Source organism: Methylobacterium sp. 285MFTsu5.1 (assembly GCF_000383455.1).
Taxonomy (GTDB): Bacteria; Pseudomonadota; Alphaproteobacteria; order Rhizobiales; family Beijerinckiaceae; genus Methylobacterium.
Window position 1 is genome coordinate 165351 of record NZ_KB911278.1, and the last position, 56106, is coordinate 221456.

At 70.8% G+C, this 56106-nt stretch carries 49 protein-coding genes and 1 riboswitch (2 of these 50 running past the window's edge); of the genes, 28 read left to right on the forward strand and 21 right to left on the reverse strand.

Annotated features, from left to right (window positions below):
- The 4 genes from H288_RS0115650 to H288_RS0115665 form a co-directional block, all read left to right on the forward strand.
- Positions 1-353 carry the end of a circularly permuted type 2 ATP-grasp protein gene (locus H288_RS0115650; protein WP_020093520.1) on the forward strand. Its footprint begins 1081 nt before the window's first position, so the window shows 353 of its 1434 coding nt (coding positions 1082-1434); its start codon lies off the left edge, out of view; the stop codon is at positions 351-353.
- Between the two features lie 65 nt (positions 354-418).
- Positions 419-1366 carry an alpha-E domain-containing protein gene (locus H288_RS0115655; protein ID WP_020093521.1) on the forward strand — a complete coding sequence of 316 codons (948 nt, stop codon included), beginning with the start codon at positions 419-421 and terminating at the stop codon, positions 1364-1366.
- A 21-nt stretch (positions 1367-1387) separates the two neighbouring features.
- Positions 1388-2215 (forward strand): transglutaminase family protein, encoded by an 828-nt coding sequence (locus tag H288_RS0115660; RefSeq protein ID WP_020093522.1) that lies wholly within the window; start codon positions 1388-1390, stop codon positions 2213-2215.
- Between the two features lie 44 nt (positions 2216-2259).
- Entirely contained in the window at positions 2260-3012 is a 753-nt protein-coding gene (locus H288_RS0115665; RefSeq protein WP_020093523.1) for a peptidase, read from the forward strand.
- A 58-nt stretch (positions 3013-3070) separates the two neighbouring features.
- Here the strand turns inward: H288_RS0115665 and H288_RS0115670 are convergent, their stop codons facing one another.
- The 4 genes from H288_RS0115670 to thiO are packed head-to-tail and all read right to left on the reverse strand — an operon-like array spanning position 3071 to position 5962.
- Complete coding sequence (locus H288_RS0115670; RefSeq protein WP_026604987.1) at positions 3071-3727, reverse strand: thiamine phosphate synthase; 657 nt, start codon at positions 3725-3727, stop codon at positions 3071-3073.
- Positions 3724-4527, reverse strand: coding sequence for a thiazole synthase (locus H288_RS0115675; RefSeq protein WP_020093525.1), 804 nt, complete (start codon positions 4525-4527; stop codon positions 3724-3726). The genes H288_RS0115670 and H288_RS0115675 overlap by 4 nt, the downstream gene beginning before the upstream one ends.
- A 2-nt stretch (positions 4528-4529) precedes the next feature.
- On the reverse strand, positions 4530-4742 hold the full coding sequence (gene thiS, locus H288_RS0115680) for a sulfur carrier protein ThiS (RefSeq protein ID WP_020093526.1): 213 nt from the start codon (positions 4740-4742) through the stop codon (positions 4530-4532).
- Entirely contained in the window at positions 4739-5962 is a 1224-nt protein-coding gene (thiO, locus tag H288_RS0115685) for a glycine oxidase ThiO (protein ID WP_020093527.1), read from the reverse strand. The genes thiS and thiO overlap by 4 nt, the downstream gene beginning before the upstream one ends.
- Positions 5963-6026: 64 nt before the next feature.
- Positions 6027-6155, reverse strand: a riboswitch (TPP riboswitch).
- A gap of 233 nt (positions 6156-6388) precedes the next feature.
- Between thiO and H288_RS0115690 the strand changes: the two genes are divergently transcribed.
- The gene (locus H288_RS0115690) at positions 6389-6892 is read left to right on the forward strand and encodes a TIGR02281 family clan AA aspartic protease (RefSeq protein WP_234081031.1); all 504 of its coding nucleotides are present in this window, start codon (positions 6389-6391) and stop codon (positions 6890-6892) included.
- Between the two features lie 398 nt (positions 6893-7290).
- Positions 7291-8412 carry a glycosyltransferase gene (locus H288_RS0115695; protein ID WP_020093529.1) on the forward strand — a complete coding sequence of 374 codons (1122 nt, stop codon included), beginning with the start codon at positions 7291-7293 and terminating at the stop codon, positions 8410-8412.
- A gap of 89 nt (positions 8413-8501) precedes the next feature.
- On the opposite strand, the gene H288_RS0115700 is transcribed toward H288_RS0115695, so the two are convergent.
- The 4 genes from H288_RS0115700 to H288_RS0115715 form a co-directional block, all read right to left on the reverse strand.
- Positions 8502-9761 carry an adenylate/guanylate cyclase domain-containing protein gene (locus H288_RS0115700; protein WP_020093530.1) on the reverse strand — a complete coding sequence of 420 codons (1260 nt, stop codon included), beginning with the start codon at positions 9759-9761 and terminating at the stop codon, positions 8502-8504.
- Between the two features lie 76 nt (positions 9762-9837).
- Positions 9838-11820 carry an RNA polymerase sigma factor RpoD gene (gene rpoD / locus H288_RS0115705; protein WP_020093531.1) on the reverse strand — a complete coding sequence of 661 codons (1983 nt, stop codon included), beginning with the start codon at positions 11818-11820 and terminating at the stop codon, positions 9838-9840.
- Positions 11821-12018: 198 nt separating this feature from the next.
- Positions 12019-13908, reverse strand: a complete 1890-nt coding sequence (gene dnaG, locus H288_RS0115710; protein ID WP_020093532.1) for a DNA primase — start codon at positions 13906-13908, stop codon at positions 12019-12021.
- 100 nt (positions 13909-14008) lie between these two features.
- Complete coding sequence (locus tag H288_RS0115715) at positions 14009-14470, reverse strand: GatB/YqeY domain-containing protein (protein WP_020093533.1); 462 nt, start codon at positions 14468-14470, stop codon at positions 14009-14011.
- Positions 14471-14662: 192 nt separating this feature from the next.
- Here H288_RS0115715 and carA point away from each other — a divergent pair, with 192 nt between their 5' ends.
- Both carA and H288_RS0115725 read left to right on the forward strand, forming a co-directional pair.
- Entirely contained in the window at positions 14663-15886 is a 1224-nt protein-coding gene (carA, locus tag H288_RS0115720; RefSeq protein ID WP_020093534.1) for a glutamine-hydrolyzing carbamoyl-phosphate synthase small subunit, read from the forward strand.
- 185 nt (positions 15887-16071) lie between these two features.
- On the forward strand, positions 16072-16449 hold the full coding sequence (locus tag H288_RS0115725; RefSeq protein ID WP_020093535.1) for a hypothetical protein: 378 nt from the start codon (positions 16072-16074) through the stop codon (positions 16447-16449).
- A 33-nt stretch (positions 16450-16482) separates the two neighbouring features.
- On the opposite strand, the gene H288_RS0115730 is transcribed toward H288_RS0115725, so the two are convergent.
- On the reverse strand, positions 16483-16872 hold the full coding sequence (locus H288_RS0115730; protein ID WP_020093536.1) for a pseudoazurin: 390 nt from the start codon (positions 16870-16872) through the stop codon (positions 16483-16485).
- 353 nt (positions 16873-17225) lie between these two features.
- On the opposite strand from H288_RS0115730, the gene carB reads away from it, so the two are divergent.
- The 7 genes from carB (at position 17226) to H288_RS0115765 (ending at position 25329) form a co-directional block, all read left to right on the forward strand.
- A complete protein-coding gene (gene carB, locus H288_RS0115735) occupies positions 17226-20699 on the forward strand; it encodes a carbamoyl-phosphate synthase large subunit (RefSeq protein WP_020093537.1) in 3474 nt (1157 codons plus the stop codon).
- A 90-nt stretch (positions 20700-20789) separates the two neighbouring features.
- Positions 20790-21266: a transcription elongation factor GreA gene (gene greA / locus H288_RS0115740; protein ID WP_170855149.1), complete on the forward strand. Its 477-nt coding sequence runs from the start codon at positions 20790-20792 to the stop codon at positions 21264-21266.
- Positions 21267-21270: 4 nt separating this feature from the next.
- The gene (locus tag H288_RS0115745; RefSeq protein ID WP_020093539.1) at positions 21271-21771 is read left to right on the forward strand and encodes a hypothetical protein; all 501 of its coding nucleotides are present in this window, start codon (positions 21271-21273) and stop codon (positions 21769-21771) included.
- A gap of 51 nt (positions 21772-21822) precedes the next feature.
- The gene (locus H288_RS0115750; protein WP_020093540.1) at positions 21823-22872 is read left to right on the forward strand and encodes a mitochondrial fission ELM1 family protein; all 1050 of its coding nucleotides are present in this window, start codon (positions 21823-21825) and stop codon (positions 22870-22872) included.
- A 14-nt stretch (positions 22873-22886) separates the two neighbouring features.
- On the forward strand, positions 22887-23867 hold the full coding sequence (trxB, locus tag H288_RS0115755) for a thioredoxin-disulfide reductase (RefSeq protein ID WP_020093541.1): 981 nt from the start codon (positions 22887-22889) through the stop codon (positions 23865-23867).
- 269 nt (positions 23868-24136) lie between these two features.
- Positions 24137-25027 (forward strand): LysR family transcriptional regulator, encoded by an 891-nt coding sequence (locus tag H288_RS0115760; RefSeq protein WP_012317569.1) that lies wholly within the window; start codon positions 24137-24139, stop codon positions 25025-25027.
- A 41-nt stretch (positions 25028-25068) separates the two neighbouring features.
- Positions 25069-25329, forward strand: a complete 261-nt coding sequence (locus H288_RS0115765; protein WP_020093542.1) for a YARHG domain-containing protein — start codon at positions 25069-25071, stop codon at positions 25327-25329.
- Positions 25330-25425: 96 nt separating this feature from the next.
- Here the strand turns inward: H288_RS0115765 and msrP are convergent, their stop codons facing one another.
- The 4 genes from msrP to H288_RS0115785 all read right to left on the reverse strand — a co-directional run bounded on the left by msrP (position 25426) and on the right by H288_RS0115785 (position 30678).
- A complete protein-coding gene (msrP, locus tag H288_RS0115770) occupies positions 25426-26379 on the reverse strand; it encodes a protein-methionine-sulfoxide reductase catalytic subunit MsrP (RefSeq protein ID WP_020093543.1) in 954 nt (317 codons plus the stop codon).
- A gap of 158 nt (positions 26380-26537) precedes the next feature.
- The gene (locus tag H288_RS0115775) at positions 26538-28229 is read right to left on the reverse strand and encodes an AMP-binding protein (protein ID WP_026604991.1); all 1692 of its coding nucleotides are present in this window, start codon (positions 28227-28229) and stop codon (positions 26538-26540) included.
- A 153-nt stretch (positions 28230-28382) separates the two neighbouring features.
- On the reverse strand, positions 28383-29117 hold the full coding sequence (locus tag H288_RS0115780; RefSeq protein WP_020093545.1) for a hypothetical protein: 735 nt from the start codon (positions 29115-29117) through the stop codon (positions 28383-28385).
- A 49-nt stretch (positions 29118-29166) separates the two neighbouring features.
- Positions 29167-30678: a leucyl aminopeptidase gene (locus H288_RS0115785; protein ID WP_020093546.1), complete on the reverse strand. Its 1512-nt coding sequence runs from the start codon at positions 30676-30678 to the stop codon at positions 29167-29169.
- A 184-nt stretch (positions 30679-30862) separates the two neighbouring features.
- Between H288_RS0115785 and lptF the strand changes: the two genes are divergently transcribed.
- From lptF to rsmA, 5 genes are all read left to right on the forward strand, one after another.
- Positions 30863-32023 carry an LPS export ABC transporter permease LptF gene (gene lptF, locus H288_RS0115790; RefSeq protein ID WP_020093547.1) on the forward strand — a complete coding sequence of 387 codons (1161 nt, stop codon included), beginning with the start codon at positions 30863-30865 and terminating at the stop codon, positions 32021-32023.
- 8 nt (positions 32024-32031) lie between these two features.
- On the forward strand, positions 32032-33120 hold the full coding sequence (gene lptG, locus H288_RS0115795) for an LPS export ABC transporter permease LptG (RefSeq protein ID WP_026604992.1): 1089 nt from the start codon (positions 32032-32034) through the stop codon (positions 33118-33120).
- A gap of 77 nt (positions 33121-33197) precedes the next feature.
- Positions 33198-35777, forward strand: a complete 2580-nt coding sequence (locus H288_RS0115800) for an LPS-assembly protein LptD (RefSeq protein ID WP_020093549.1) — start codon at positions 33198-33200, stop codon at positions 35775-35777.
- Between the two features lie 110 nt (positions 35778-35887).
- Positions 35888-37003 carry a 4-hydroxythreonine-4-phosphate dehydrogenase PdxA gene (gene pdxA / locus H288_RS0115805; RefSeq protein ID WP_020093550.1) on the forward strand — a complete coding sequence of 372 codons (1116 nt, stop codon included), beginning with the start codon at positions 35888-35890 and terminating at the stop codon, positions 37001-37003.
- A 10-nt stretch (positions 37004-37013) separates the two neighbouring features.
- The gene (gene rsmA / locus H288_RS0115810) at positions 37014-37892 is read left to right on the forward strand and encodes a 16S rRNA (adenine(1518)-N(6)/adenine(1519)-N(6))-dimethyltransferase RsmA (protein ID WP_020093551.1); all 879 of its coding nucleotides are present in this window, start codon (positions 37014-37016) and stop codon (positions 37890-37892) included.
- Positions 37893-37935: 43 nt separating this feature from the next.
- On the opposite strand, the gene H288_RS0115815 is transcribed toward rsmA, so the two are convergent.
- The 3 genes from H288_RS0115815 to H288_RS0115825 all read right to left on the reverse strand — a co-directional run bounded on the left by H288_RS0115815 (position 37936) and on the right by H288_RS0115825 (position 40957).
- Entirely contained in the window at positions 37936-38922 is a 987-nt protein-coding gene (locus H288_RS0115815) for a TIM44-like domain-containing protein (protein WP_026604993.1), read from the reverse strand.
- Positions 38923-39094: 172 nt separating this feature from the next.
- Positions 39095-40192: an ATP-binding protein gene (locus H288_RS0115820; protein WP_020093553.1), complete on the reverse strand. Its 1098-nt coding sequence runs from the start codon at positions 40190-40192 to the stop codon at positions 39095-39097.
- 132 nt (positions 40193-40324) lie between these two features.
- Positions 40325-40957, reverse strand: coding sequence for a helix-turn-helix transcriptional regulator (locus tag H288_RS0115825; RefSeq protein ID WP_012317556.1), 633 nt, complete (start codon positions 40955-40957; stop codon positions 40325-40327).
- A gap of 316 nt (positions 40958-41273) precedes the next feature.
- Here H288_RS0115825 and H288_RS0115830 point away from each other — a divergent pair, with 316 nt between their 5' ends.
- From H288_RS0115830 to H288_RS0115845, 4 genes are all read left to right on the forward strand, one after another.
- A complete protein-coding gene (locus H288_RS0115830) occupies positions 41274-41624 on the forward strand; it encodes a DUF952 domain-containing protein (protein ID WP_020093554.1) in 351 nt (116 codons plus the stop codon).
- Positions 41621-42697, forward strand: coding sequence for a quinone-dependent dihydroorotate dehydrogenase (locus H288_RS0115835; RefSeq protein WP_020093555.1), 1077 nt, complete (start codon positions 41621-41623; stop codon positions 42695-42697). The genes H288_RS0115830 and H288_RS0115835 overlap by 4 nt, the downstream gene beginning before the upstream one ends.
- Before the next feature lie 199 nt (positions 42698-42896).
- Positions 42897-45194 (forward strand): FdhF/YdeP family oxidoreductase, encoded by a 2298-nt coding sequence (locus H288_RS0115840; RefSeq protein ID WP_020093556.1) that lies wholly within the window; start codon positions 42897-42899, stop codon positions 45192-45194.
- Positions 45191-45487 (forward strand): hypothetical protein, encoded by a 297-nt coding sequence (locus tag H288_RS0115845; RefSeq protein ID WP_020093557.1) that lies wholly within the window; start codon positions 45191-45193, stop codon positions 45485-45487. The genes H288_RS0115840 and H288_RS0115845 overlap by 4 nt, the downstream gene beginning before the upstream one ends.
- 78 nt (positions 45488-45565) lie before the next feature.
- Here H288_RS0115845 and H288_RS0115850 read toward each other — a convergent pair whose 3' ends face one another.
- A complete protein-coding gene (locus H288_RS0115850; protein ID WP_020093558.1) occupies positions 45566-46459 on the reverse strand; it encodes a CoA ester lyase in 894 nt (297 codons plus the stop codon).
- A 215-nt stretch (positions 46460-46674) separates the two neighbouring features.
- Between H288_RS0115850 and H288_RS0115855 the strand changes: the two genes are divergently transcribed.
- Positions 46675-47016: a YMGG-like glycine zipper-containing protein gene (locus H288_RS0115855; protein ID WP_026604994.1), complete on the forward strand. Its 342-nt coding sequence runs from the start codon at positions 46675-46677 to the stop codon at positions 47014-47016.
- Between the two features lie 29 nt (positions 47017-47045).
- Here H288_RS0115855 and H288_RS0115860 read toward each other — a convergent pair whose 3' ends face one another.
- Both H288_RS0115860 and H288_RS0115865 read right to left on the reverse strand, forming a co-directional pair.
- Entirely contained in the window at positions 47046-48410 is a 1365-nt protein-coding gene (locus H288_RS0115860) for an MATE family efflux transporter (RefSeq protein WP_020093560.1), read from the reverse strand.
- Between the two features lie 142 nt (positions 48411-48552).
- Positions 48553-48906 carry a DUF6460 domain-containing protein gene (locus tag H288_RS0115865; protein ID WP_020093561.1) on the reverse strand — a complete coding sequence of 118 codons (354 nt, stop codon included), beginning with the start codon at positions 48904-48906 and terminating at the stop codon, positions 48553-48555.
- Positions 48907-49182: 276 nt separating this feature from the next.
- On the opposite strand from H288_RS0115865, the gene H288_RS0115870 reads away from it, so the two are divergent.
- From H288_RS0115870 to pdeM, 3 genes are read left to right on the forward strand one after another with little or no spacing between them, the layout of a single operon-like run.
- Entirely contained in the window at positions 49183-50139 is a 957-nt protein-coding gene (locus H288_RS0115870) for an alpha/beta hydrolase (protein ID WP_020093562.1), read from the forward strand.
- Positions 50136-52733 (forward strand): ligase-associated DNA damage response DEXH box helicase, encoded by a 2598-nt coding sequence (locus H288_RS0115875; protein ID WP_026604995.1) that lies wholly within the window; start codon positions 50136-50138, stop codon positions 52731-52733. The genes H288_RS0115870 and H288_RS0115875 overlap by 4 nt, the downstream gene beginning before the upstream one ends.
- 41 nt (positions 52734-52774) lie before the next feature.
- Complete coding sequence (gene pdeM / locus H288_RS0115880; protein ID WP_020093564.1) at positions 52775-53488, forward strand: ligase-associated DNA damage response endonuclease PdeM; 714 nt, start codon at positions 52775-52777, stop codon at positions 53486-53488.
- A gap of 9 nt (positions 53489-53497) precedes the next feature.
- Here the strand turns inward: pdeM and H288_RS0115885 are convergent, their stop codons facing one another.
- Positions 53498-54958 (reverse strand): PAS domain-containing methyl-accepting chemotaxis protein, encoded by a 1461-nt coding sequence (locus tag H288_RS0115885; RefSeq protein WP_020093565.1) that lies wholly within the window; start codon positions 54956-54958, stop codon positions 53498-53500.
- 208 nt (positions 54959-55166) lie between these two features.
- A protein-coding gene (locus H288_RS0115890; protein ID WP_020093566.1) for a CorA family divalent cation transporter crosses the window boundary here: on the reverse strand, positions 55167-56106 show its 3' portion. The gene runs 47 nt beyond the window's last position; only the last 940 of its 987 coding nucleotides appear in the window; its start codon lies off the right edge, out of view — the gene reads right to left on this strand; its stop codon occupies positions 55167-55169.

The window sequence follows — 56106 nt, forward strand, 5'->3', positions numbered from 1 at the left end:
TGGACAACCTGTCCGACCTGGTGGTGAAGGAGGTCAACGGCTCGGGCGGCTACGGGATGCTGGTCGGGCCGCATGCCAGCAAGCGCGAGCTCGACGACTTCGCCAAGAAGCTCAAGCACGCCCCGGACGGGTTCATCGCCCAGCCGACCCTGTCGCTCTCCACCTGCCCGACCTTCGTGGCCTCGGGCGTCGCGCCCCGCCACGTCGACCTGCGGCCCTTCGTGCTGTGCGGGGCCGACAAGATCCGCATCGTTCCGGGCGGCCTGACCCGGGTGGCGCTGAAGGAAGGCTCCCTGGTGGTCAATTCCAGCCAGGGCGGTGGCACCAAGGATACCTGGGTGCTCGACGCCTGAGCTCCGCGATATCCGGACGTTCCGAGGCGCGGACACCGTGGTCCGCACGACTTGGCTGAAGACCGATGCTCTCCAGGACTGCCGACAACCTCTTCTGGCTCTCCCGCTACGTCGAGCGCGCCGACTTCGTCGCCCGCATCCTCGACGCGGCGCACCGATTCGCGTCGCTGCCGACGAGCTACGGCGGCGGCGGGAGCAACGAGTGGGAATCGGCCCTCGCCTCCGCCGGCGACCCCGACGCGTTCAAGACCCATTACAGCGCGATCAACGCCGACACGGTCTGCGACTTCCTGGCCTTCAGCCCGCACAACCCCTCCTCGATCCGTTCCTGCATCGAGGCGGCCCGCGAGAATGCCCGCTCGGTCCGCACGGCGCTCACCACCGAGATGTGGGACGCGATCAACGGCGCGTGGCTGGAGCTGCGCAACTACGCCGGCAAGGACCTGAACCGCGACGAGTTCGGCCGCTTCCTCGACTGGGTGAAGACCGTCTCGCTGACCTTCGACGGCTCGGCGTTCCGGACGATGCTGCGCAACGACGCCTTCTGGTTCACCCGGCTCGGCACGGCGATCGAGCGGGCGGACAACACCGCCCGCATCCTCGACGTGAAGTACCAGATCCTGCTGCCGCACGACGAGACGGTGGGCGGCAGCCTCGACTACTTCCAGTGGACCACGATCCTGCGCGAAGTGTCGGCGTTCAACGCCTACCACTGGGTCTACCGGGAGAGCATCAAGCCGCTGCTGGTGGCCGACCTCCTGATGCTCAACAAGCAGATGCCGCGCTCCTTCGCGAACTGCTACGGCGTGATCGTCGAGTATCTCGACCTGATCGCCGACGCCTACGGCCGCCGGGGCCCGAGCCAGCGCCTCGCCGGAAACATGTTGGCGAAGCTGGAGGGCGAGGATATCGACCGGGTCTTCGCCACCGGGCTGCACGAGTTCGTCGAGGCGTTCATCGCCGAGAACAACAAGGTGGGCGAGGCGATCGCGAAGCAGTATCTGGTCGGCTGAACAGGACGGACAGGACGGCGCATGCGCATCCGCGTGGTTCACGAGACCATCTACACGTACGAGCAGCCCGCCCGCGGGCTCGTGCAGGTCCTGCGGCTGACGCCGCGCGACCATGATGGGCAGTACGTCCGCGGGTGGCGGATCGACACCACCGTCGACGGGCGGCTGACCGCCCGCGAGGACGGGTTCGGCAACGTCGTCCACTGGTTCACCCCGGACGAGCCGGCCGACGCCCTGACCATCCGGGTCACCGGCGAGGTCGACACCGACGACACACACGGCGTCGTGCGCGGCACGGTGGAGCGCCTGCCGGACGAGTTCTACCTGCGCGACACGGACCTGTGCGCCGCGAGCCCGGAGCTGCACGCTTTCGCGGAGCGCGTCGCCGCCGAGGACGACGGTGCGACCTTGGCCCGACTCCACCGGCTGATGGGGGCGGTCCACGGTGCTGTGGCCCACGAGCCCGGTCCCGCGAGCGGCGCGGTGCCGGCCGGCAAGGCGTTCGCGGCGGGCCGCGGGATCTGCCAGGATCTCGCCCACGTGCTCATCGCCGCCGCCCGCCACATCGGCATCCCGGCGCGCTACGTCGCCGGCTACCGGGCCCGGGAGGACGGGCAGGCGGATGTCGAGGCGCCCCACGGCTGGGTCGAGGCCCTGGTGCCGGATCTCGGCTGGGTGGCGTTCGACCCGTGCTACGATGTCAGCCCGACGGACAACTACATCCGCGTCGCCACCGGCCTGGACTATCTCGGGGCGGCGCCGATCCGCGGCAGCCGGACCGGCGGTGGCACCGAGACACTGGACGTGAAGCTCCGGGTCGAGCAAGGCAGGGCCGCCGCTCAATCCTGACCGTCCCGACCCCGGTCCGCCGACCGCACGAGAGCCCGAAAACGATGACCTACTGCGTCGGTGTCCTGGTGGAGGAAGGGCTGGTCATGGTCGCCGATACCCGCACCAATGCGGGGCTCGACGACATCTCGACCTACCGCAAGCTCCACCATTTCAACGTGCCGGGCGAGCGGGTGATGATGCTCGCCTCCGCGGGCAACCTCTCGATCACCCAGTCGGTGCTCAGCCTGCTCCAGGAGGGCGTGCCCGGCGAGGAGGAGGGTGAGCCGCCGCAGAAGCTCGTCGAGGCGCCGACGATGTTCCAGGCGGCGCAGCTGATCGGCCGGGCCATCCGGCGGGTGCGCGCCATCGAGAAGGACGGGTTCGAGGCGGCCAATATCCGGTTCTCGATCTCGCTGCTGTTCGGCGGCCAGATCGGCACCGGCGAGATGCGGCTGTACCTGATCTACTCCGCCGGCAATTTCATCGAGTGCAGCACCGACGCGCCGTTCCTCCAGATCGGTGAGCACAAGTACGGCAAGCCGATCCTCGACCGCGCCGTGAAGTACACGACCGACCTCTACGACGCCCTCAAGGTGAGCCTGGTCTCGATGGATTCGACCATGCGCTCCAATCTGGGCGTCGGCCTGCCGATCGACATCGCGGTCGCTCGCCGGAACGCGCTGACGCTCGAGGTGAACCACCGGATCGAGGCCGGCGAGGGCTACTTCCACGATCTGCGCGAGCGCTGGTCGGCTGCGCTGCGCGCGGCGCACCGGGCGATCCCGCGCCCGCCCTACGGACCGTCCAACGCCTAGGGCAACTACAGCATCGGCCGTCTTGCTCCGCTGCGCTCGCCGGGACGGGGGCAGATTTCTACGTGGCTGTCCGAGCCGCTGAAGACTCCGCTGCGCCCCAGGCCTTCAGGAGCGCCCGGGTCGCGTCGGCCGGATTCAGGGCGCGCATCGGGCCACCCATGACGGCGAAGCCCGCAGCCCCCGCCGCGCGACAGGCCCCGATCATCTCGGGCCCGACACCGCCCAGGGCCACGATCGGCAGGCCCGCCGCCCGCGCGGCGGCGATCCCCTCGGACCCGAGCGCCGGCCCGTAGCCGGGCTTGCTCGCGGTCGTGTAGATCGGGCTGAGGGTCACGTAATCGGCGCCGGCCTGCGCGGCAGCCGCAGCCTCGCGCGGCGCGTGGGCCGAGACGCCGATCAGCGCGAGCGGACCGAGTGCCGCCCGCGCCGCCGCGATCGCCTCCGGTCCCGAGCCGCCGCCGAGATGCACGCCGTCGGCACCGAGGGCGCGCGCGAGCGCGACATCGCCTCCGACCGTCAGGACGCCGTTCGCGGCCCGCACGCGCTCGGCCACGCGCGCACCGAGGCGCAGGCGGGCATCCGCCTCTAGGTCCCGGTCGCGGAACCAGATCCAGCGCCCGCCGCCGTCGAGGACCGCCTGCACGGTCTCGGCGAGGGGCCGCGGATGCCCGTGCCGGTCCGTCACCGCGAGCAGCGGCGACGGCAACGCCCTCACGAGCCGACGAGGCCGAGCTGCGGGCTCGACGGCTCGGCCCGGCCGCGGCGGGGGATCCGCCCGGCGCGGTGGGCGTCGCGCCCGGCCTCCACGGCCCGGCCCATGGCGCGAGCCATCCGCACCGGATCGTCGGCCTTGGCCACGGCGGTGTTGATCAGGCAGGCGGAGGCGCCGAGCTCCATGGCGATCACCGCGTCCGATGCGGTGCCGATGCCGGCATCGACCACCACCGGCACTGTCGCCCGGCGGCAGATCAGCTCCAGGTTGGCCGGATTGGCGACACCCATCCCGGAGCCGATCAGCGAGCCCATGGGCATCACCGCGGCGCAGCCGAGATCCTCCAGGCGCTGGCACACGATCGGGTCGTCGTTGCAGTAGGGCAGCACGACGAAGCCGTCGTCCACGAGATGGCGGCAGGCCTCGATCAGCTCCATCACGTCCGGGTAGAGCGTCTCGCGGTCGCCGATCACCTCGACCTTGATCCAGTTGGTGTCGAGCGCCTCGCGGGCGAGCTCGGCGGTCATGATCGCGTCCCGGGCCGTCTCGCAGCCGGCGGTGTTCGGCAGGAAGCGCTTGCCCTTCAGGATCTTGACCGTGTCCGAGCCGTGGCCCTGCAGCGAGACCCGGCGGATCGAGGCGGTGACCACGTCGGCGCCGCTCGCCGCGACGGCGTCGCGCATGATCGCCTGCGTCGGGTAGCCGGCGGTGCCGATGAACAGCCGGGACGACAGCCTCACCCCGGCGATGGTCAGGCTGTCATCCCCGCCCTCGGGGCGCGGCGGCAAGTGACTCTGGTCCATGCTCAACCTCCCTGCATGGCGCGGACGATCTCGACCCGGTCGCCCTCCGCGACCGGTGTCTCGCCCCAGTCCCGGCGGCGCAGAACGCGGCCGTTCAGCGCGATGGCGACACCCTGCGGACTCTCGATGCCGCTCTCCTCCGCCTCCAGGCGGAACAGGGCGTCCACCGTCTCGACCGCGCACTCGCGCGGCTCACCGTTGACGAGGAGTTTCATGCCGAGGCCCTCAGCGCTTCCGGCTGGCCGAAGCGCGCGCGGGTGAAGGGACGCGCCACCTCCGGCAGCGCGCCGCGCAGCACCAGCGCGGCGATCGCGTCGGCGGTCACCGGGGCGAGCAGGTAGCCGTTGCGGTGATGCCCGGTGGCGGCGACGAGGCCCGGCGCGATCGCGTCGAGGATCGGTGCGTCGTCGTCCGAGGTCGGGCGGTACCCGCTCCAGACCGCCTCCACCTCCATCTCCTCGATGCCGGGCAGCACCCGGCGGGCACCCTCCAGCAGGGCGTAGAGTCCGCCCGCGGTGACGCCGGGCCGGAAGCCGCAATCCTCGACGGTCGCGCCGACGATGAGCTGGCCGTCGCTCTTCGGCGCCATGTGGACCTGCTCGGTCCAGACCATCCGCGCCAGGGTACCGGTCCGGGCGGTGGTGCGCAGGGCCAGGGACTGGCCCTTCAGCGGGCGGACCGGCAGGGCGAGCGCGTCGGGCAGCAGACCGCCCTCCCCGCTCCAGGCGCCGGAGGCGAGGATGACGGTCTCCGCCGGGACGACGCGGTCGCCGGCGCGGATCCCGGTCACGCGGCCACCCGACCAGTCCAGGGCGGTGACGGGATTCCGCTCCGCCAGAATTACGCCGGCGCGGCGGCAGGCCTCGGTGAGGGCGTCCATGACCAGACGGGGGTCGACCTGATGGTCGAGCGGGCAGTGGATCCCGGCGGTGACGGAGGGGCGCAGGCCCGGCTCCAGGCGCCGCACCTCGCTGCCCGGCAGCCACGTGGCCTCGAGCCCCGAGCGGCGCTGAAGGTCGAAGCGGAAGCGCAGGCGCTCGACCTCGTCGCGGCCGACCGCCAGCACCAGGGTGCCGTCGGCGCGGTAGTCGATCGCCCGGCCGGACTCGGCCTCCAGGGCGTCGCGGAACGCGGGCCAGAGCCGCAGCGAGTCCAGGGCGAGCGGCAGCAGCGGATCGGAGCCCGGCTCGTGCTCGGCGGCGGGGGCCAGCATGCCGGTGGCCGCGAGGCTCGCGCCCGCCCCGATCGTGTCCCGCTCCAGCACCGTCACGGCGCGGCCGGCCCGGGCGAGGCGCCACGCGATCGACAGCCCGATCAGCCCGCCGCCGACCACGGCGACGTCCGTCCGCGCCGGAAGGGTCGCCGGCGCGACGTTGCCGTCCGGGTTGCGGCGGCGGCCGATCGGTGAGGCGGGTCGGTCGAGGGGCACAATCATCTCCGCGGATTGCCGTCGCGGAGATCGGGCCGTGCGCTTCGGTGAGAAGCTGTGGCCTGCCTTTCAGGCGGCCGCGGTCCAATCCCTACGCCGGTATGAGCCGGATCAGGTTCGAAGGATTTCCGCGCCGCAGGTCCTGACGGACGTGCCAGCGGTTTCTCAGCCCCTTGCCGGGGATCTCCCTGGAACAGACGCAGATGTGGCTCCCCGGCCCCTGCCGGTCAACCCCGCGCCGCGAGCATCCAGTCGTTCCCGCGACAATCCGCGGATCCCGGTGACGATCTGGACACCAAGCGGAGCGGAATCGGCGCGCGCGCCGCGGCGGCGACCGCGATCGCGCACCATCCCTTCACTGGTCTGGCATCTCATCACCGGGATTCCGGAACGTCTCCGGTCGCCGGCACTCCACGTCACGGGCGGACTCGCGTGCGCGCAATCCTATTGATCTGCCTGCTCGGCTTCCTCGGTGTCACGGCCGCCTTGAAGCTGCGCGACGGCATGAGGCCGGCGCCGGTGGCCCTCGCCGTCACGCCGCCGGAGCCCGTTCCCGCAGTCGACGCCGCCGGCGTGGCCCTCCAGGCCGGGCGCAACGGCCACTTCTTCGTCAATGCGCTGTTGGACGGCCGCTCGCTGCCGATGATGGTCGATACGGGAGCGAGCGCCTGCGCGTTCTCCGAGGAGGATGCCGCGCGGATCGGGATCCGGGTCACTCCGGCCGATTTCACCCGCGTCTGGAACACCGCGAACGGCACGGTCCGCGTGGCGCCGATCCGGATCGCCATCGTGCAGATCGGATCGATCACGGTCCGGGACGTCGATGCGGTCGTGATCCCGCGCGGGCTCCTGTCGACGAGCCTGCTGGGCATGTCGTTCCTCAGGCGTCTGCGCGATTTCGGCATCTCCGGCAGCACGATGACGCTCAGGGGCTGAGGCGGCCGGAGATCGACGCTGATCTGTCTGGCCGAGGCGCGCCTGTGGGGATCCCCCGGGCCTGCACCACGGGATCGGCTGCGGGCCCAACGCCCGCGCCGATGACCTACGGCGTTCGGGCCTCGTGCCAGCCCGATGGCGGGTGTCTCCTGATCCGCTCGATCAGTCTATCGGTCGCGGGTATTTGCAGTCATAAGACCGTGAGCCGGAGAATTTATATATAACTGGCTTATTATATGTAGTTTCAGATATTTAATCCAAATTTTTCCGAAGGATATGTTTGTTTTGTCAGCGCATTCCGGCAATGCTAGGAGCGTTCATGACTGCGCATCCGACACGTGAGCGCGCGATGGGACGGCTTCGGTATGAAGAATCGCGGATCGACGATCTGTTTGTCCATGATCGTGAAGGACGAGGCCCACGTTATCCGGCGTTGCCTCGATTCTGTTCGTCCGATCATCGATCATTGGATCGTCGTCGATACCGGCTCGACGGATGGAACCCAGGATGTCGTCCGTGCCGCGCTCGCGGACATACCGGGTGCTCTGGTCGAGCGCCCCTGGGTCGATTTCGCCTTCAACCGGAACGAGGCCTTGAAACTCGCGCGGCGTCACGCGCAGTACGCATTGATCATCGACGCCGACGATGAGCTGATCGTCCCGGCGGAATTCACGATGCCGAAGCTGCGTGCGCCCGGCTATCGGTTCGAGATCATCGACGCGCACACGCGGTACTGGCGCAACCAGCTGGTCAGCACCCGGGAGAACTGGCGTTACCGGGGCGTGCTGCACGAATTCCTCAGCTGCCCCGGCGTGACAGAGACACCGATCCTCCCCCTCGCGATGCGTCGGGGCGACGACGGTGCCCGCCACCGCGACGCGACGGCGGACGCGCGGGATATCGCCGTCCTCGAGAAGGCACTGGCGGTCGAGACGGACCCCTTCATGATCGCCCGGTACACGATGTACCTCGGCACCACCTACGACGCCGCCGGCGAGTACCGGAAAGCGTTCGCCTGTTTCCTGAAGCGGGCCGATCTCGGCGGATGGGACGAGGAGGTCTATTTCAACCTGCTGATGGCCGCGGTGAACGCGGAGCGCCTCGACGAGCCGGAGGACAGGGTGCTGCAGCTCTACGAGCGCGCCACCGCAATCCGTCCGGGGCGGGCGGAGGCGCGCCACGGGGCCAGCCGATTCTGCAGGCTGAGGAAGCGGTTCGCGGAAGGCTATCGTTACGCCGAGGCGGGCTTGGCTCTCGAGCTTCCGAGCGAGGGCATCTCCCTGAACCCGTGGGTCTACGAGTACGGCTTGCTCGACGAGTTCGCCCTCAACGCGTACCACAGCGGCCAGTTCAGCGCCTGCGGACATGCCTGCCTGAAGATCCTCGAGCGGGCGCATGTCCCGCGGGAGGTCGCCATACGCGCCGGCGCCCTGGCCCGGGACGTGATGGCGCAGATGATCGATCCGGTCTGGGGTTGCCGGCACACACCCTACGCTCTGCCGTTCGTGCCGACGTGGTGACACGCACCGCGCGCGGATCGCCCGCGAGCCTCAGATCGCGGCGGATCTCCGCGAGCGCCGCGTGACGTCGGGTCCGATCGGAGGGCCGCTCAGCTGGACTTGCGCGGCCGCAGGAATTTCGGCCGGAACACCGCCATGGGCTCGTCGAAGCCGTTGAGCCGGTGCTCTCCCATTGGGATCGGGTCTCCCCAGAGGAAGTCCACGAAGGGCTTCGACATCAGCAGCGGCTCGCCGAGGGCGCGGTTCAGCTGCGCGATGCGGCTCGCGAGGTTCACGTCGCGGCCGATCACCGTGAAGTCGAGGCGTGAGCCGGATCCGACATTGCCGTAGGCGGCCTCGCCGTGGTGGAGCGCGATGCCGGCGGCCACCGGCACCGGGAACTGGTGCAGGGCGTTCGCCTCGTCGAGGGCCGCCAGGGCGTGCTGGGCCGCCGTGAGCGCGCCCTTGGCCGCGCCGCCCAGATCGTCGCCGGTTTCCCGGAAGATCGCCAGCAGGCCGTCGCCGAGATACTTCAGGACCTCGCCGCCCTCACGCTCGATCGGCGGCACGAGGCAGTCGAAGAACACGTTGAGCAGGCCCACCGCCTCCTCCGGCGTCATGTCGGCGGTGGTGCGGGTGTAGTCGCGCATGTCGGCGAACAGGATCGCCGAGCGGATCCGGGTCACCTGCCCGCGGCGGATGTCGCCGGCCAGGATCGCCCGGTGCGGCTCGTCGCCGACATAGAGCCGGAGCACGTGGTCGAGCTGCTTGTTGAGGACGCGCATCTCCATCACGGCCGCCAGCGCCGGCATGACGAAGCGGAGGATCGCGATGTCGTCGTCCCGGAACCCCTCGGGGGCCCGCGTGGCGAAGGTGATGCCGTTCTGCGTGCCGTTCGTGAAGAACAGGGGCGCCACGACGTAGTGGGTGTAGCCGCCAGCCTTCAGGTCGGGAACGATCGCGTAGGCGTCGTCCGGAGTCTTCGACAGGTCGAGGATGAGCCACTCCCCGGTCTCGTGGACCGTGTGGAACGGGCTGTTGAGGTACGCGTCCGTCGAGCGGGCCCCGTGGGGGAACAGCCGCACGGTGGTGCCGCCGTCCCGCGTCCAGATTCGGCCGACGCCGGCATACTCCGAGTGCAGGGTGTCGATCGCCGTGGAGGCCCGGTCCACCGGCACGCCGATCGCGATCAGGCGCTCGGCGAGCCCGGCCAGCATCTCCTCGGCGTTGGGCATCCGCGCGCCCTCGCCGAGAAGCCAGTCGCGGATGCCCACGGAGGGCTGGAGCGCGCCGAAGGGCACGTCGTCGGCCTCCGAGCCGTCCGCGAAGGCCGTCGGGGATCCGGGCGTTGGCGGGCGGCGTTCGAGCATGGCGCCAGACTGGATGCCGCGCGGCACCGTGGCAACGCGGGCGACGGGGAAGCGCCGCGCGGTTCGCGGCGCGGGCTCAGTTGTCCAGGAAGCTCCTGAGCTTCCGGCTGCGCGAGGGATGCTTCAGCTTCCGCAGCGCCTTCGCCTCGATCTGGCGGATGCGCTCGCGGGTCACCGAGAACTGCTGGCCGACTTCCTCCAGGGTGTGGTCGGTGTTCATGCCGATGCCGAAGCGCATGCGCAGCACGCGCTCCTCGCGGGGCGTGAGCGAGGCGAGCACGCGCGTCGTGGTCTCGCGCAGGTTCGACTGGATCGCCGCGTCGATCGGCAGGACGACGTTCTTGTCCTCGATGAAGTCGCCGAGGTGGCTGTCCTCCTCGTCGCCGATAGGCGTCTCGAGGGAGATCGGCTCCTTGGCGATCTTCAGGACCTTGCGGACCTTCTCCAGCGGCATGGCCAGCTTCTCGGCCAACTCCTCCGGGGTCGGCTCGCGGCCGATCTCGTGCAGCATCTGGCGCGACGTGCGGACGATCTTGTTGATCGTCTCGATCATGTGCACCGGGATGCGGATGGTCCGGGCCTGGTCGGCGATCGAGCGGGTGATCGCCTGACGGATCCACCACGTCGCGTAGGTCGAGAACTTGTAGCCGCGGCGGTACTCGAACTTGTCGACCGCCTTCATCAGGCCGATGTTGCCCTCCTGGATCAGATCCAGGAACTGCAGGCCGCGGTTCGTGTACTTCTTGGCGATCGAGATCACGAGGCGCAGGTTCGCCTCGATCATCTCCTTCTTGGCCTGCCGGGCCTCGCGCTCGCCCTTCTGGACCATGTTGACGATGCGGCGGTACTCGCCGATCTCCAGGCCCGTCTCCGAGGCGAGGTCGAGGATCTGCGCGCGCAGCTCCGCCACCTGCCTCGAGCCGCGCTCGACCAGGTTCTTCCAGCCCTTGCCGCCGAGCGTACCGACGCGCTCCATCCAGTTCGGATCGAGCTCGTAGCCCTGGTAGTGGCGCAGGAACTCGTCGCGGGCCACGCCGTGGCTCTCGGCGAAGCGCATCAGCCGGCCCTCGTGGCCGATCAGCTGCTTGTTGATCGAGTAGAGCTGGCCGACCAGCGCCTCGATGCGGTTGTTGTTCAGAGACAGGGACTTCACGTCGGCGACGACGATGTCCTTCAGCTCGATCTGCTTCTGGTTCTGGGCCGGGGTGTTCTGCTCGCCGGCGGCCTTGCGCTCGGTGCCCTCGATCTGGAACTTGCGCAGCTTGCGGTAGTTCGCGGCGATCGCGTCGAAGGTCTCGAGGACCCGCGGCTTGATCTCCGCCTCCATAGCGGCGAGCGAGACGTTGTTCTCGAGGTCGTCCTCGTCGTCGCCACCCTCCGGCGGCGCGGGCGGCTCCGCGTCGTCCCCGCCGTCCTCGCCCTCGGCGATCTGCGGCGCGTTCTTGCCGTCCGGGCCCGCGTAGGTCGCCTCGAGGTCGATGATGTCGCGCAGGAGGACCTTGCCCTCCACGAGCTCGTCCCGCCAGATGATGATCGCCTGGAAGGTCAGCGGGCTCTCGCAGAGGCCCGCGATCATCGCCTCGCGGCCGGCCTCGATGCGCTTGGCGATGGCGATCTCGCCCTCGCGGGACAGGAGCTCCACCGAGCCCATCTCGCGCAGGTACATGCGCACCGGATCGTCGGTGCGGTCGGTCGGCTCCTTGGTGGTCGTGGCGACCGCGACGGCGCGCGCCGGCGCGACCTCGGCGACCTCGCCGCCCTCGGCCTCCTCCTCCTCGCCGTCCGCGGCCTTCTCGCCCGCGGCCTCGTCGGTCTCCTCGGCCTCGACGACGTTGATGCCCATCTCGGAGAGCTGCGAGAGCACGTCCTCGAGCTGGTCCGGATCGGACTGCCCCTCGGGCAGGACCTCGTTGACCTCTTCGTAGGTCACGTAGCCGCGCTTCTTGGCGAGCTTGACCATCCGCTTGACCGAAGCATCCGTCAGGTCGAGGAGCGGCCCGTCGGTCTGCTGCTCGGGGGCAGCGTCCGTCTCGTCCCGTTCCGTTGCCTTCGTCGCCATGATCAGCCTATTGTTTCGCACGCGGCGCGTAGCGGAGGCCCCGATGAGGCCGGTCCACGCCGTCGGCGCCGCTGTATGAGATCGGCGCCGGATCGCTCCGGTCGCCGTGAGTCGTCGGTTTCCGTATGCAAGCCCGAGGCTTGACCGATTGTTAACTATGGCGGGACACGTCACCCCGCCACCGCCATGACACAGGCATCACACGGCCGTCGAGTCGCTCGACACCGGTGCATCGGCCTCCGCCTCGGCGGCGATGACGGTTTCCAGCCTCGCCTTCACTTCGCAGAGCCATGCCCACCCGGCATCGGTCGGATCGTCCTCAAACGCCTGCCGTGCTTCGCGAAGTTCGCTATGTAGCGCTCCTGCCTGCCGGTGCAAGATCATCGCCTGTCGGAGCGCGTCTGCGCGGTGGGCAGGATCGGCGTGCGGGGCCAGGGTCGTGCGGTCCCGCGAGCGGGCCAGGGCGAGGATTCGGTCGGCCGCCCCTGTGAGTCCGGCGCGATTGATGCGGTTCTGCAACACCTCGGGCGCCGTGTCCTCGTCCTCGGCCGCGCAGGCCAGCAGGACCGACAGCAGCGCCCGGGCGTCGGGATCGGCGAAGTCGAGCTCGGCCGCCTCCTCGCCGAACTCCGCCATCATCTCGGGATGGGCCAGCAGGGTGCCGACGATCACCGCCTCGCGCACCGGGGCGGCGCCCGTGAAGCCCGCCGAGGCCGTCACCGAGGGACTCGGGCTCCCGGTGATGCGCGGCGAGACGGGCTCGCCGGGCCGGGCGAAGCGCTGGCGTCCGCGCGGGGCCGCGCCGGTGGCGCGGTTGGCGCGGGGCGACAGGCCGCGCAGGCGCTCCTCGACATCGTCGCGATAGTAGCGCCGCACGGTCTCGTCGCGGATCGTCGCGACGGTGGTGCGCAGGGTCTGGGTCAGGCCGGCGCGGCGCTCCGGCGTGTCGACCGGTCCCGCCTCGAGGGCGCGCCGCCACAGCAGCTCCGAGAGGGGAAGCGCGGCCGCGAGCACCTGGTCGATGGCCGTCGGGCCGCCCGAGCGCAGCAGGTCGTCCGGATCCTGGCCGCCCGGCAGCAGCGCGATCCGCAGCGAGCGGCCGGGCTCGAGGAGCGGCAGCGCGATGTCGAGGGCCCGGAAGGCCGCCCGCTGGCCGGCCTTGTCACCGTCGAAGCACAGGATCGGCTCGTCGGCGTGGCGCCAGAGCAGCCCGAGCTGGTCCTCGGTGAGAGCGGTGCCCAGCGGCGCCACCGTCTCGGGATGGCCCGCGAGCGTCATGGCGATGACGTCGACGTAGCCCTCCACCGCGATGATCGAGCCGCGATCATGCGCGGCCTTGCGGGCGCCGTGCAGGTTGTAGAGCGTCCGGCCCTTGTGGAAGAGCGGCGTCTCCGGCGAGTTGAGGTACTTGGCGCGCACCTCCTTGGCGAGCGCCCGGCCGCCGAAGGCCACGACCCGGCCGCGGGTGTCGGTGATCGGGAACATCACCCGGTCGCGGAAATAGTCGTAGGGGACGGAGACCCCCTCCCCCGCCGCGAGCAGGCCGAGTTCGACCATCAGCGCCTTCTCGACCCCCTGCCCGGCGAGGTGGTCGCGCAGGGCGTAGCGCTCGCCCGGCGCGTAGCCGAGGCGGAAGGCCCGCTGCGTCTCGTCCCGCAACCCGCGCCGCTCGAGATAGGCGCGGGCCTCGCTGCCCTGGCCCGACCGCAGGCGCTCCTCGAACCAGCGCGCGGCCATCTCCATGACCTCGATCGCCCCGGCCCGCTTCTGCTCGCTGGCCCGGTTGTCCTCGGTGGGCGCCGGCAGGCTGACGCCGGCCTCGCCCGCCAGCCGCTCGACCGCCTCGGGGAAGCTGAGGCCCTCCGTCTCCATCAGGAAGGTGAAGATGTCGCCGTGCTTGGAGGACGAGAAGCAGTGGTAGAACTGCTTCTGGTCGTTCACGTAGAAGGACGGCGTCTTCTCGGCGTTGAACGGCGACAGGCCGCGCCACTCGCGTCCGGCCTTCTTCAACTGCACGCGGCGGCCGACCACCGACGAGGCCGGCAGCCGGGAACGGATTTCTTCCAGGATGTGGGGCGGATAGCGCACGGGGCCTGGGACGGGTTGCGTGAACCCGCTCCTATAGCGCGAGAGGCGTGACCGAGTCCCTCACACGCCCGGAATCCGGTGGAGGATTGCGGGGAGAGGTTCAGCCCTTCGCCGCCAGCGCGGCCTTCACCAGGCCGCTCGCCTTGCCGAAATCCATGCGGCCCGCGAAGGTGCCCTTCAGGGCGGCGATCACCTTGCCCATGTCCTTCGGGCCGGCCGCGCCGGTCTCGAGGATCGCCGCCTCGACCGCGGCCTTCGTCTCGGTCTCGTCCATCTGCTTCGGCAGGAACGTCTCGACGATGGCGATCTCGGCGCGCTCGTTGGCGGCGAGTTCCGGCCGGCCGCCCTGCTCGTAGACCGCGGCCGATTCGGTGCGCTGTTTGATCATCTTCTGGAGCAGCGACAGGATCTCCTCGTCGGAGATCGGCTCCTTGCCGTTGCCGCGGGCCTCGATGTCCCGGTCTTTCAGGGCGGCCTGAATCATCCGGACGGTCGCCAGCCGCTCTTTGTCGCCGGCCTTCATGGCCTCCTTCATCTCGGTGGTGAAGCGCGCGCGCAGCATCTCGATGAACCTTCCAACGGTCGAAGCGGGGGGCTGGCCTGCGATTTGCGGGAGTTGAGCCCTGCCGGCAGCGGAGCCACATTGACCCCATCGCGGGCCGCTCGCTAAGAGCGCCGCACACGATCATGCCGCAAGCCGAGAGCGCCGCAACCCGGCGCCCGCCTTCGGCCGGACATAAGCGAGACTCAGCCCATGCTGCAAGACGCCGCCGCGCATGCCCCCGAGCCTCAGGCTCCCGAGCCCTGGGCCGAGCCCGTCGCGACGGCTCTGCTGGTGCTGGCCGACGGCACCATCCTGGAGGGATTCGGCATCGGCCAGACCGGCGTGGCCGACGGCGAGGTCTGCTTCAACACCGCGATGACCGGCTACCAGGAGATCCTGACGGACCCGTCCTATGCCGGCCAGATCGTCACCTTCACCTTCCCGCATATCGGCAATGTCGGTACTAACGACGAGGATCTGGAGAGCCTGGAGGCGGCACCGGCCTCGGGCGTCCGCGGCACCGTCATCGCTTCGGCGGTGACGAACCCGTCGAACTGGCGGTCCTCGTCGCATCTCGACGGGTGGCTCAAGGCGCGCGGCATCGTCGGCATCACGGGCGTCGACACCCGGGCGCTCACGGCCCGCATCCGCGACCAGGGCATGCCCAACGCCGTGATCGCCAACGATCCCCAGGGCAATTTCGACCGCGAGGCCCTCAAGGCCCGCGCGGCGGCCCTCGCGCCGATGGAGGGGCTGGACCTCGTTCCGCCGGTGACGAGCCGCGCGCCGTCGGAATGGTCCGAGACCGTCTGGGCGCTGGGCAACGGCTACGGCACGCGCGCACCCGGCGAGGGCCTCAGGGTCGTGGCCATCGATTACGGCGTGAAGCGCAACATCCTGCGCCTCCTCGCCCAGGCCGGCTGCGACGTCACCGTCGTGCCGGCCACCACGACGGCCGAGGAGATCCTGGCGCTGAAGCCGGACGGCGTGTTCCTGTCGAACGGCCCCGGCGACCCGGCCGCCACCGGCGCCTACGCGGTCCCGGTGATTCGCAAGCTCCTGGACGAGAAGGTGCCGACCTTCGGCATCTGCCTCGGCCACCAATTGATGGGTCTCGCCCTCGGCGGCCGGACCGTGAAGATGGGCCAGGGCCACCACGGCGCGAACCACCCGGTGAAGGATAAGACCACCGGCAAGGTCGAGATCGTGTCGATGAACCACGGCTTCGCGGTGGACCCGGACAGCCTGCCGGAGACGGCCGTGGAGACCCACGTGTCGCTGTTCGACGGCTCGAATTGCGGCCTGACCCTCACCGACCGCCCGGCCTTCTCGGTGCAGCACCACCCGGAGGCCTCCCCCGGCCCGCGCGACAGCCACTACCTCTTCGAGCGCTTCGTGACGCTGATGCGCTCGGGCGAACCCGAGCGCGCCTGACGCGTCGTCCTCGCGAGCGCCGCGGAGCCGCGGCGCGGCCTTTCAGTCCTGCGTCCCGACCCCAATCGGGCCGCGGCGGGGCCATAAAATCCGCCAGATCGGACGGCTTAAGGGAGCCCACGACGGCCCCTGAACGGCGGCGCATCCGCGCCCGGCGACGGCGGTCCGTCGCAGGGGATTGCCGGATGACCATCGACGAGGCGCGCGACGATTTCTCCCGCCTGCACCGCAGCTTCACCTTCCATCTCGGCGTCGCCGCGGGCCTGTCCTGGCTGACCGCCCTCTACGCCGCCGTCTACGCCCCCTGGGTGCGCAACATCCGGGCGCTGATCGATCCGACCGGCGGATTCGACCGCGTCGAGAGCACGGTGTCCTACCTCTTCGCCATGCCGGCGGTCCTCGCCCTCGCCTGGGTCTCGGTCTATTTCGGCCGCGAGGCCCTGCGCCGCGCGCAGACGCTCTCGAACGTCGCCGTGGAGTTCGCGGCCGCCGCATTGGTGGCCTTCGGGGTGTTCTACCTCTCGATCGACCGGGCGGTCGCCGCGCTCCACGCCGGCTTCTGAGACGGATCGGGGCGGCCAGCGCCGCCCCGGCGCCTACTGAACTTTCTCGAACAGCGGCTCGAACCGCTTGGCGGCCAGCTTGTTCTGCGGCACCGCCCGGGCCGCCTCCAGGTTCTCGGGCCTGTCGCCGACCTGGACGAGGCCGACCATCCCCATGATGTAGTGCGGCGAGCACTTGATGCCGTAGAGGCCGGGCTTGTCGAAGGTCACGGCCTCCTCCTTGCCGACCACCGTCTTGAACGGCGCCGCGCCCTCGGGCGCCATCCCCTTGATCAGCTCGGCATTGTGACCCTTGTCGGCCGGCACGAACCGCACCGTGTCGCCGGGCTGGATTTTCACGAAGGCCGGGTCGAAGACCATCATCCCGCCCGGACCGCTGTTCAAAGTCTTGATGGCGACCTCCGAAGCGTTCGCGCCCGTCATCGAGCCGATCAGAAGTATCGCGAAGAGTGTCGCTAGCCTGAGCATTTTCGGTCTCGAACGATGATGATGTCGATCGGCGCGCTGGCCGATCCATCGGAGCTTAAGGTCCGGCGTCAATCTCCTGCAAGAAATCGATGAATTCTTTTGAGAATTTATAAATCCTCCAAATCGAAGGATCGATGCCGCATCCATGCGCCGGGCGCGCGGCCAGACTGCGCGGTTGTCCCGGCCTTCCAATGCGCCCGTCGCCCGTGTAAACGCGGGGCTCAACGACATTCCCGCCACGCGCGTCCGGGAGCAGGGCTCACTCGAGCCGTGCCCGATCGGGCGCGCTTGGCCTGAGAAGGCCCACGATGCCCAAACGCACCGACATCTCCTCGATCCTGATCATCGGTGCGGGTCCGATCATCATCGGACAGGCCTGCGAGTTCGATTATTCCGGCACCCAGGCCTGCAAGGCGCTCCGCGAGGAGGGCTACCGCATCGTCCTGGTGAACTCGAACCCCGCGACCATCATGACCGACCCGGACATGGCGGACGCGACCTACGTCGAGCCGATCACCCCGGAGATCGTCGCCAAGATCATCGAGAAGGAGCGCCCCGACGCGATCCTGCCCACGATGGGCGGCCAGACGGCGCTCAACTGCGCCCTGTCGCTGCAGAAGATGGGCGTGCTCGCGAAGTACGGCGTGCAGATGATCGGCGCCACCGCCGAGGCCATCGACAAGGCCGAGGACCGGAGCCTGTTCCGCGACGCCATGACCAAGATCGGGCTCGACACCCCGAAATCGGCGCTCGCCAACGCGTCCGCCGCCAAGAAGGCGGACCGTCAGGCCTACCTGGCCGAGATCGCCAGGATCGAGGCGGCGAACAGCGATCCGGCGGCGCGCCAGACCGCGCTGGCGGCCTACGAGAAGAGCTGGGCCGCGGGTGAGACCGAGCGGCGCAAGCGCTACGGTGAGCACGCGATCGGGCAGGCGCTGATCGCGCTGGCCGAGGTCGGCCTGCCGGCGATCATCCGGCCGTCCTTCACCATGGGCGGCACCGGCGGCGGCATCGCGTACAACCGCGAGGAGTTCCTCGACATCGTCGAGCGCGGCATCGACGCGTCGCCGACCAACGAGGTGCTCATCGAGGAGAGCGTGCTCGGCTGGAAAGAGTACGAGATGGAGGTCGTCCGGGACCGGAACGACAACTGCATCATCGTCTGCTCCATCGAGAACATCGACCCGATGGGGGTCCACACGGGCGATTCGATCACCGTCGCGCCGGCGCTGACGCTCACCGACAAGGAATACCAGGTGATGCGCGACGCATCGCTGGCGGTGCTCCGCGAGATCGGCGTCGAGACCGGCGGCTCGAACGTGCAGTTCGCGATCAACCCCGAGAACGGGCGCATGATCGTGATCGAGATGAACCCGCGCGTCTCGCGCTCCTCGGCCCTCGCCTCCAAGGCCACCGGCTTCCCGATCGCCAAGGTCGCGGCCAAGCTCGCGGTCGGCTACACGCTCGACGAGATCGCCAACGACATCACCGGCGGCGCGACCCCGGCCTCGTTCGAGCCGACGATCGACTACGTCGTCACCAAGATCCCGCGCTTCGCCTTCGAGAAGTTCCCGGGCGCCGAGCCGACGCTCACCACCGCCATGAAGTCGGTGGGCGAGGCCATGGCGATCGGCCGCTGCTTCGCCGAGTCGCTGCAGAAGGCCCTGCGCTCGCTCGAGACCGGCCTGACCGGCCTCGACGACATCGAGATCGAGGGGCTCGGCAAGGGCGACGACCACAACGCCATCAAGGCGGCGATCGGCACTCCGACCCCGGACCGGCTGCTCAAGGTCGCGCAGGCCCTGCGGCTCGGCGTCAGCCACGAGCAGGTCTACGCCTCCTGCAAGATCGACCCGTGGTTCCTCGAGCAGCTCCAGGCGATCATCGACCTCGAGAACCGCGTGAAGGCCCACGGCCTGCCGAAGACGGCCGGCGCCTTCCGCCAGCTCAAGGCCGCCGGCTTCTCGGATGCCCGCCTCGCGGTGCTGGCCAAAACCGACGAGGCCGCCGTCAGCGCGGCCCGGCGCGCCCTGGCGGTGCGGCCGGTCTACAAGCGGATCGACACCTGCGCGGCCGAGTTCAAGTCGCCCACCGCCTACATGTACTCGACCTACGTGGCGCCGTTCGCGGGCGCGGTCGTGGACGAGGCGGAGCCCTCGGATCGCAAGAAGGTCGTGATCCTCGGCGGCGGCCCGAACCGGATCGGCCAGGGCATCGAGTTCGATTATTGCTGCTGCCACGCCTGCTTCGCGCTGTCGGACGCCGGCTACGAGACCATCATGGTCAACTGCAACCCGGAGACGGTCTCGACCGACTACGACACCTCGGACCGGCTCTACTTCGAGCCGCTGACCGCCGAGGACGTGCTGGAGATCATCGAGACCGAGCGGCAGGCCGGCACCCTGCACGGCGTGATCGTGCAGTTCGGCGGCCAGACCCCGCTGAAGCTCGCCCGCGCCCTCGAGGCCGCCGGCGTGCCGATCCTCGGCACCTCGCCCGACGCGATCGACCTCGCCGAGGACCGGGACCAGTTCAAGCGGCTCCTCGACAAGCTCGCGATGAAGCAGCCGAAGAACGGCATCGCCTACTCGGTCGAGCAGAGCCGGCTGGTGGCCGAGACGCTCGGCCTGCCCTTCGTGGTCCGCCCGAGCTACGTGCTCGGCGGCCGCGCCATGGCGATCATCCGCGACGAGACGCAGTTCGCCGACTACCTGCTCGACACGCTGCCGAGCCTGATCCCCTCCGAGGTGAAGGCCCGCTACCCGAACGACAAGACCGGCCAGATCAACACGGTGCTGGGCAAGAACCCGCTCCTGTTCGACCGCTACCTGTCGGACGCGGTCGAGGTCGATGTCGACGCGGTCTGCGACGGCAAGGACGTGTTCATCGCCGGCATCATGGAGCACATCGAGGAGGCCGGCATCCATTCCGGCGATTCGGCCTGCTCCCTGCCGCCGCGCTCGCTCTCGGCCGAGATCGTGGACGAGCTGGAGCGGCAGACCAAGGCCATGGCGCTGGCGCTCAACGTCGTCGGCCTGATGAACGTGCAGTACGCCATCAAGGACGGCACGATCTACGTGCTGGAGGTGAACCCCCGCGCCTCGCGCACGGTGCCGTTCGTCGCCAAGGTCATCGGCGAGCCGATCGCCAAGATCGCGGCCCGGATCATGGCGGGCGAGCCGCTCGCGACCTTCGGCCTGAAGCCCAAGACCCTGCCGCACATCGCCGTGAAGGAAGCGGTCTTCCCCTTCGCCCGCTTCCCCGGCGTCGACGTGCTGCTCGGACCGGAGATGCGCTCCACCGGCGAGGTGATCGGGCTCGACGCCAGCTTCGGCGTGGCCTTCGCCAAGAGCCAGCTCGGCTCGGGCACCCAGGTACCGAAGGCGGGGGCCGTCTTCGTCTCGGTGCGGGATGCCGACAAGGCCCGCATCCTGCCGACCATGAAGCTCCTGTCCGATCTCGGCTTCACCATCCTGGCGACCGGCGGCACGCAGCGCTACCTCGCGGAGAACGGCGTTCCGGCAGAGCGGATCAACAAGGTTCTGGAGGGCCGGCCGCACGTGGTCGACGCGATCAAGAACGGCGGGATCCACCTCGTCCTGAACACCACCGAGGGGGCCGGCGCCCTGTCGGACTCGCGCTCGCTCCGGCGCGCGGCCCTCTTGCATAAGGTGCCGTATTACACCACTCTAGCCGGCGCGATGGCCGCGGCCGAGGGGATCAAGGCCTATCTAGAAGGCGATCTCAAGGTCCGCGCGTTGCAGGAATACTTCGCGGCCTGAACCTCAGGGTTCCGCTGACTTCATTTCATGGCCCGGGGAGAGTGCTGCACTCTCGGCCGGGCCTCTTCATTGTGGCGCGAGACGATGGCGATAGACAAGGTTCCGATCACGGTGCGCGGGCTGGCAGCCCTCGAAGAGGAGCTGAAGCACCGCCAGCAGGTGGAGCGCCAGCGCATCATCCAGGCGATCGCGGAGGCCCGCGCGCTCGGCGACCTGTCGGAGAACGCCGAGTACCACGCCGCCAAGGAGGCGCAGTCCCACAACGAGGGCCGCGTCCTCGAACTGGAGAGCATGATCGCGCGGGCCGAAGTGATCGACGTCACGAAGCTCTCGGGTGACAGGATCAAGTTCGGCGCCACCGTGAAGCTCGTCGACGAGGACACGGAGGAGGAGAAGACCTACCAGATCGTGGGAGAGCCGGAGGCCGACGTGCGCTCGGGCCGGGTCTCGATCACCTCGCCGATCGCCCGCGCGCTGATCGGCAAGGGCGTCGGCGACACGGTCGAGGTCACCACGCCCGGGGGCGGCAAGTCCTACGAGGTCGTCGCCGTCCAGTACGGCGGCTGAGCCGATGCGCCCGCGTACGTGGGGCCGGCTCGCCGGCCTGCTCCTCGGTGCCGTCGCGGGGTCCGCGGCGGCGAGCGACTTTCCGCCGACTCCGGTCTTCTCCGACGTCAGGGTCGACGTGCGGCCGCTCCTGAACAAGGGCGCGGGGCTGCAGGCCGAGGCGCTGGCCGGCGACCTGACCGACGCCCTGCGGAAGAACTTCGCCGGTCGGATCGGCGGCCGCGGGCCGCGCCTCGTCGTGGTCGTGACGAGCCTGTCGCTCCGGCCCTATGTCGGCAGCGGCTCCCTGCGCGGCCTGGGCGGCAACTTCGAGACCGACTACATGGAGGGCGAGGCGCTGCTCGTCGGGCCCAAGGGGCAGGTGCTCGGGCGCTACCCGCAGATGACCGCGACGCCGTCGAGCTACGGCGGCGCGTGGTACGATCCGCAATTCGAGCAGCGCCGGCTCGCCGCCATCGCCGACATCTACGCCCAGTGGCTCGCCCGCGACCTGCCGCGGGATTAGAAGGCGGCCGCCGGCCCCGGTCGGCAGCGTGGGGCGTATCCGGTGAGGAGCATGGCAAGCATCGACGTGTCGGAGGCGCAGAGCGCGCCGGTCAGCAATTCGGACCCGCGGCGCGAGCGCCTGCCCGAGCTCGCCCGCGCCCGCGCCTGGATCGTCACGGACGGCAAGGCCGGCGACGAGAACCAGTGCGTCGGCATCGCCGAGACCCTGGGTCTCGACTTCGAGATCCGGAAGGTGCCGGCCTCAGGACCATTCGGCTGGATGGCGCCCTGGGGGCCGATCGACCCGCGCGAGGGCCCGCGCCGCCGGGCCGGCGCCCTGTCGGGCCCCTACCCCGACATCCTGATCGCCTCCGGCCGCCGGTCGGTCCCGTACCTGCGGACCGTGCGGCGCGCGACCGGCGGCCGGACCTTCACGGCCTTCCTGAAGGATCCGCGGACCGGCGCCGACAGCGCCGACTTCATCTGGGTGCCGGATTACGACGATCTGCGCGGTCCCAACGTCTTCACCACGCTCACGGCGCCGCACCTCGTCACCGCGGCGCGCCTGGCCGCGGCCCGGGCCCGGCCGGATCCGCGGCTCGCGCGCCTCGACGGCCCGCGGGTGGCGGTGCTGGTCGGCGGCGACAGCCGTCACCTGAGCTACCGCAAGACCGACATGAACCGCCTCGTGGAGGATCTGCGCGGGCTGGCCGCGCAGGGCTGCCGGCTGATGGTGACGATCTCCCGCCGGACGCCGAACCCGCTCCGCGACGCCGTGAAGGTGCTCGCCGCCGAGACTGGTGGGTTCCTCTGGGACGGGAGCGGCGACAACCCCTACGTGGCCATGCTGGCGCTCGCCGAGGCGATCGTCGTGACCTCCGACTCGGCCAACATGGTGAGCGAGGCGGTGTCCACCGGCGCGCCGGTCCTGCTGTTCGACCTGCCGCGTACCTATATCCGGCATCGGCGCATGTTCGCCGGGCTGGCGATCGCCGGGGCGCTGCGACCGTTCACCGGTCAGTTGGCAGATCTGACGTACAAGCCGATCGATGCGACTCCGGTGATCGCCCGGGCGCTCGCCGACGCCTATGCCGCGCGCCGCGCGGCCGGACCGGCCTGAGGAGACCGAGACAGATGGCCCACACCCACGCCAAGCTCGTCATCATCGGCTCGGGACCCGCCGGCTACACGGCGGCGATCTACGCCGCCCGCGCCATGGTCGAGCCGCTGCTGATCTCCGGCTTCCAGCCGGGCGGCCAGCTCATGATCACCACCGATGTCGAGAACTACCCGGGCTTCGCCGAGGCCATCCAGGGCCCCTGGCTGATGGAGCAGATGCGCCTCCAGGCCGAGCACGTCGGTACCCGGATCGTCTCGGAATACATCACGAAGGTCGATCTCAAGCAGCGGCCGTTCCGCCTCGAGGCCGATTCCGGCGAGACCTACTCGTGCGACGCCCTGGTCATCGCCACCGGGGCGCAGGCCAAGTGGCTCGGCATCCCGTCCGAGGCGGCGTTCCAGGGCGGCGGCGTCTCGGCCTGCGCGACCTGCGACGGTTTCTTCTTCCGCGGCAAGGACGTCGTGGTGGTCGGCGGCGGCAACACCGCGGTCGAGGAGGCCCTGTACCTCGCCAACATCGCCAGCAAGGTGACGGTGGTCCACCGCCGCGACAGCTTTCGCGCCGAGCGGATCCTTCAGGAGCGCCTGTTCAAGCACCCGAACGTCGAGGTGCTGTGGCACCGCGAGATCGCCGAGATCTGCGGCGTGCAGAAGCCGGCACCGAACGTGACGCACGTCCGTCTCAAGGATCCGCGCTCGGGCGAGATCAGCGAGGTGAAGGCCGACGGCGTGTTCGTGGCGATCGGCCATCAGCCGGCGACCGCCATCTTCGAGGGGCAGCTGCCCATGCGCCACGGCGGCTATCTCACCGTGAAGCCCGGCACGACCGAGACCGAGATCCCGGGCGTGTTCGCCGCCGGCGACGTCACTGACGACGTCTACCGCCAGGCGATCACCGCCGCCGGCATGGGCTGCATGGCGGCGCTGGAGGCGGAGAAGTTCCTGGCCAATCTCGAGATCGGTGAGAGCCCGGTCCAGGCCGCCGCGGCGGAATGACGGCCGGACGGGCCTCCGCACCTCCCGCGCGAAGCCGTCAGGCCCCGCATTTCAACAAGTTCGCGCTGCTTATGCTTGCGCAGGACCATGCGCCGTGTGCATAGGAGTGCTGACTGCGCCGGGATGCACCGATTGCATGCCCGCGCGGTGTCGGGAGCGGCCATCCGCACGCGGCACCGCGCAGTTCGCCCGGTGATCTGCCCGCCGCTTCGCGCCCCTTCTCCACCCCGGGCGCGACCCGCGGGCGCGCGCTGGTAGGGGTTCTCGCCTTGGACTGGGACAAGATCCGGATCTTCCTCAACGTCGCGGAGGCGGGGAGCTTCACCAAGGCGGGTGACGATATCGGGCTCAGCCAATCGGCGGTCAGCCGCCAGATCAGCGCCCTGGAGCGCGAGCTCAAGGCGCCGCTCTTCCATCGCCACGCCCGCGGCCTCCTGCTCACCGAGCAGGGCGACCTGCTGTTCCGCGCCGCGCGGGACATGAAGCTGCGCCTGGAGAATACCCGGGCGCGCCTCGTCGAGACCTCCGAGCGGCCGACCGGCGACCTCAAGGTCACCACCACGGTCGGCCTCGGCACGTCCTGGCTGTCGCAGCGGGTCGGCGAGTTTCTCGACCTCTACCCGGACGTGCGCATCGAGCTGATCCTCACCAACGAGGAGCTCGATCTGGCCATGCGCGAGGCCGACGTGGCGATCCGCATGCGCCGCCCGGCGCAGCCGGACCTGATCCAGCGGCGGCTGTTCACCGTGCACTACCACGCCTTCGCCAGTCCGGATTACGTGAAGCGGTTCGGCGAGCCCAAGACCATCGAGGAGCTCGACGACCACCGCCTTGTCTCCTTCGGCGGCAACGAGCCATCGTACCTGCTGGCCGCCCACTGGCTCGCCGATGCGGGCCGCGAGGGCCGCGAGCGTCGCCAGGTCCACCTGACGGTGAACAATATCGGCGCCCTGCAGCGCGCCATGGAGGCCGGCGCCGGCATCGGCATCTTGCCCGATTACGCGGTGGATGGCGGCCAGCAGCTCGTGCAGGTGCTGCGCGAGACCGAGATGCCGAGCCTGGAGAGCTACCTCGTCTACGCCGAGGAGATGCGCTCGGTCGCCCGGGTGCAGGCGTTCCGCGACTTCCTCGTCTCGAAGGCGCAGCGCTGGACCTACTGAGCATCCGATGGTTGGATCCGGCTCCTCACGGAGACGATTCGATGCGCGCTGCTCTCTACGCTCTGATCCTCGTCGCGGGCTCCACCGGCGCGATGGCGGATGACTGCGCGGAAGCTTGGTACCAACGCAACCTGATCTACAAGCAGGCCGGCTACTGCTTCACCACGCCGCGCGCGGTCCGGACCTTCGGCAACGCCGATTGCCGGTTCGACGCCATGGATCGCGTGCCGCTCTCGCGCCAGGAGCAGGCGACGGTGGCGGATCTGCAGGCCTTCGAGCGGGCCCATGCCTGCCCGCGCTAGGCCGCGGATTGTCGACCTCGTCGGCCGGGCAGCGTAGGAGCCGCGTCGTCGCTGCGGAAGCCGCGCCAGATCAGCGCGGCTCCGGCAGGCCCGTGCTCACACGAACAGGCGCTCGCCTTCGAGGCCCTTGTAGAGGCCGGCGACCTGCTCGCTGTAGCCGTTGTAGATCAACGTCGGTACGCGCTGATCGGTGCCGAGGACGCGCTCGGTCGCCTGGCTCCAGCGCGGGTGCGGCACGGCCGGGTTCACGTTGGCCCAGAAGCCGTACTCCGAGGCCTGCAGGCCCTCCCAGAAGGTCTTCGGCCGGTCGGCCGTGAACGAGATCTTCACCAGCGACTTGGCCGACTTGAACCCGTACTTCCACGGCACCGCGACGCGGATCGGCGCCCCGAACTGGTTGGGCAGCGGCTTGCCGTAGATCCCCGTGACCATGAAGGCGAGGTCGTTCCCGGCCTCAGCCAGGGTCAGGCCCTCCGTGTAGGGCCAGGGATAGAAGAACGCCCGCTGGCCGGGCGCCATCGCCTTGTCCATGAAAGTCTCGAAGCGGATGTACTTCGCGCCGGAGGCGGGCTTGGCCAGCGCCACGAGCTTCGCCAGCGGGAATCCGGTCCAGGGCACCGCCATCGACCACGCCTCGACGCAGCGGTGACGGTAGAGACGCTCCTCCAGGCCGACCTTCCGGATCAGGTCGTCGATGCCGATCTCGAACGGCTTCTCGACGAGCCCGTCGATCTTCAGGGTCCAGGGCTGCGTCTTGAGGGCGTTGGCCGCCGGCAGCACCGTCTTCGACGTGCCGAACTCGTAGAAATTGTTGTAGTCGGCGCTGAAGCGCTCCGGGGTCAGGGGGCGGTCGAGCGTGTAGGCGGGGTTCTGCGGCGCCGGGTAGAGCGGCTGGTCGCCCGCCGCCGCGAGGGCCGCGCGCCCACCCAGGAGCGAGCCGGCCGCGAGCCCGGCCGCGCCGCCGATCAGGGCCCGCCGATTGAGGAACACGGCTTCCGGCGTCGCCAGATGCTCCGGAATCTCCCAGCCGCGCCTGCGCTTGATCAACATGGCCGTCTCCTCGGATCTCCTGCCTGCACAACCCACAGATCGGCCGCGGCCGACAGGGGCGCAAGCGCCGCAGCCTCACCTTTCGGCGAACGGCGCGCAGGAGTTACGCCGCCCGTGAGCGGCACCGGGACGCAGGCCGTCCGCCGCGCGGACGACGCTCAGGCCGGCGGCGTCTCGTCGCGCAGCATCCGCCGCAGCACCTTGCCGACATTGGTCTTCGGCAGGGTCTCGTGGAGCACCACGCGGCGGGGAACCTTGTAGCCGGTGAGCTGGGTGCGGGCATGCGCCCGCAGGATATCGGTGGAGACCGACGGGTCCTTCAGGACCACGTGGGCCACCACCATCTCGCCCGTCTCCTCGCTCGGCGCGCCGACCACCGCGCATTCGAGCACGGCCGGGTGGGCCGCCAGCACGTCCTCGACCTCGTTCGGATAGACGTTGAAGCCGGAGACGAGGATCATGTCCTTCATCCGGTCGACGATCCGGACCTGGCCGTCCGCCTGCAGGATCGCGACGTCGCCCGTCCGGAAGAACCCGTCCGCGGTCATCGCCCGCGCGGTCTCCTCCGGCCGATTCCAGTAGCCGCGCATCACCTGCGGGCCGCGCACGCAGATCTCGCCCGGCTGCCCGGCCGGGAGGGGTTCGCCGGAGACGGCGCGGATCGAGACCTCCGTGGAGGGCAGCGGGTAGCCGATCGTGCCGGAGAAGTCGCGCATGCCCCGCGGGTTGACGCACACGACCGGCGAGGTCTCCGACAGGCCGTAGCCCTCGATGATCGTGTTGCCGGTCAGGGCCTTCCAGCGCTCGGCCACCGCCCGCTGGACGGCCGTGCCGCCGCCGACCACGAAGTCGAGGTGGGCGAAATCCACCGTGCCGATCTTCGGATGGTTGATCAGGACGTTGAACAGCGTGTTCACGCCCATCAGGTGGGTGAAGCGCGTGCGGCTCAGGGTCTTGACCATGCCGTCGCAGTCGCGCGGATTGGGGATCAGCAGGCAGGAGCCGCCGCTGCGCATGAACTGGAAGAAGCACGCGGTGAGCGCGAAGATGTGGTAGAGCGGCAGCGCCGTGACCACGCAGCGCGCGACGCTCGGATCCTTCGAGTTGAACCAGAGCTGCGACTGCTCGACGTTCGCCATGATGTTGCGGTGGCTCAGCATCGCCGCCTTGGCTATGCCGGTGGTGCCCCCGGTGTATTGCAGGAAGGCGAGGTCCTCCGGGTCGACCGCGGCGGACGCGCGCGGCATCGTCCGGCCCTGGCGGAGCACGGTGGCGAACGGGATCGCCAGCCCTTCCGGCAGGCGGAACGGCGGCACCGCCTTGCGGACGTGCCGGCTCGCGAGGTTGATCACCCGCCCCTTCAGCCCCAGCCCGTCGCCCGGACCCACGAGGACGACCCGCTCCAGGGCCACGTCCGGCAGCGCCGCCGCGATGGTGGCGCCGAAATTCTCCAGGACGATCAGGATCCGCGCGCCGGAATCGTTGATCTGCTGCACGCATTCCCGGGGCGTGTAGAGCGGGTTGGTGTTGACCACCGTTCCCCCCGCCAGGAGGACGCCGAAGATCGCCACGGCGTAGGCTGGGACGTTCGGCAGCATGATCGCCACGCGGTCGCCCTTCGCCAGACCCTGTCCGCGCAGCCAGGCCGCGAGGTCGCGCGCCTGCTGGCCGAGGGTCGCGTAGGTCATGGTCGAGCCGAAGCACAGCATCGCTGGCCGGCTTGCGAAGGCGGTCACGCTGGTCTCGAACAGGTCGACCAAGGTCCCGAGGCCCGCGACGTCGATCTCCGCCGGCACGCCGGGCGGATAGAAGGGCAGCCAGGGCCGGTCGGAGGCCCCGTGGCCCGGCATCGCTCCGGCCGTGGCGGCTCGAGCGCCGTGCTCCATCACGTTCGCCTCATGCATCGCGATGCCTCCCGCGGGCCCGACTCTCGGGGGCCGAGTCCCGCAACGCCTGTCGCGCGGACTCTGCGGGAACGGAGGCCGGCCCGCAAGGCAGGGGGGTCAGAGGGCTGGACGATGCCGGCGCAATGTCGCCAGCACGGTGTGGGGCAGGGCCGCCGCGATCAGCAGGCCGGCGGCGAGCGCGGCCTCCTCCGGCCGCATGGCCCGCCGGGGCCAGGGGCCGACGCCCAGGTCGCCGGCGAGGCCGATCAGGATCGCGCCGAGCCACAGGGTCAGGAAGGCGAGCGCGCCGTAGCCGACCCGGCGCAGCCGCGGCCGCAGGGGCCGGTTGGCCGCGACCGCGAACAGGCCGAGGACGCCGCCGAACGTCAGCGCGCCCACGGCGGCGCCGAGCCCGTAGGCCAACCACAGGGGCTGGTGGGTGAGGAAGGCCATGCCCCCAGTGGCGAAGGCGCCGCGCAGGACGAGGCCGCCGAAGGTCGGGTAGAGCCCGGCGGCGAGGAGCGCGGCCGCGCCCGCCAGTCCGAACACGATCCGGCGCGGCGCGGAGCCCGGGCCCGGGCCCGTCGCCACCCGCGCGAGGTGGCCGAGCCCGTAGACCAGCGCGAAGGCGAAGAGCGGGTAGCGGGCGATGAAGTAGCCGAAGATCCAGGGCTCGAGGGCCTCCGGCACGGCGTCGCGCTGGCTCAGGCCGGTCGCCGCGACGAGAGCCAGGGCGGCCAGCATGGCGAGGATCGGCCCCGCCGCCGTCAGGACGCCGCTCGTGCGGCCTCCGGACGTCCCGGCGCACGGGGGGCCGACCCGGTCGAGCGCGGCGTTGGCGTGTGCGGCCATGTTGGGATCACCCGGAGAGGCGCGCGGGGTCGGGACCGCCGCGGCAGCCTCAGCGAGCCTCGTAATGGTCGCGGATCAGCCGGTCGAGGAGGCGCACACCCCAGCCTGCGCCCCAGCTGCGGTTGATCTCGCTGGCGTTCGACGACATCGCGACGCCGGCGATGTCGAGATGCGCCCACGGAACGTCCTCGACGTAGCGCTTGATGAACGACGCCGCGGTGGCGGCGCCGCCGTGGCGGCCGCCGGTGTTCTTCATGTCGGCGAACTTGGAATCGATCGCCTTGTCGTAGGCGGGGATCAGCGGCATCCGCCACACCTTCTCGCCGGTCGCCTCGCCGGCGGCGTGGATGTTGCCCGCCAGCGTGTCGTCGTTCGAGAACATGCCGGCGATGTCCTGGCCCAGCGCCACGATGATCGCGCCGGTCAGCGTCGCGAGGTCGACGATCGCCTTGGGCTTGGTGCTGCGGATGACGTGGGTGATCACGTCGGCCAGCACCAGCCGGCCCTCGGCGTCGGTGTTGATCACCTCGATGGTCTGGCCCGACATGGAGGTCAGGATGTCGGACGGGCGGTACGAGCCGCCGTCCGGCATGTTCTCCACGATGCCGATGGCGCCGACCACGTTGCAGCGCGCCTTGCGGGCGGCGAGCGCGTGGAGCGCGCCGACGACGGCGGCGGCGCCGCCCATGTCGCCCTTCATGTCCTCCATGCCGCCGCCCGGCTTGATCGAGACGCCGCCGGAATCGAACACGACGCCCTTGCCGATGAGGGCGACGGGCGCCTCGGCCGCGGGGCCGCCGTTCCAGCGCATGATCACGATCCGCGGCTCGCGGGCCGAGCCCTGCGCCACCGCGAGCAGCGCGCCCATGCCGAGTTCCCGCATCCGGGCCGGCTCCAGCACCTCGATCTCGACTCCGAGCTTGGCGAGTTCCGAGGCGCGGCGGGCGAACTCAGCCGGGAAGAGCACGTTCGGCGGCTCGTTCACGAGGTCGCGGGCCAGGACCACGCCGTCGGACAGGCTCTTGGCGCCCTCGCCCTCGCGGGCGGCCGCGCCGTGATCGGCGAGCAGCAGGGTCAGCGCGGTGACGGTCTTGTCGTCGGCATCGGGCTTCTTTTTGGTCTTGTAGCGGTCGAACGCGTAGGTCCGCAGGCGCGCGCCGAGAGCGAACTCGCCGGCCTGCGCCGCCGTGACCGTCGCGCCCGGCCAGTCGAGCACGACCCGGGCGGTCCGTCCCGCCACCTTGCCGGCTGTGAAGCCGCCGAGCGCCGGCCAGTCGGTCTTGGCCCGGTCCTTCTCCGAGCCCAGGCCCACGACCACGAGGCGGTCGGCACCGACGCCCGCCGGGGCCGGCAGGGACAGGGCGCTGAGCGAGCGGCCCTTGAACTTCTCGGAGGCCGCGGCGCGGGCCACGAGATCCGTCCCGGAGGCGCCGAGTGCCTCGCGGGCAGCCGACCCGAGCGACAGGTCGTCGCCGACGAAGACCACGAGATCGCCGGATCCGCCGGGGCCCTGGCCGCTCTGCTCCAGGGGACCGAAACCGATCTCGATACCGTCCGCCATACCCGTCGCCCTGCCCGTTATTCCGGAGCCGTACTACGCACCCGCGCGCCGAGGCGCGGGCGATCCGCCCTGTGTAGCCGCTGAGACGGAGAACGCAACGCGGCGTGACAGCCCTGGAATCGCCCCTTTTGTCGGGTCCCTGCCGCCTCGAGGGCGCGAGAGGACGAGCGGGACTGCCGGGCCGATGAGGCAGATCGAGCGCTACATCTTTCGGATCGCCCTGGGCGCCACCCTCGCCTGCCTGATCGGGCTGACGGGCACCATCTGGCTGACCCAGGCCCTGCGCGAGCTCGATCTCGTGACCGCCAAGGGCCAGACGCTGCTGGTCTTCCTCTTCGTCACCGGCCTGTCGCTGCCGACCCTCGTCGTCGTCATCGCCCCCGTGGCGCTGTTCATCGGCACGATCTACGCGCTCAACAAGCTGAACGGCGATTCCGAGCTGATCGTCATGTCGGCGGCCGGGATGCCGCCGCGCTCGCTGCTGCGGCCCTTCCTCACCCTGGCGCTGTTCGTCAGCTTCCTGGTGGGATTCCTGGTCGTGGTGGTCATGCCCGCGAGCTTCCAGGAGCTGCGCGACGTGATCACCCGGGTGCGCGGCGACTTCATCGCGAACGTCGTCAAGGAAGGGCAGTTCACCCAGCTCGACAACGGCATCACCTTCCACTTCCGCGAGCGCGGGCCGGGCGGCACCCTCAAGGGGCTGTTCATCCAGGACCGGCGCGAGGCCGGGAAGACCAAGGTCTACCTCGCCGAGCGCGGCAACGCGGTCGACGTCGACGGCCAGAGCTACCTGATCCTGGAGAACGGCAGCGTCCACCAGCAGCAGAAGGACTCGCGCGATTCCTCGATCCTGACCTTCGAGCGCTACACGATCGACCTCGCGGCCTTCGCGCCCCCGGATTCCGACACGATCTACAAGCCGCGCGAGCGCTCGACGGCGCAGCTCCTGTTCCCCGACACGACGGAGGGTTACTACAAGCTGCAGAAGGGCCGGTTCCGCGCCGAGCTGCACGACCGACTCTCCGCCTGCCTCTACCCGCTGGCGCTGGTCTTCATCGCCTTCGCGGCTCTGGGCGATCCCCGCACGACCCGGCAGGGGCGCGGCGTCGCGATCGCCGGCGCGATCGTCGCCGTCGTGGCGCTGCGCATCGGTGGCTTCGCGGCGGTCAGCGCCGCCGCGCGCAGCCCCGCGGCGGTCCTGGCGGTCTACGGCGTGCCGCTGCTCGCGATCCTCCTGTCGAGCCTCCTCATCTTCTACGGGCCTCGGGTGCGCGCCTTCAACGCCGCCCTGGCCCGCGCCGTCCGCGGCCGGTTCCGCGGCCCGCGCCTCGCGCCGGCGGCCTGAACCCGATGATGCTGATCGGTCCCACTCTCGGGCGGTACTTCGCCGCCCGGTTCCTCCGCACGGTGCTCGGTGTCTTCATCACCGTGTTCGCGCTGGTCTACACGCTCGACTTCGTCGAGCTGCTCCGCCGCGCCGGCGAGGCCCAGGGCGCGTCCGCCGGCCTGATGGCGCAGCTCTCGCTCTACCGCACCCCCGCGGTGGCGGAGGGCGTCCTGCCCTTCGCGGTCCTGTTCGGCTCCATGGCGGCCCTGCTCCAGCTCTCGCGCAAGCTGGAACTGGTGGTCGCCCGCGCGGCCGGGATCTCGGCCTGGCAGTTCCTGCAGCCCGGCTTCTTCGTGGCCCTCGCCCTCGGCGCGCTGGCGGTCGGCGTCTACAACCCGGTCTCCGCGATGCTGAAGCAGCGCTCCACCGAGATCGAGGCGAAGATCTTCGCCAAATCCACCAAGGCGAGTTCGGGCAAGGACCTCTGGATCCGCCAGAAGGGCCTCGACGGCGAGGCGATCCTGCGCGCCGAGACCGCCATCGAGGGCACGACCACCCTGGCGGGCGTGTCGGTCTTCACCTTCGACGACGCCGGCAAGTTCGCCGAGCAGCTCGTCGCGGCCCGCGCGACGCTCCACGACGGCTACTGGGAGCTCTCCGATGTGCGCGTTCTCACACAGGGCACACCGCCTGAGTCGTTCGACACCTACCTGATCGCCTCGAACCTCGACCCCGGACAGGTGCGTCAGGGGTTCACCCCCCCGGAATCTGTGCCTTTCTGGCAACTTCCCACAACCATCGCGCGGACCGAGCGGGCCGGTTTGGACGCCACCCGCTACCGTCTCCAGTACGATGTCCTGTGGGCGCGGCCGGTGCTGTTCGTGGCCATGGTCATCGTCGCCGCAACCGTTTCCTTACGGTTCTTCCGCTTTGGTGGTGTCGGTAAACTCGTCCTCGGTGGCGTCGCGGCCGGCTTCGCCCTCTACGTGGTCCGACAGGTCATGGAGGGGCTCGGAGCGTCCGGACTCGTCGCCGCACCGGTGGCGGCCTGGTTCCCGGCCGTGGTAGGCAGTCTTCTCGGTACGCTCACGCTTCTGTACCAGGAAGACGGCTGACTTCCGCGATCCTTCGCGGGACGGGAGACGGGTGTTGAGGTTGGTGGCGGCAGACGTCACAGGGGTTGGGACGCGCGTTGCGTAAGGTCGCCGACATCCTGCGGAAGGCTGGTTTCCGGGCCGCGCTGGCGTTCGCCGCGCCGCTGGCCGGGGGCCTGTCCGCCCATGCCCAGGGCCTGCCCGCCGTCGCGGCCGGGAAGCCCGGCGACAAGCTGCTCGTCGAGGCCGACGAGCTGATCTACGACAACGACCGCGGCACCGTGACGGCCCGGGGCAACGCCGAGCTGCATTACGGCCCTCGGACCCTGCAGGCCGACCGCGTGCGCTACGACCGGAATTCCGGCCGGGTCTTCGCCGAGGGCAATGTCCGCCTCACCGAGGCCGACGGCGGCGTCGTGACCGGCGCGCGCATGGAGCTCACCGACGACTTCAAGACCGGCTTCGTCGACGCCTTCCGCGGGCAGCAGACCGTGCAGCGGAAGTTCGAGACGGTGCGCACCCGCTTCTCCGCGCCGCGGGCCGAGCGCCTGAACGGCGAGCAGACGAGCTTCGAGTCCGGCAGCTACACGGCCTGCGAGCCGTGCAAGGACAACCCTGAGACGCCGCCGCTGTGGCAGATCAAGGCGAAGAAGATCATCCACGACAACGAGACCCACACGGTCTACTTCGACGACTCGACGCTCGAGATCGCCGGCATCCCGGTGGCCTACCTGCCGTATTTCGAGGCGCCGGACCCGACGGTGAAGCGCAAGACCGGCTTCCTGACGCCGCGCTTCGTCACGACGACCGCGCTCGGCAACGGCGTGTCGCTCCCGTACTTCATCAACCTCGCGCCGAATTACGACCTGACGCTGACGCCGACCCTGCTCAGCCGCCAGGGCCTGCTCGCGCAGGGCGAGTTCCGCCAGCGGATCGACAACGGCTTCTACAACATCCGCCTGTCGGGCATCTCGCAGACGACGCCCTCGGCGTTCCTGCCGAGCCCCCTCGGCGCCGGCGAGCGCGACTTCCGCGGCTCCGTCGAATCGCAGGGCCGGTTCTACATCAACCCGCGCTGGCGCACGGGCTGGGACCTCGTCGGCGTGACCGACAAGTGGTTCCTCGACAATTACCGGATCCGCAACCAGAACATCACCACGGACTATTTCCGTGAGGCCACCTCGACGGCCTTCCTGATCGGCCAGGGCGACCGCTCGTGGTTCGAGGCGCGGGGCTACTACTTCAAGGGTCTGTCGAGCTTCGACTGGCAGAAGCAGCAGCCGATCGTGGCGCCGGTGATCGACTACGACAAGCGGATCAACGGCCCATCGGAGATCGGCGGCGAGGTGCGCTTCCAGGCGAACATCACCAGCCTGACCCGCGAGACCACGCAGTACCAGGGCCTGCCGCGGACCTCGAGCTACCTGTTCTCGCCGAGCGTCAACGGCGTCAGCTTCCCGCTGTACCAGACCTGCACGGTCTTCCAGCGCGGCCTGTGCGCCATCGACGGGCTCGCCGGCACGAACACCCGCGCCTCCGCGGAGCTGTCCTGGCGCCGCAGCTTCATCGACGATCTGGGCCAGAAATTCACGCCCTTCGCGTACCTGCGCACGGACGCGTTCTTCAACAGCACGAGCTTCTCGGGCTACCAGAATGACCTCGTCCCGCAGGTCGCGCACGTCGATCAGGGCTTTGCCGGGCGGGTCATGCCGGCGATCGGCCTCGACTACCGCTACCCGTTCGTCGCCAATTTCGGCGCCCTCGGCGTCCACACCCTGGAGCCGATCGGCCAGATCATCGCGCGCCCGTCGGAGACCCGGATCGGCCGCCTGCCGAACGAGGACGCGCAGAGCCTCGTCTTCGACGACACCTCGCTGTTCGAGTGGGACAAATTCTCGGGCTACGACCGGGTCGAGGGCGGCGTGCGCACCAATCTCGGCGGCCAGTACTCGGTCGTGACCCCGTCCGGCTGGTACGCGAACGTCCTGTTCGGCGAGTCCATCCAGCTCGCGGGCGTCAACTCGTTCCGCCGCGGCGACATCGCCAACACCGGCCTCGATTCGGGGCTCGAGACGCAGCGCTCGGACTTCGTCGGGCGTTTCCAGGTCTCGCCGAACCAGAACATCACGTTCATCAGCCGGGCCCGGTTCAACCAGTCCGACTTCCACGTGGCGCGGTTCGAGACCGGCGCGACGGCGCGGTTCGCGCCGTTCCTGCCGCTCACCGTCTCGGCCTTCTACTCGTACTACGAGGCGCAGCCTCTGCTGGGCTACAGCCACTACCGCGAGGGCATCACCGCCACCGCGACCTACAACATCACGCCGAACTGGTTTGTGTCGGGCTCGCTGCTCGTCGACCTGACCCACTACCTCGACGTGCGCAACACCTACACGGACGCGCTGAGCTCGTACCTGGCGAACCCGATCGGGACGGTGCCGATCTACCAGAATCCGGGCCGCTTCTACCTGTCGGGCGCGAGCTTCGGCGGCGGCTACCAGGACGAGTGCACCACCGTCTCGCTGAACTACATCAACTCGCCGATCGCGACCGCGACGGGCGTCCGCGAGCGCAACCAGACGGTGCTGCTTCGGGTCGAGCTGAAGACCCTGGGCGAGGCCGACCTGCGCCAGAACGTCGGGACCGCCACCACCGCCGACGGCATCGCCTCGATCCGCTGAGGAACCGGGACCGGCGGCGCGCCGATCCGGCGCGTCGCCCGCCGCGATCCCGCCGCTCGGTCTGAGCCGCCGAGGATGCGCCCGCGCCGCGCGGGCGCTATAGAGCGCCCATGCCGCCCCTCGCCCTCACCCTCGGAGATCCCGCCGGCATCGGACCGGAGCTGGCGCTCAGCGCGTGGCTCGGGCGCGGCGGGGCGGATCCGCTGCCGCCGTTCTTCTTGGTGGCCGATCCCGACTTCGTCGAGCGCCTCGCCCACCGCCTCGACCGCCCCGTCCCGGTGGCGGAGGTCGATCCCGAGACGGCCGCCGAGGTATTTCCGCGCGCGCTCCCCGTGGTGCCCTTGCCGAGCGGCGCCCGCGTCGCGGCCGATCCCGGCGTCCCCGATTCCGGCAACGCCGGCGCGACCATCGAGTCGATCACCGCGGCGGTGGAGTTCGTGAAGGCCGGGCGTGCGAGCGCGGTGGTGACCAACCCGATCGCCAAGTTCGTGCTGACCCGAACGGGCTTCGCCCATCCCGGGCACACCGAGTTCCTGGCCGCCCTCGCGGTGCCGCCCGGCGTGACGCCGCCCCGGCCGGTGATGATGATCTGGAGCGCCGGCCTCTCGGTCGTGCCGGTGACGATCCACGTGCCGCTGAGGGACGTGCCGGACCTGCTCACCCAGGAACTCGTCGAGGAGACCGCCGCGATCGTCGCTCGGGACCTGCGGGAGCGGTTCGGCCTGCCCGAGCCGCGCCTCGTCCTCGCCGGCCTGAACCCGCACGCGGGCGAGGCCGGAACGATCGGCCGCGAGGACCGCGACGTCCTCGCCCCCGCGGTGGCGCGTCTGCGGTCGCGGGGCATCGACATCCGCGGGCCGCTCCCCGCCGACACCCTGTTCCACGCCCGCGCCCGCGAGACCTACGACGTCGCCCTCGCGCCCACGCACGATCAGGCCCTGATCCCGATCAAGACGATCGCGTTCGACGACGGCGTGAACGTCACCCTCGGCCTGCCCTTCGTGCGCACCTCGCCGGACCACGGGACGGCCTTCGACATCGCCGGCCAGGGCGTCGCCCGGCCGGACAGCCTCGTGGCGGCCCTGCGCCTCGCCGACCGGCTGGCCGCCAACGCGGCGGCGCGGAGCGAGGCCCCCGCCGGGGCCGAGATCATCCCGTTCAGCGTCTATGCCGGCCGTCCCCGGCCCGTCGGCGCCTGCCACTTCGATCCCGAGGACGAGCTGTGAGGCAGCCAGCATGAGCGCCGGGGACGGTCTTCCCCCGCTGCGCGAGGTCGTCGCCCGCCACGGCCTGGAGCCGAAGAAGGCGCTCGGCCAGAACTTCCTCTACGACCTCAACCTGACCGGCCGGATCGCCCGGGCGGCCGGTCCGCTCGCGGGGGTGACCGTGGTGGAGGTCGGGCCGGGCCCGGGGGGCTTGACCCGCGCGCTCCTCGCCGAGGGCGCCGCCCGCGTCGTGGCGATCGAGCGCGACCCGCGCGCCCTGCCGGCCCTCGCCGAGATCGCCGCCCACTATCCCGGCCGGCTCGAGGTGGTCGACGCCGACGCCCTCGCCTTCGACCCGCGGCCGCTGGTGGGCGAGGCGCCGGCGCGGATCGTCGCCAACCTGCCCTACAATGTCGGGACCGCCCTGCTCACCGGCTGGCTCGACGGCGAGGTCTGGCCGCCCTGGTGGGACCTCGCCGTGCTGATGTTCCAGCGGGAGGTCGCCGAGCGGATCGTCGCCGGCCCGGAGGAGCGGGCCGATTACGGCCGGCTCGGCGTCCTCTGCGGCTGGCGCACGGAGGCCGAGATCCTGTTCGACGTCAGCCCCTCGGCCTTCGTGCCGCCACCCAAGGTGACCTCGAGCGTGGTCCGGCTGGTGCCGCGCGCCCAGCCCCTGCCCTGCCGCGCCGGCGCGCTCGAAGCCGTCACCCGGGCGGCCTTCGGCCAGCGGCGGAAGATGTTGCGCCAGAGCCTCAAGGCCTTGACGCCCGAGGCCGGCGCCCTGCTGGCCGCCGCCGGCCTGTCCGAGACCGCGCGCGCCGAGGAGATCCCGGTGTCCGGGTTCGTCGATCTCGCCAATCGGTGGGACGCGCACAGAAAGGCCGGCGCCCCGGTGAGGACGCCGGCCTGACGGAGAGCCGTGGCTCCGGCCCGGAGGCCGGAGCGCTGCCGGGTCAGCGGGTCTGCTGGATCGCCGAGAGCACCCAGCCGCGGCCGGGCTGGCGCAGGAACGTCCAGAGCTCCGTCGCCTCGGACGAGTCCGTGGAGACGACGCGGCCGCTCGACCGCTCGATCATCACGTCCTTGAGGGCGTAGCGCATGGCCACGGTCGCGTAGTCGGTGCGGTCCTCGCCCCAGGCCTCCGCGAGGTCGCCCTGCAGCAGCTTCACGTCCGAGATCTTGTTCACCACGCCGCGGGAGGCGTTGCCGCGCAGCTCCTCGTCGAAGTAGCTGACCATCTCGGGCGTCGACAGGTTGCCCAGGGTCACCCGATCCTCGCGCGAGTAGGCGTCCTGGATGTCGCCGAGCAGGCGCTCGAAGGCCTGGTAATCGGCCGGGCCGATCTGCACCGGGCGCGTCTGCGGCGGGCGCTGCCCACCGCCGAACATGCCGCCGGGAGCCGGGCCGCCCGGAGCGCCGCCCGAAGCGCCACCCATCGGGCCGCGGGCGCCCGGCTGATCGTCGAGCGACGAGCGGACGTAGGGCGCGCCGGCGCCGGCCGGCTCGTTCCGGCGGCGGAAGAACCGCAGGGCCAGCATCACCACGAGCACGACGAGACCGACCTGGAACAGCAGGCCGATCATCGAGGCGAGGCCGCCGAGGCCGCCGAAGAAGCCGCCGCCGAGCAGCGCGCCGATCAGGCCGGCGCCGAGCAGGCCCGCGAAGAAGCCGCCGCCGAAGCGGCGACCGGGCGCGGCCGGGGCCTGCATGCCGGGGCTGCCCATGCCGGGCGAAGGCGCGGTCTGCGAGCGCTGCATCGTCGTGCCGCCGCCGGGGGCGGTCGGCGTGGCGGAGGGCGCCGTGTAGGTGCGCGAGCCGCGGGACCCGACGGACCCGCCGCCGCCCGGACGGGCTTCCACGACGGGTGCCGCGACGGTCAGCGCAGCGGCCAGCGCCAGGAGGGCGGCCACACGCCGGCGGCGCGAAATCTCAGTAAACATGTACACGCCTCAGAGGACGAGAACCGGGTGGCGCGGAGCGCCAGTGACGATATGGGAACGGTCGGGCAGCGGTTTTAGTCCTGGCCGCCGTCGCCCGGGCGACGTTTTCCACCGGATCGGTGCTGCGCATTCCGAGCCCGCCCGTCGCGCCCATCGCGTGAATGGCACGGCTCTAGTGGAGCGTGCGCTCCGGGGCGGCCGGGAAGGAGAGGCGCACCTGCGTCCCCTCCCCGCTGCGGCTGTCGAGGGTGATGGTCCCGTTCTGCCGCTTCATGAGGCCGTGGACGATCGCGAGGCCCGCGCCGCGCCCGGCCTCGTGGCTGGTCTGGAACGGGGCCAGGGCCCGGGCGAGCATCTCGGGCGACATGCCCTGCCCGGTGTCGCCGACCGCGATCCCGACGCTCCCCTGGCCCGGCTGCTGCAGGGAGCGGTCGCCGGGATCCACCCGGAAGGTCGACAGGGTCAGCGTCCCGCCCGACGGCATCGCCTCGCAGGCATTGGCGACGAGATGCCGCAGGGCGAACTCGATCTGCGTGGGATTGCTGATCGCCCGCGGCAGGCCCGGCGTCGCCGCCACGGTGAGGCGGATCCCGGGCGGCAGGTCGGGCTCGAGGCGGGCGGCGAGGTCGGCCACGATGGCGTCGAGGTCGACCGACCGGACGTCCGGCGCGATGCGGCGTGAGTAGGCGAGCAGGTGCCGGGTCAGGATCGCCGCGCGCTCGGTGGCGTCGGCCGAGCGGGCGATCGCCCGCTGGACGAACGGCTCCTGCCGGTCCCCGAGCCGCCGCTTGAGGCCGTCGATGTAGCCGATCAGGATCTGCAGGAAGTTGTTGAACTCGTGGGCGACGCTGTTGGTCAGGAGTCCCAGCGCCTCGCGCTGGCGGGAGAGCGCGAGCGCGCCCTCGGCCTCGCGCCGGGCCGTCTCGTCGCGGATCTGGCCGATGCGGAACGGGGTTCCGGGCAGGGCCGCCGTCTCCAGGCGGGCCCAGAAGCTCGTCCCGTCCGCGCGGCTGGCCAGGAATTCCTGAGGCTCGGTGCCGGCGGGGTCGAGGGGCGCCGTGCGCTGCGCCAGGATCAGGTCGAGTCCCTGCGCGACGAGCCGCTCCGCCGGGTAGCCGGCGATCCGCTCCAGGGCGGGATTGGCGTGGCGGACACGGCCCTGCGGATCGAGCACCAGGCTGGGCGTCGGCAGCGCGTCGAGGAGCGCGCGGGCCTCGTCCGCCAGCGACCCGCCTTCGGCCGCGCTGTGATCCGTCCCGGGCTGCGCCATGCTGCGTTCGCGCTCAGCGGATGCGGAAGGTCCGCGACGGGCCAGCGATAGCGATGAACGGCCTCACGGCCAAGCGTGGATCCGCGGGTGGATCCGCGCGTCGATCGGCGTGCCGACCCGTCCGGGCACCGCCTACTGGCGCACCCACATCACCCGGGCCATCCAGGCCACCTCGCCGAGATTGAGGACCCGGTCCTCGTGCTCGGGGTTCAGGGAGGCCAGTTCCACGGTCCGGGCGGTACGCCGCCGCAGCTCCTTGGCCAGGACCTCGCCGCCGTGCAGGCGGACCACGACGCGGTCGCCCTTGCGCACGCTGGCCGTCGGCGACACGATCAGGACGTCGCCGTCCCGGAACAGCGGCAGCATGGAATCGCCCTGGATCTCCAGCGCAAAGGCCCGCTCCTCGCCGAGATCCGGAAACTCGATCTCCTCCCAGCCGGCGCCCCCGGTGGGCATGCCCTCGTCGGTGAACAGGCGGCCGGCCCCGGCCTGGGTCAGGCCGATCAGCGGCACCATCGTGCGGGCGGGGATCTCGCGGGCCTCGATGAGCCGCAGGAACTCGTCGAGGCTCGAGCCTGTGGCGGCCAGGACCTTCGACACGGATTCGGTGGACGGCCAGCGCTTGCGGCCGTCGGCGCCCACGCGCTTCGACCGGTTGAAGCTGGTCGCGTCGAGGCCGGCGCGGCGGGCGAGGCCCGAGGCCGAGTAGCCGTGGCGCTCTGCGAGCCGGTCGATGGCGTTCCAGATCTGCTCGTGCGACAGCATAGCGGGCTCGGAAGCTCAGCCTGAGCGGGCCGGCACCCCCGTCTCACCAGCCGGGATCCGGCTGCCTCGGAGGCACGGAGACGGTTCGCCCGCCGGGTCCGTTCGACACCCGCCGGGTACGCGCGGAGATACTTGACAATCTGCTTTCCGGATCCGCTCTGCCGGTCCGGACGGGACTGTGTGACGTCCAGCCTAGTCGTAGGAAAGTAGAACTACGGGCGGCAGATTGCAATCGCTCCTCGAATCGGGCGGGGCGCGGCGCTGTTGCCGCCGCGGCCCCGCGCCTCTATCGCAGCGTCGTCTCCGGGGAGCTTCGATGCCGCTCATCTACAAGATCTGTCCGCGCCCTCTGTGGCGCGAGGCTGAGGCCGCGGGCCGGTTCACGGGCGCCCCGATCGATCATCAGGACGGCTTCATCCATTTCTCGACGGCCGCCCAGGTCGCCGAGACGGCGGCCCGGCACTTCGCCGGGCAGGACGACCTGCTCCTCGTCGCGGTCGAGGCCGACGCCCTCGGCGACGGCCTGCGCTACGAGCCCTCTCGCGGCGGCGACCTGTTCCCGCACCTCTACGGCCCGCTGCCGCTGTCCGCCGTGGTCGCGGTGGACGATATGCCGCTGGGCGCCGACGGCCGGCACGCCTTCCCGGCCGGGATCCTGCCGGCATGATCGCGGCCGCCTTCCCCCTCGTCAGACCGCTGCTGCACCGCCTCGACGCGGAGCGCGCGCACGACCTGACCCTCGCCGCCCTGGCGCTCCTGCCTGCGGGGCCGCGGCCGGCGGACGACCCGCGCCTCGCCGTCGACCTGCTCGGCCGCCGCTTCCCCAACCCGGTCGGCCTCGCGGCCGGCTTCGACAAGGGCGCGCGCGTTCCCGACGCGCTGCTGGGCCTCGGCTTCGGCTTCGTCGAGGTCGGCGGGGTCGTGCCGCGGCCCCAGCCCGGCAACCCGCGGCCGCGGGTCTTCCGCCTCCCCGACGACCGCGCCGTGATCAACCGCTTCGGCCTCAACAGCGAGGGGCTGGAGGTGGTGGCCGACCGTCTGCGCGCCCGGAGGGGGCGGCCCGGCATCGTCGGCGTCAACATCGGCGCGAACAAGGAATCCGCCGACCGCCTCGCCGACTACGCCGCCTGCACCGCAGCCCTCGCGCCGCTCGTCGACTTCGTCACGGTCAACGTTTCCTCCCCCAACACGCCGGGCCTGCGCGACCTCCAGGGTGAGGCCTTCCTCGACGAGCTGCTCGCCCGCACGGTCGAGGCCCGGGACGCGGCAGGCGCCGGTGCGGCGATCCTCCTCAAGATCGCCCCCGACATGGCGCTGGACGCCCTCGACGCGGTCTGCGCGACGGCGCAGCGGCGCGGGGTCCAGGCCCTCGTGGTGTCCAACACCACGGTGGCCCGCCCGGCGAGCCTGCGCGAGCAGGGTCTCGCGCGGGAGACGGGCGGCCTCTCGGGGCGGCCGCTCTTCGGCCCGGCGACGCGGATGCTCGCCCAGACGCGCCTGCGCGTCGGGGACGCGCTGCCGCTCATCGGGGTCGGCGGCGTGGATTCGGCCGAGGCGGCCTGGACCAAGATCCGGGCCGGGGCGAGCCTCGTGCAGCTCTACTCGGCGCTGGTCTACGAGGGGCCGGGCCTCGTCGGGCGCATCAAGGACGGGCTCCTGCGGCGCATGAGCGAGGCCGGCATCGCCTCGCTCCGGCAGGTCGTCGGGCGCGACGCCGCCGACCTCGCCCGCGGGGTCTGAGCCGGCGCGGGCGAGCCCGTCGCGGCGCCGCGCCAGACAATTTTTTTCGGGTCGCAGTTTAGAAAGGCTTTGCACAGCGGGAGCTTAGCCTGTGCCCCATGCATGAGGGGCCTGCGCCGGCACGCCATTGTGAGGGGGTCGGAGAGGCGCTTATCTCGCGGTTGCGAGACACATCGCGTCAGCCAATCCAGGACGGTTCATGGCCCAGTCTGAAGGGTCCACCAAGCGCTCCTCCGCCGCCGGCGGCTGGGGTGCTCTGAAGAGCTGCGGCAAGCACCTGCTCGGCAGCCGCGCACCCCTCACCGGCGCCCGCGCGCTGCTGAAGGCGAACCAGCCCGACGGGTTCGACTGCCCCGGCTGCGCCTGGGGCGACCCGGAGCACGGCTCGTCCTTCGAGTTCTGCGAGAACGGCGTGAAGGCGGTCTCCTGGGAGGCGACCGACAAGCGCACGAAGCCGTCCTTCTTCGCCAAGCACACCCTGACCGAGCTGCGCACCTGGAGCGACTACGCCCTGGAGGGCCAGGGCCGCCTGACGCACCCGATGCGCTACGACGCTGCGAGCGACCGCTACCTGCCGGTGAGCTGGGACGAGGCCTTCGCGGAGATCGGCGCGACCCTGCGCGGGCTCGACCATCCGGACCAGGCCGAATTCTACACCTCGGGCCGCGCCTCCAACGAGGCGGCGTACCTGTACCAGCTCTTCGCCCGCGCCTACGGAACCAACAACTTCCCCGACTGCTCGAACATGTGCCACGAGGCGAGCGGCGTCGCCCTGATCGACGCGATCGGCATCGGCAAGGGCACGGTCCTGCTGGAGGATTTCGAGAAGGCGGACGCGATCTTCTGCGTCGGCCAGAATCCCGGCACCAACCACCCGCGGATGCTCGGCGACCTGCGCCGGGCCGCCGAGCGCGGCGCCAAGGTCGTGGTTCTGAACCCGGTCCGGGAGCGCGGCTTGGAGCGCTTCGCCGACCCCCAGAACACCGTCGAGATGCTGCGCGGCGCCAGCCGCCCCATCGCCAGCCACTACCTGCAGCCGCGCTCGGGCGGCGACATGGCGGCCTTCCGGGGCATCGCCAAGGTCGTGTTCGCCCGCGACGCCGAGGCGCTGGCGGCCGGCCGGCCCTCGCTCCTCGACCGCGCCTTCCTCGAGCACCACACCGCCGGGCTGGAGGCCTACCGCGCCGCCGTCGAGGCGACGTCCTGGGACGCGATCCTCGACCAGTCGGGCCTGACCATGGACGAGATCGCCGCGATGGCGGACGTCTACCTCGGCGCCCAGCGGGTCATCGCGACCTGGGCCATGGGCGTGACCCAGCACCGCCACTCGGTGGCGACGATCCGGGAGATCGCCAACCTGCTGTTCCTGCGCGGCCATATCGGCCGGGCCGGCGCGGGCCTCTGCCCGGTACGCGGCCATTCCAACGTGCAGGGCGACCGCACGGTCGGCATCAACGAGCGCCCGTCCGCAGCCTTCCTGGACTCCCTGGAGCAGCATTTCGGCCTCGCCATGCCGCGCCGGCACGGCCACAACGTCCTGGCGGCGATCCGGGCCATGCGTGACGGCACCGCGAAGGCCTTCATCGGGCTCGGCGGCAACTTCCTGCGGGCGACGCCCGATACGCCGGTCGTGGCGCAGGCGCTGGCCTCGTGCCGGCTCACCGTGCACATCGCCACCAAGCTCAACCACGCCCACCTCGTGCCGGGCGCGGTCGGCTACCTGCTGCCCTGCCTGGGCCGAACCGAGATCGACCGGGGCGCCGAGGGCAAGATCCAGATCGTGACCGTCGAGGATTCGATGAGCATGGTCCACGGGTCGGGCGGCATCAACAAGCCGGCCTCCAAGGAGCTGCGCTCCGAGATCGCCATCATCGCCGGCATGGCGCAGGCGACCGTCGGCTCCGCCGCCATCGACTGGGCCGGGTTCGCCGCCGATTACGACCGGATCCGCGAGGCGATCGCCGCCACGATCCCGGGCTTCACCGGCTACAACACCCGGGTGCGCAAGCCGCGCGGCTTCATGCTGCGCAACCTCGCCGCCGAGCGGGTGTTCGAGACCGCCACCGGCCGGGCCACCTTCTCGGCCGACGCCCTGCCGGCCGAGACCGAGCACCAGGCCGCGCGAAAGACCCGCGACACGTTCGTGCTGCAGACCTTCCGCAGCCACGACCAGTACAACACGACGATCTACGGCCTGGATGACCGCTACCGCGGCGTCTACGGCGAGCGCCGCGTGATCTTCGCCCACCCGGACGACCTCGCGGAGATCCGCGACCGGCTCGGCGACCGGGTCGACGTCGTCGGCACGCACGACGACGGCATCACCCGCCGGGCGGAGGATTTCCGCCTCGTGCCCTTCGACATGCCGCGGGGCGCGCTGGCCGGCTACTATCCGGAGCTGAACGTGCTCGTGCCGCTCACGACCTACGGCGAGAAGAGCGACACGCCGACCTCCAAGTCGGTGCTGGTCACCCTGCAGGCGCGCGCGGCCGCGTGAGCGCGGAGCCCGACGAGGCGGCGTTCGTCGCCGCCCTCGACCAGGTTTCGGCCGCCCGCCCGGATCTCGACCCGCTGGCGGCGGGCCTCCTGGCGGCGCTCGACCTCGGCCTGCCGGGCGACAGCCGCGCCTTCGCCCGCACCTTCGGGGTGGAGCACGCCCTGGTGCTGCGCGCCCTCTCGGGCCTGGACGAGGCGGGCCTCGTCGCCGTCACGGCCCGCGACGGGCGCACCCAGCGGACGCGCTACACCACCGCCGATTCAGGGCCGTCGGTGCCGTCATCACGCGCGTAGCGAAGTAACCCAGGGACCGCGACAGACTCGGGCGTGGCGCTGCCCTGGATCGCTTCGCTCCGGCGGGGACGGACGCGCTCAGAACCCCTTCGCCTTGATCGCCTCGGCCCAGGTGACCGCCCGCCGGTTCACGCCGAGATGCTGCCGCTCGTAGAGCCGGCCCTCCAGCTTGATCGCGCCGCGCTTGGCGTATTCCGGGCGCTCGAACGCCTCGATCACCAGCTTGGCCCGGCGCACCTCCTCCTCTGTCGGAGCGAAGGACGTGTTGGCCGGCTCCAGCTGCGTCGGGTGGATCAGGGTCTTGCCGTCGAAGCCCAGGTCCCGGGCCTGCCGGCACTCGTCGCGGCAGCCCTCTGTGTCGGCGATGTCGTTGTAGACGCCGTCGAGGATCGCGAGCCCCTCCGCCCGCGCGGCGGCCAGCGCCATCATCATCCAGGGCAGCATCGGCACGCGGCCGGGGACGATCTTGGCCCAGGTGTCCTTGGCGAGGTCGTTGGTGCCGAGCACGAGGCAGGTCAGCCGGTTGCGCGGGTCGCGCTTCGCCCGGGCGATCTCCTGGATATTGAGGATCGAGGCCGGAGTCTCGATCATCGCCCAGATCGCGATGCCGTCCGGCGCGTCGAGGGATTCGAGCCGGTCGGCGATGCTCTCCAGCACGGCGGGGGACGAGACCTTCGGCATCAGAATCGCGTCGGGCTCGGCCTCGATGGCGGCGTGGAGATCCGCCTCGCCCCACGGGGTCTGCGGGGCGTTGACCCGGATGACCAGCTCGCGGCTGCCGTAGGCGCCGCTCTTCACCGCGGCGCAGACCTGATCGCGGGCGAGCTCCTTCTCCTCCGGGCCGACGGCGTCCTCGAGGTCGAGGATGATGCTGTCCACCGGCAGGGACTTGGCCTTGTCGAGCGCCCGCTGGTTCGAGCCGGGCATGTAGAGCACGCTGCGGCGCAGGCGCAGATCGGTGGTCGTGGCCATCGGCTTCTCCCTCCTGGGCCGTCGCGCGGCCTCCCGTCGTTGCGCTGCACCCTAAAGCACGAACCCGGCCGCGCCACACCCTAAAGGTCGGGGCGGGTGAGTCCCCGCGCGGTTTGATACCGCGCCGTCTCTCCGCAGATCGAAGCCGCGGTTTGGTCATGTTCCGCCGCTTAAAGGCCGGACGAAACCAATTCTCGAAGTCCGGGATCTCTACGATGCGCAAAGTCTTGGTCACCCTCGCCTTGCTCGGAACATTGGCGGCACCTGAGGCGGCCCGGGCCCAGAGCCGGACCACCCTCGGCGTCGGCTCCGGCGCGGTCGCGGGGGCGCTGGTCGGCGGCCCGATCGGCGCCGTCGCGGGGGCCGTGGTCGGCGGCTTCGTGGGGAACTCGTCGGAGCGCGGGCGCCGGCACGTCCGCCGGGGACGCCGCTACGGCTACGCGGCCCCGCGCCGGTCGTACCCGCGGCGGGCGGAGGCCGCCGTACCGCGGACCACCGGCTCCGTGGCCCGCGCCGCGCCGCCGGCCCAGCCCACCACCTGGAAGGATCCGCGCTAGCACGCCTCGAGGTCGCGCGCGGCTGCCGCCTAGGCCGCCGGTTCGAGGGCGGCCGCGGCCGGCGTCCGGAACGTGTCCCGGGCGAGGCGCGGGAACGCGATCGCCTGTCCGAGGCCCCGGGCGCCCAGGAAGCTCACGAAGGCCAGCCACAGCCCGGTATTGCCGAAGCCCAGGCTCTCGACGAGCGCGAGGATCGCGCAGTAGGCGGCGAGCGCGCACACCATCAGGTTGCGCATCGCCCGCGTCCAGGTCGCGCCGATATAGATCCCGTCATACGCGAAGGGCGCCGCGGCGGCGAGCGGCGCCAGGGCGGCGAGGACGAGGTAGGACCGGGCCGCCTCGCGGACCGGACCGTTCGTGGTCACGGCATCGATGAAGGCCGGGCCGCCCGCCAGAGACACCAGGCTGACCGCGAGGCCGAAGCCGAGGCACCAGCGCAGGCTCAGTGTGGCGGCCGCGTCGAACGCCTCCCGGTCCCGGGCGCCGACGGCCTGGCCGCACAGGGTCTCGGCCGCCGTGGCGAAGCCGTCGAGGAAGAAACCGCCGATCAGGAACAGATTCCACAGGACCGAGTTCGCGGCCAGGACCACGTCGCCCTGCCGGGCGCCGAGCGCCGAGAACAGCACGATGCCGGTGATCAGCGCGAGCGTCCGCAGGATGACGTCGCCGTTGACGCTGAGCGTCCGGCGGAGCGCCGCGGCGTCGCGGAGGTCGCGCAGCGGCACCCGGAAGGGCCGGGAGCCGAGCCGCGCCAGGAGTATCAGCCCGAGCCCGAGCCCGAGCGCCTCGGCGCCGAGGGTTGCCAGCGCCGCGCCGGCGAGGCCCAGGCCGAAGCCCAGGACCAGAATGAGCGTCAGCGCGACGTTGGTCAGGTTGATGGCGATCTGCAGCAGCAAGCCGAGATCGGTGCGCCCGCGGCCCAGGACCGAGCCGAGCACGCCGTAGCTCGCCAGCACGAAGGGCGCGGACAGGATGCGGATGTGGAAGTAGGTCGCGAGACCGGCGATGACCGCCGCGCTCGCCCCGCTGATCGCGAGGGCGAGCTGCGCGAGGGGCCCCTGCAGGGCTACCAGGACGAGCCCGATCAGGGCGCCCGCCGCCAGCGCCCGCGCCAGGATGCGTTCGACCTCAGCGTCGTCGCGCCCTCCGACCGCCTGCGCGGTCAGGCCGGCGGTCGCCATGCGGAGCGCCCCGAACGACCAGAAGATTGCGTCGAAGATCACCGCGCCGAGGGCGATGGCCCCGAGCAGCGCCGCGTCGCCAAGCCGCCCGATCACCGCCGCCCCGATGAAGCCGAGCATCGGTGTCGTGACGTTGGCGATCGTCATGGGCAGCGCCAGGGCCAGGACGCGGCGGTTCGTCGGGCGGGCCGGGCTGGCGACGGTGTGCATCATGCCGCACGCTACGGAGACGCGCCGCCCGCGAAAAGCGCTCCGATCGCATCGGCGGGTTGCGGTGGCGGGCGGCCGATCTGCCCGAACCCGCGGCGCGCTGGGACGTCGGGGCGCGACCGTGCCGGATCGGCCCCGGACCCCGTCAGCGGGAAACGGCGAAGAGGCGCGCGATCAGCCAGAGCGGCACGACGACGATCGCCCCGGCGACGATCCAGCCGCCGAAATCGTGGAGCGAGGCGAGCCCGACCTCCACCAGCGCCCGCGCCGAATCGTAGACGTGCCAGAACAGCCGCCCCGGCGTCAGGCCGAGCATCGACATGAAGGCGCCGACCAGCACCGACAGGAACAGGAGCCGCAGGAACACGCCGGCCGGCGAGCCGCCGAGGAACCGCCGCAGGGCGGAGGGGCGCGACCGGTAGCTGTCCGCGCCATAGGGGGCGTTTGGCGGGGCGCCCTGCTGATAGCCTTGCCGGCGCCGGTCGTGATCGACGAGCATTGCGTCCTCGTGAAGCCTCAGGGCCCTCGGATCGGCGACGAAGCGGGCGGAACCGTGACCGGCACACCACACCGCGTCGAAACTCGAGCGCGGATCAGGCGTTGGCGGGTTTCTCGCGCGCCGTGCAGATGGCAAGCGGCGTCGCGCGCGCCAAGATGCCGGACGGGGTGGACTACGCCGCGGGACTCTCGCGGCGCGGCCTCGGCCAAAGGGAGAACTCCCGGGAATCGGGAATTGGTGTGAGAGGCTCTGAGTGCCGACGGGACCATACGCACGATGATCGACCACGCCCTGTTCGACCCGGCGACGATCGATCCCGAGACGCTCCGGCTCAATGCCGAGATCGTCTCGGCGCACGCCGCGCTGCCCGATCCCTGGTCGCTGCCGATCGCCGAGGTGCGCGAGCGGCGCCGTCTGGGCACCAAGGCGGCGCCCGCCATGCCGCACAGCGCCCGGGCCGAGTGGCTGACGATCGACGGGCCCGGCGGCCCGCTCAAGCTCCGCGTCGTCCGGCCCAAGCCCGGCACGAAGCTGCGCGGCGCCTACCTGCACATCCACCGCGGCGGCTGGGTCTGGGGCTCCGCCGACGAGCAGGATCCCTGGCTGGAGCGCATCGCCGACACCTGCGGCTTCGTCGCCCTGTCGGTCGAGTACCGCCTCGCCCCCGAGCACCCGTATCCGGCGGCGCTGCTCGACTGCGAGGCGGCGGCCCTGTGGCTGGCCGGTCCGGGCAAGACCGAGTTCGGCATCCACGCGCTGACCATCGGCGGCGAGTCGGTGGGGGCGCACCTCGCCGTGATGGTGCTGCTGCGGCTGCGCGACAAGCACAACCTGCCGCGGGCCTTCCGGGGCGCCAACCTCAACGCCGGCTTCTTCGATCTCGGTCTCACTCCATCGGTGCGGAACTGGGGCGAGGAGCGGCTGGTCGTGAACACCCGCGACCTGACCAAGTTCGCCGACGGCTACGTCCGGGAGGGCATCGACCGGCGCCGGCCGGACGTGTCGCCGATCTACGCCGACCTGAAGGGTCTGCCGCCGGCCCTGTTCACCATCGGCACCGCCGACCCACTCCTCGACGACACGCTGTACATGTCGGCGCGCTGGGCGGCGGCGGGCAATGGCGGCCACACGGCGATCTATCCCGGCGGCTGCCACGTCTTCGCCCGCTACCCGAGCCCGATGAGCGAGCGGGCGCTCGAGCTGATCGACCGCTTCCTGATGGCGCTCGCCTGAGCGACCCGTCCGAGATCCTGCCGGAGCGGTTCCGCGCCTGGTTCGCCGGGCGCGGCTGGGCGCCCCGATCGCACCAGCTCGATCTCCTGCGGATCGCCGGCGCCGGCCGCTCTGCCCTGCTGGTGGCGCCGACCGGGGCCGGCAAGACGCTGGCCGGCTTCCTGCCGAGCCTCGTGGCCCTCGCCGAGCGTGGCCCCCAGCGGAAGGCGGCGGGCCTCCACACCCTCTACGTCTCGCCCCTGAAGGCGCTCGCGGTCGACATCGCCCGCAACCTGGACGCGCCGATCGCCGAGATGGCGCTGCCGGTGCGCGTCGAGACCCGCACCGGCGACACCCCGGCCCACAAGCGCACCCGCCAGATCAGCCGGCCGCCGGACATCCTGCTGACCACGCCCGAGCAGCTGGCGCTGCTGATCGCCCATCGCGAGGCGGCGGAATTCTTCTCCGGATTGCGCTGCGTGGTGCTCGACGAGCTGCACGCGCTGGTGACCTCGAAGCGCGGCGACCTGCTGTCCCTGGCGCTGGCGCGGTTGCACCGGCTGAGCCCCGGCCTCGCGGCGATCGGGCTGTCGGCCACGGTGCGGGAACCGGACGAGCTGCGGAAGTACCTGGTGCCGCAGGGGCCGCTTCCCCCTCCTCCCGCCGCGCGCGGGGACGGCGCGTCCAGTCCTGACGCATCTCCTCCCCCACCCCGACCCTCTCCCGGACGGGACGGGGAGCCCGTCGCGCCGCCCATGGCCGATCTCGTCACCGTCGCCGGCGGCGCGAAGGCGGACCTGCGCATGCTCGATCTCGGCCGGGCGCTGCCGATCTCCGGCCACACCGCGTGGCACTCGATGCCGGCGATCTACGACCTCATCCGGGAGCACCGGACCACGCTGGTCTTCGTGAACACCCGCCTCCAGGCCGAGTACACGTTCCAGGAGCTGTGGCGGCTTAACGACGACGCCCTGCCGATCGCGATCCACCACGGCTCGCTCGACGCCCAGCAGCGTCGCCGGGTCGAGGCCGCGATGGCGGCGGGCCAGCTCCGGGCGATCGTCTGCACCGCGACCCTCGACCTCGGCATCGACTGGGGCGACGTCGACCTCGTGGTCAATGTCGGCGCGCCGAAGGGCGCCAGCCGCATCATGCAGCGGATCGGCCGGGCCAACCACCGCATGGACGAGCCCTCGAAGGCCTACCTCGTTCCGGGCAACCGCTTCGAGATGCTGGAGTGCCAGGCGGCCCTCGACGCCGTGGAGGAGGCCGCCCAGGACACGCCGGACGCCCGCCAGGGCGCCCTCGACGTCCTCGCCCAGCACGTCCTCGGCATGGCCTGCGCCGACGCCTTCGATCCGCTCCACCTCTACGACGAGATCGTCTCGGCCGCGCCCTACGCCGGGCTGACCTGGGAATCGTTCGAGCAGGTGGTCGACTACGTCGCCACCGGCGGCTACGCGCTGCGCGCCTACGAGCGCTTCGCCAAGATCCTGCGCGGTGCGGACGGGCTCTGGCGCGTGCGCGACGCCCGCACCGCCCAGGCCTACCGGATGAATGTCGGCACGATCGTCGAGGCGGCCCGGGTGAGGGTCCGCCTCGGCCGGACCCTGCGCGGCAAGCCCGGCACGGTGCTGCCGAAGACCGGCCGCGTGCTCGGGGAGATCGAGGACGAGTTCGCCGAGACGTTGACGGTCGGCGACACGTTCCTGTTCGCCGGCGAGACCCTGCGCTTCGAGGGGCTCGCCGAGGACGAGTGCCTCGTCACCCGCGCGCCGGCCGGCACCGACCCGGCGATCCCGTCCTACGCGGGCGCGAAGTTCCCGCTCTCGACTTTCCTGGCCGCCCGCGTGCGCGCGCTGATCGCCGACCCGTTCGAATGGGACCGCCTGCCCGAGCAGATCGGCGCCTACCTGCTCCAGCAGCGCCGCCGCTCCGTCCTGCCGGGCGAGCGCGACCTGCTGGTGGAGACCTTCCCGCGGGGCAAGCGCTACTACCTGACGGCCTTCCCGTTCGAGGGCCGCCTCGCCCACCAGACCCTCGGCATGCTGCTGACCCGGCGCCTGGAGCGTTCCGGCCTGCGCCCGCTCGGCTTCGCGGCCAACGATTACGGCATCGCCATCTGGTCGACCCGCGACGTCTCGGAGCGCGCCGCGATCGATCCGGACTTCATCGGCGACCTCTTCGCCGTCGACATGCTGGGCGACGATCTGGAGGCGTGGCTCGACGAATCGGCCATGATGAAGCGCACCTTCCGGCAATGCGCGGTGATCGCCGGGCTGATCGAGCGCCATCACCCGGGCCAGAAGAAGTCCGGCCGGCAGGTCACGATCTCGACCGACCTGATCTACGACGTGCTGCGCAAGCACCAGCCCGACCACCTGCTGCTGCGGGCAGCGCGGCAGGATGCGGCAACCGGACTCCTCGACGTGAGGCGCCTCGGCATGATGCTAGAGCGCATCCAGGGGCGAATCATCCACAGGTCTCTCGACCGGGTCTCGCCGCTCTCCGTATCCGTGATGCTCGAGATCGGGCGCGAGCGGGTCTACGGCGAGGGCGCCGACGAGATCCTGGCCGAGGCCGAGGCGGAGCTTCTCCAAGAGGCTCTGTCCTGACCGCCGATCCGCCCTCCCCCGACGACACCGAGGATGCGATCTTGGCGGCCGGCCTGAGACTCGAGAAGACTCACAAGCACCCCACCCTGATGCTCGCGGGCGAGACCCTGGTGCTGGACCTCTGCGGCGGCCTCTGGCTGCCCGAGCACCGGACGCTGATCGTGTCCGACCTCCACCTGGAGAAGGGCTCGTCCTACGCGGCCCGCTCCGGCCAGTTCCTGCCGCCCTACGACACCCGCGAGACGCTCGCCTGCCTGCACGAGGCGGTGGTGCGGCACGATCCGGCCCGGGTGGTGGCGCTGGGCGATTCCTTCCACGACGCCCGCGGTCCCGAGCGCATGGAGCCGGGCGACCGCGCCCTGGTGGCGGCCCTGCAGGAGGGGCGGGACTGGGTCTGGATCGCCGGCAACCACGACGCGGCCGTGAACGAGGGCGTCGGCGGCCGCTACGCGGACGCGCTGACGCTCGGCGGCCTCGTCCTGCGCCACGAGCCGAGCCCGGAGCCCGTGCCCGGCGAGATCGCCGGCCATCTCCATCCCTGCGGGAAGGTGGCGATGCGCGGGCGGGCGGTGCGCCGCCGCTGCTTCGTCACGGACGGCACCCGCCTCGTCATGCCGGCCTTCGGCGCCTACGCCGGCGGCCTGAACGTCCGCGACCGGGCGATCGAGAGCCTGTTCCCCGACGGCTTCACCGCCCATCTCCTCGGGGACGGGCGGGTCTTCGCCATCGGCCGGGCGCAGCTCGCCCGGGACTGAGTCGCCCGGTCAGGCCGTCTTCATGAACCGGATCACGCTCTCCGACAGGCTCGTCGAGTGGCCGGCGAGGCTCTCGGCGATGCCCTGGACCGCCTGGGCGAGCTGACCGGTGGCGTTGGCGGCCTCGGAGACGCCGCCGATATTGCCCGCCATCTCGTGGGTCGAGACCGCCTGCTCCTCGACGGCGCTCGCCATCGCCAGGGTGAGCTTGGACAGTTCGTCCACCGCGGCCGTGATCATCTCGATGGCGCCGACCGCCTCGCCGGTCGCGCTCTGGATCGCCGAGACCTGCTGCGTGATCTCGCCGGTCGCCTTGGCGGTCTGCTCGGCGAGCGCCTTGACCTCGGAGGCCACCACGGCGAAGCCGCGCCCGGCGGCGCCCGCGCGGGCCGCCTCGATGGTGGCGTTCAGGGCGAGCAGGTTGGTCTGGTCGGCGATCGACTTGATCATGCCCACCACCGCGTCGACCTTGCGGGCGTTCTCGGCGAGCTGGCGCATGGTCGCGTCGGTGGTCCCCGCCTGGGCGGCGATCTGCTGCGCGCGCTCCGAGACCCGCCCGACCTGGCCGGAGATCTCCTGGATCGCGCCGTTCATCTGCTCGGAGTTCGACGCGACCGACGACGCCTTGTGGCGCGCGGATTCGGCCGACTGCATCAGGCCCACGGCCGAGCTCTGCATCTCCTGGATGGCGGAGCCGACGGCCTCGACGACCCGCTTGACGTCGGTCTCCATGTTCACCTGCGCGGTGACGACCGCCCAGGTCAGCATCGGGCCGAGGTACTGCCCCTTCTCGTCGTTCACGGCCGTGACCCGCAGGTTGAGGGTCTCGGGCCCGACCTTGATCTTGGTGCTGTGCGGCAGCCGGCTCGCGTCGGCCAGCATCGTGCGCTGGTGGCTGGGGTTCTTGTGGAAGATGTCGAACGAGCGGCCGAGCATGTCGTCGACCTTCACCGGCAGGTGCTGGTCGATCGTGCCGAGGGTCTTGCGCGACGTGGCGTTCATGTAGTCGATCTTGAAGTTGTCCTTCAGATTGGCCGTCATGACCGCCACCGGAACGTTGTCGATCATCGTCAGGAGCCGGTTGATCTCCTTCTTCTTCGCCGAGATGTCCGCGGCGAACTTGACGACCTTGATCGGCTTGCCGCGCGCGTCGAGGACAGGATTGTACGTCGCCTCGAGCCAGACCGAGTCGCCCTCCTTGTCGAGGCGCAGGAACTCGCCCGTGACGTACTGGCCGTCCTTCAGCTTGCTCCAGAACGCCGCGTAATCGGCGGACTCGGCGTAGCTCTTGTCCACGAAGATGCGGTGATGGCGGTTCCGGACGTCGCTGAGGCCGTATTTCATCAATCGCAGGAAGTTCTCGTTCGCGTGAAGGACCGTTCCGTCCATCGAGAACTCGATGATCGCCAGCGAGCGGTCGAGCGCGTCGATCTTGGCCTGGGCTTCATTGAAAACAGTGCGATTGAACATGGTACGGCTCGCGTTCCCCCGGCGTGGGGTGTAGCCTCACAGCGTTAATGAATCCCTTATTCTGGCATTCGTCCAGTTTAAGAGTTGCCTGACGGAAATCGAATGCTTGGAGCGCCGCGCCCTCTGTGCGTCCGTAACCGGACCGACGCCATCGTCGAGATTGCATTCAAATATAAACTCGGTCAGGGCCGAAGCATACTTACGAATATCAGAACCAGCCGCGCATGCGAAAGTATACGATCGGCGCGACCGCGCTGATGAGGATCAGGCCGAGCGCGTAGGGATATCCGAGCGCCCAATCCAGCTCGGGCATGTGCTTGAAATTCATGCCGTAGATCGACGCGATCAGCGTCGGCGGGACGCCGACCACCGAGACGACGGTGAGGACGCGGAAGACGTTGTTCTGCTCGATGGTGATCAGGCCGAGGGCCGCGTCGAGCAGGAACTGCACGTTCTCGGCGAGCCGCGTCTCGAACTCGTCGAGGGATTCGATGTCCCGCTTGATCGTCTCGAAGCGCGCATCCTCCGGCAGGCCGAGGCTGTCGCAGGCCGCGGCGACGAACGGGATGATCCGTTCGAGCCCGAGCAGGCTCGACCGGATCTTGCCCAGAACCTTCCCGCGGTTACTGATGCCGCGCAGGATCCGGCGCAGGGCGAGGTCGCGGCGCCGGGGCGGCGGGCTCTCCAGGCGCCGCCGCTCGGCACCGCGGACGTCGAAGTCGAAGATGCGGGTCGAGAGCGTGTCGAGCTCGGAGCCCATATCCTCGAGGGCGTCGGCGAGGCTGTCGACCAGTTCCTCCAGCACGACGAGAAAGATCTCACTCGGCGTCGTGCTGCCGTCGCCGTCGGCGATACGCTTCGCGGACGCCTCGATGGCGCGCAGGTCGTGGAAGCGGATCGTGACGAGGTGATCCTTGGTCAGCAGGAAGCCCAGCGGCTTCAGCTGCGACGCGCTCTGCTCGAACGTGATCATCGGGGTCGAGAGCGAGAGGCCGCCCTTGACCCGGCGCAGGCGGCTCGACGTCTCGACCTCCGAGAGCGCCGCCCGCGACGGCACCCGCAGGCCGGTCGCGGCCTCGACCGCCGCAGCCTCCTCCGGCGTGGGGTCGTTCAGGTCGAGCCACACGGTGTCGCGCGCGATCGGGCCG

What these genes read in the sequence shown, in the direction of transcription:
- H288_RS0115655 (WP_020093521.1), top strand. Translation starts at nt 419, where the DNA reads ATGCTCTCCAGGACTGCCGACAACCTCTTCTGGCTCTCCCGCTACGTC.
- H288_RS0115855 (WP_026604994.1), top strand. Translation starts at nt 46,675, where the DNA reads ATGCGCAAAGTCTTGGTCACCCTCGCCTTGCTCGGAACATTGGCGGCA.
- thiS (WP_020093526.1), bottom strand. Translation starts at nt 4,742, where the DNA reads ATGAAACTCCTCGTCAACGGTGAGCCGCGCGAGTGCGCGGTCGAGACG.
- H288_RS0115695 (WP_020093529.1), top strand. Translation starts at nt 7,291, where the DNA reads ATGATCGTGAAGGACGAGGCCCACGTTATCCGGCGTTGCCTCGATTCT.
- H288_RS0115865 (WP_020093561.1), bottom strand. Translation starts at nt 48,906, where the DNA reads ATGCTCGTCGATCACGACCGGCGCCGGCAAGGCTATCAGCAGGGCGCC.
- H288_RS0115775 (WP_026604991.1), bottom strand. Translation starts at nt 28,229, where the DNA reads ATGCCGGGCCACGGGGCCTCCGACCGGCCCTGGCTGCCCTTCTATCCG.
- H288_RS0115840 (WP_020093556.1), top strand. Translation starts at nt 42,897, where the DNA reads ATGGCCCAGTCTGAAGGGTCCACCAAGCGCTCCTCCGCCGCCGGCGGC.
- H288_RS0115715 (WP_020093533.1), bottom strand. Translation starts at nt 14,470, where the DNA reads ATGCTGCGCGCGCGCTTCACCACCGAGATGAAGGAGGCCATGAAGGCC.
- H288_RS0115730 (WP_020093536.1), bottom strand. Translation starts at nt 16,872, where the DNA reads ATGACGGGCGCGAACGCTTCGGAGGTCGCCATCAAGACTTTGAACAGC.
- H288_RS0115785 (WP_020093546.1), bottom strand. Translation starts at nt 30,678, where the DNA reads ATGGCGGACGGTATCGAGATCGGTTTCGGTCCCCTGGAGCAGAGCGGC.
- lptG (WP_026604992.1), top strand. Translation starts at nt 32,032, where the DNA reads ATGCTGATCGGTCCCACTCTCGGGCGGTACTTCGCCGCCCGGTTCCTC.
- H288_RS0115765 (WP_020093542.1), top strand. Translation starts at nt 25,069, where the DNA reads ATGCGCGCTGCTCTCTACGCTCTGATCCTCGTCGCGGGCTCCACCGGC.
- H288_RS0115850 (WP_020093558.1), bottom strand. Translation starts at nt 46,459, where the DNA reads ATGGCCACGACCACCGATCTGCGCCTGCGCCGCAGCGTGCTCTACATG.
- lptF (WP_020093547.1), top strand. Translation starts at nt 30,863, where the DNA reads ATGAGGCAGATCGAGCGCTACATCTTTCGGATCGCCCTGGGCGCCACC.
- H288_RS0115780 (WP_020093545.1), bottom strand. Translation starts at nt 29,117, where the DNA reads ATGGCCGCACACGCCAACGCCGCGCTCGACCGGGTCGGCCCCCCGTGC.
- H288_RS0115750 (WP_020093540.1), top strand. Translation starts at nt 21,823, where the DNA reads ATGGCAAGCATCGACGTGTCGGAGGCGCAGAGCGCGCCGGTCAGCAAT.
- pdxA (WP_020093550.1), top strand. Translation starts at nt 35,888, where the DNA reads ATGCCGCCCCTCGCCCTCACCCTCGGAGATCCCGCCGGCATCGGACCG.
- H288_RS0115885 (WP_020093565.1), bottom strand. Translation starts at nt 54,958, where the DNA reads ATGTTCAATCGCACTGTTTTCAATGAAGCCCAGGCCAAGATCGACGCG.
- H288_RS0115665 (WP_020093523.1), top strand. Translation starts at nt 2,260, where the DNA reads ATGACCTACTGCGTCGGTGTCCTGGTGGAGGAAGGGCTGGTCATGGTC.
- H288_RS0115870 (WP_020093562.1), top strand. Translation starts at nt 49,183, where the DNA reads ATGATCGACCACGCCCTGTTCGACCCGGCGACGATCGATCCCGAGACG.
- H288_RS0115745 (WP_020093539.1), top strand. Translation starts at nt 21,271, where the DNA reads ATGCGCCCGCGTACGTGGGGCCGGCTCGCCGGCCTGCTCCTCGGTGCC.
- H288_RS0115830 (WP_020093554.1), top strand. Translation starts at nt 41,274, where the DNA reads ATGCCGCTCATCTACAAGATCTGTCCGCGCCCTCTGTGGCGCGAGGCT.
- H288_RS0115815 (WP_026604993.1), bottom strand. Translation starts at nt 38,922, where the DNA reads ATGTTTACTGAGATTTCGCGCCGCCGGCGTGTGGCCGCCCTCCTGGCG.
- msrP (WP_020093543.1), bottom strand. Translation starts at nt 26,379, where the DNA reads ATGTTGATCAAGCGCAGGCGCGGCTGGGAGATTCCGGAGCATCTGGCG.
- H288_RS0115820 (WP_020093553.1), bottom strand. Translation starts at nt 40,192, where the DNA reads ATGGCGCAGCCCGGGACGGATCACAGCGCGGCCGAAGGCGGGTCGCTG.
- H288_RS0115700 (WP_020093530.1), bottom strand. Translation starts at nt 9,761, where the DNA reads ATGCTCGAACGCCGCCCGCCAACGCCCGGATCCCCGACGGCCTTCGCG.
- trxB (WP_020093541.1), top strand. Translation starts at nt 22,887, where the DNA reads ATGGCCCACACCCACGCCAAGCTCGTCATCATCGGCTCGGGACCCGCC.
- H288_RS0115825 (WP_012317556.1), bottom strand. Translation starts at nt 40,957, where the DNA reads ATGCTGTCGCACGAGCAGATCTGGAACGCCATCGACCGGCTCGCAGAG.
- thiO (WP_020093527.1), bottom strand. Translation starts at nt 5,962, where the DNA reads ATGATTGTGCCCCTCGACCGACCCGCCTCACCGATCGGCCGCCGCCGC.
- H288_RS0115860 (WP_020093560.1), bottom strand. Translation starts at nt 48,410, where the DNA reads ATGATGCACACCGTCGCCAGCCCGGCCCGCCCGACGAACCGCCGCGTC.
- H288_RS0115835 (WP_020093555.1), top strand. Translation starts at nt 41,621, where the DNA reads ATGATCGCGGCCGCCTTCCCCCTCGTCAGACCGCTGCTGCACCGCCTC.
- H288_RS0115675 (WP_020093525.1), bottom strand. Translation starts at nt 4,527, where the DNA reads ATGGACCAGAGTCACTTGCCGCCGCGCCCCGAGGGCGGGGATGACAGC.
- carA (WP_020093534.1), top strand. Translation starts at nt 14,663, where the DNA reads ATGCTGCAAGACGCCGCCGCGCATGCCCCCGAGCCTCAGGCTCCCGAG.
- rpoD (WP_020093531.1), bottom strand. Translation starts at nt 11,820, where the DNA reads ATGGCGACGAAGGCAACGGAACGGGACGAGACGGACGCTGCCCCCGAG.
- carB (WP_020093537.1), top strand. Translation starts at nt 17,226, where the DNA reads ATGCCCAAACGCACCGACATCTCCTCGATCCTGATCATCGGTGCGGGT.
- H288_RS0115660 (WP_020093522.1), top strand. Translation starts at nt 1,388, where the DNA reads ATGCGCATCCGCGTGGTTCACGAGACCATCTACACGTACGAGCAGCCC.
- rsmA (WP_020093551.1), top strand. Translation starts at nt 37,014, where the DNA reads ATGAGCGCCGGGGACGGTCTTCCCCCGCTGCGCGAGGTCGTCGCCCGC.
- H288_RS0115725 (WP_020093535.1), top strand. Translation starts at nt 16,072, where the DNA reads ATGACCATCGACGAGGCGCGCGACGATTTCTCCCGCCTGCACCGCAGC.